46 protein-coding genes are annotated in these 57671 nt (G+C 45.4%); 23 read left to right on the forward strand and 23 right to left on the reverse strand.

What is annotated here, in order from left to right:
* From EZE20_RS18705 to EZE20_RS18715, 3 genes are all read right to left on the reverse strand, one after another.
* The coding region (locus EZE20_RS18705; RefSeq protein ID WP_132120736.1) for an MFS transporter at positions 1-766 on the reverse strand (766 nt) is incomplete at its 3' end.
* A 63-nt stretch (positions 767-829) separates the two neighbouring features.
* Positions 830-1678, reverse strand: a complete 849-nt coding sequence (locus EZE20_RS18710) for an ROK family protein (RefSeq protein WP_132120535.1) — start codon at positions 1676-1678, stop codon at positions 830-832.
* A gap of 71 nt (positions 1679-1749) precedes the next feature.
* On the reverse strand, positions 1750-4335 hold the full coding sequence (locus tag EZE20_RS18715) for a family 20 glycosylhydrolase (RefSeq protein ID WP_132120537.1): 2586 nt from the start codon (positions 4333-4335) through the stop codon (positions 1750-1752).
* A gap of 99 nt (positions 4336-4434) precedes the next feature.
* On the opposite strand from EZE20_RS18715, the gene EZE20_RS18720 reads away from it, so the two are divergent.
* From EZE20_RS18720 to drt3b, 5 genes are all read left to right on the forward strand, one after another.
* Entirely contained in the window at positions 4435-5535 is a 1101-nt protein-coding gene (locus EZE20_RS18720; RefSeq protein WP_132120539.1) for an acyltransferase family protein, read from the forward strand.
* A 155-nt stretch (positions 5536-5690) separates the two neighbouring features.
* Complete coding sequence (locus EZE20_RS18725; protein ID WP_132120541.1) at positions 5691-6626, forward strand: dihydrodipicolinate synthase family protein; 936 nt, start codon at positions 5691-5693, stop codon at positions 6624-6626.
* 33 nt (positions 6627-6659) lie between these two features.
* Positions 6660-8138 carry a sodium:solute symporter gene (locus tag EZE20_RS18730; RefSeq protein ID WP_132120543.1) on the forward strand — a complete coding sequence of 493 codons (1479 nt, stop codon included), beginning with the start codon at positions 6660-6662 and terminating at the stop codon, positions 8136-8138.
* A 705-nt stretch (positions 8139-8843) separates the two neighbouring features.
* Complete coding sequence (gene drt3a, locus EZE20_RS18735) at positions 8844-10304, forward strand: antiviral reverse transcriptase Drt3a (RefSeq protein ID WP_132120545.1); 1461 nt, start codon at positions 8844-8846, stop codon at positions 10302-10304.
* 4 nt (positions 10305-10308) lie between these two features.
* On the forward strand, positions 10309-12318 hold the full coding sequence (gene drt3b, locus EZE20_RS18740) for an antiviral reverse transcriptase Drt3b (RefSeq protein WP_132120547.1): 2010 nt from the start codon (positions 10309-10311) through the stop codon (positions 12316-12318).
* A gap of 398 nt (positions 12319-12716) precedes the next feature.
* On the opposite strand, the gene EZE20_RS18745 is transcribed toward drt3b, so the two are convergent.
* On the reverse strand, positions 12717-13073 hold the full coding sequence (locus EZE20_RS18745) for a nucleotidyltransferase family protein (protein WP_199879923.1): 357 nt from the start codon (positions 13071-13073) through the stop codon (positions 12717-12719).
* Positions 13074-13213: 140 nt separating this feature from the next.
* Positions 13214-14185, reverse strand: coding sequence for a glycoside hydrolase family 43 protein (locus EZE20_RS18750; protein WP_132120551.1), 972 nt, complete (start codon positions 14183-14185; stop codon positions 13214-13216).
* 235 nt (positions 14186-14420) lie between these two features.
* Here EZE20_RS18750 and EZE20_RS18755 point away from each other — a divergent pair, with 235 nt between their 5' ends.
* Complete coding sequence (locus EZE20_RS18755) at positions 14421-16301, forward strand: asparagine synthetase B family protein (RefSeq protein ID WP_132120553.1); 1881 nt, start codon at positions 14421-14423, stop codon at positions 16299-16301.
* 216 nt (positions 16302-16517) lie between these two features.
* Positions 16518-17864, forward strand: coding sequence for a glycosyltransferase (locus EZE20_RS18760; protein WP_132120555.1), 1347 nt, complete (start codon positions 16518-16520; stop codon positions 17862-17864).
* A gap of 4 nt (positions 17865-17868) precedes the next feature.
* Here EZE20_RS18760 and EZE20_RS18765 read toward each other — a convergent pair whose 3' ends face one another.
* The 5 genes from EZE20_RS18765 to EZE20_RS18785 are packed head-to-tail and all read right to left on the reverse strand — an operon-like array spanning position 17869 to position 22463.
* Positions 17869-18729: a hypothetical protein gene (locus EZE20_RS18765; RefSeq protein ID WP_132120557.1), complete on the reverse strand. Its 861-nt coding sequence runs from the start codon at positions 18727-18729 to the stop codon at positions 17869-17871.
* Positions 18729-20150 carry an MBOAT family O-acyltransferase gene (locus EZE20_RS18770; RefSeq protein WP_132120559.1) on the reverse strand — a complete coding sequence of 474 codons (1422 nt, stop codon included), beginning with the start codon at positions 20148-20150 and terminating at the stop codon, positions 18729-18731. Before EZE20_RS18770 ends, EZE20_RS18765 begins: the two co-directional genes overlap by 1 nt.
* A 22-nt stretch (positions 20151-20172) precedes the next feature.
* Entirely contained in the window at positions 20173-20904 is a 732-nt protein-coding gene (locus EZE20_RS18775; protein WP_132120561.1) for an FkbM family methyltransferase, read from the reverse strand.
* A gap of 22 nt (positions 20905-20926) precedes the next feature.
* On the reverse strand, positions 20927-21751 hold the full coding sequence (locus tag EZE20_RS18780; RefSeq protein WP_132120563.1) for a TylF/MycF/NovP-related O-methyltransferase: 825 nt from the start codon (positions 21749-21751) through the stop codon (positions 20927-20929).
* Positions 21744-22463 carry an FkbM family methyltransferase gene (locus EZE20_RS18785; protein ID WP_132120565.1) on the reverse strand — a complete coding sequence of 240 codons (720 nt, stop codon included), beginning with the start codon at positions 22461-22463 and terminating at the stop codon, positions 21744-21746. Before EZE20_RS18785 ends, EZE20_RS18780 begins: the two co-directional genes overlap by 8 nt.
* A 192-nt stretch (positions 22464-22655) precedes the next feature.
* Between EZE20_RS18785 and EZE20_RS18790 the strand changes: the two genes are divergently transcribed.
* From EZE20_RS18790 to EZE20_RS18805, 4 genes are read left to right on the forward strand one after another with little or no spacing between them, the layout of a single operon-like run.
* Entirely contained in the window at positions 22656-23615 is a 960-nt protein-coding gene (locus EZE20_RS18790; RefSeq protein WP_132120567.1) for a hypothetical protein, read from the forward strand.
* A 27-nt stretch (positions 23616-23642) separates the two neighbouring features.
* Positions 23643-23921, forward strand: a complete 279-nt coding sequence (locus EZE20_RS18795) for a PqqD family protein (RefSeq protein ID WP_132120569.1) — start codon at positions 23643-23645, stop codon at positions 23919-23921.
* 42 nt (positions 23922-23963) lie between these two features.
* On the forward strand, positions 23964-24404 hold the full coding sequence (locus tag EZE20_RS18800) for a lasso peptide biosynthesis B2 protein (RefSeq protein ID WP_132120571.1): 441 nt from the start codon (positions 23964-23966) through the stop codon (positions 24402-24404).
* Entirely contained in the window at positions 24379-25155 is a 777-nt protein-coding gene (locus EZE20_RS18805) for a class I SAM-dependent methyltransferase (protein WP_132120573.1), read from the forward strand. Before EZE20_RS18800 ends, EZE20_RS18805 begins: the two co-directional genes overlap by 26 nt.
* Before the next feature lie 68 nt (positions 25156-25223).
* On the opposite strand, the gene EZE20_RS18810 is transcribed toward EZE20_RS18805, so the two are convergent.
* Together EZE20_RS18810 and EZE20_RS18815 are read right to left on the reverse strand one after the other, a co-directional pair.
* On the reverse strand, positions 25224-26714 hold the full coding sequence (locus EZE20_RS18810) for a RagB/SusD family nutrient uptake outer membrane protein (RefSeq protein WP_132120575.1): 1491 nt from the start codon (positions 26712-26714) through the stop codon (positions 25224-25226).
* 27 nt (positions 26715-26741) lie between these two features.
* Positions 26742-29909, reverse strand: a complete 3168-nt coding sequence (locus tag EZE20_RS18815) for a SusC/RagA family TonB-linked outer membrane protein (RefSeq protein WP_132120577.1) — start codon at positions 29907-29909, stop codon at positions 26742-26744.
* A 501-nt stretch (positions 29910-30410) separates the two neighbouring features.
* On the opposite strand from EZE20_RS18815, the gene EZE20_RS18820 reads away from it, so the two are divergent.
* Positions 30411-32885 (forward strand): alpha/beta hydrolase family protein, encoded by a 2475-nt coding sequence (locus EZE20_RS18820; RefSeq protein ID WP_132120579.1) that lies wholly within the window; start codon positions 30411-30413, stop codon positions 32883-32885.
* Between the two features lie 148 nt (positions 32886-33033).
* Here the strand turns inward: EZE20_RS18820 and EZE20_RS18825 are convergent, their stop codons facing one another.
* Entirely contained in the window at positions 33034-34671 is a 1638-nt protein-coding gene (locus EZE20_RS18825) for a carboxylesterase/lipase family protein (protein ID WP_132120581.1), read from the reverse strand.
* Between the two features lie 119 nt (positions 34672-34790).
* A complete protein-coding gene (locus EZE20_RS18830) occupies positions 34791-35312 on the reverse strand; it encodes a DinB family protein (protein WP_132120583.1) in 522 nt (173 codons plus the stop codon).
* Between the two features lie 223 nt (positions 35313-35535).
* On the opposite strand from EZE20_RS18830, the gene EZE20_RS18835 reads away from it, so the two are divergent.
* The gene (locus EZE20_RS18835) at positions 35536-35892 is read left to right on the forward strand and encodes a zinc ribbon domain-containing protein YjdM (RefSeq protein WP_132120585.1); all 357 of its coding nucleotides are present in this window, start codon (positions 35536-35538) and stop codon (positions 35890-35892) included.
* 74 nt (positions 35893-35966) lie between these two features.
* On the opposite strand, the gene EZE20_RS18840 is transcribed toward EZE20_RS18835, so the two are convergent.
* The 4 genes from EZE20_RS18840 to EZE20_RS18855 form a co-directional block, all read right to left on the reverse strand.
* Positions 35967-37520, reverse strand: a complete 1554-nt coding sequence (locus EZE20_RS18840; protein WP_132120587.1) for a glycoside hydrolase family 32 protein — start codon at positions 37518-37520, stop codon at positions 35967-35969.
* 154 nt (positions 37521-37674) lie between these two features.
* Positions 37675-39879, reverse strand: coding sequence for a xanthine dehydrogenase family protein molybdopterin-binding subunit (locus EZE20_RS18845; protein ID WP_132120589.1), 2205 nt, complete (start codon positions 39877-39879; stop codon positions 37675-37677).
* On the reverse strand, positions 39857-40345 hold the full coding sequence (locus tag EZE20_RS18850) for a (2Fe-2S)-binding protein (protein WP_132120591.1): 489 nt from the start codon (positions 40343-40345) through the stop codon (positions 39857-39859). The genes EZE20_RS18845 and EZE20_RS18850 overlap by 23 nt, the downstream gene beginning before the upstream one ends.
* A gap of 300 nt (positions 40346-40645) precedes the next feature.
* A complete protein-coding gene (locus tag EZE20_RS18855; RefSeq protein WP_132120593.1) occupies positions 40646-40891 on the reverse strand; it encodes a hypothetical protein in 246 nt (81 codons plus the stop codon).
* A gap of 414 nt (positions 40892-41305) precedes the next feature.
* Here EZE20_RS18855 and EZE20_RS18860 point away from each other — a divergent pair, with 414 nt between their 5' ends.
* The 3 genes from EZE20_RS18860 (at position 41306) to EZE20_RS18870 (ending at position 43832) form a co-directional block, all read left to right on the forward strand.
* Complete coding sequence (locus EZE20_RS18860; protein ID WP_132120595.1) at positions 41306-41800, forward strand: hypothetical protein; 495 nt, start codon at positions 41306-41308, stop codon at positions 41798-41800.
* Between the two features lie 75 nt (positions 41801-41875).
* Positions 41876-42742 carry a hypothetical protein gene (locus EZE20_RS18865; RefSeq protein ID WP_132120597.1) on the forward strand — a complete coding sequence of 289 codons (867 nt, stop codon included), beginning with the start codon at positions 41876-41878 and terminating at the stop codon, positions 42740-42742.
* Between the two features lie 70 nt (positions 42743-42812).
* Positions 42813-43832, forward strand: a complete 1020-nt coding sequence (locus EZE20_RS18870) for a threonine aldolase family protein (protein ID WP_132120599.1) — start codon at positions 42813-42815, stop codon at positions 43830-43832.
* 54 nt (positions 43833-43886) lie between these two features.
* On the opposite strand, the gene EZE20_RS18875 is transcribed toward EZE20_RS18870, so the two are convergent.
* Both EZE20_RS18875 and EZE20_RS18880 read right to left on the reverse strand, forming a co-directional pair.
* Positions 43887-44780, reverse strand: a complete 894-nt coding sequence (locus EZE20_RS18875) for an HAEPLYID family protein (protein ID WP_132120601.1) — start codon at positions 44778-44780, stop codon at positions 43887-43889.
* 163 nt (positions 44781-44943) lie between these two features.
* The gene (locus EZE20_RS18880; protein WP_132120603.1) at positions 44944-45342 is read right to left on the reverse strand and encodes a hypothetical protein; all 399 of its coding nucleotides are present in this window, start codon (positions 45340-45342) and stop codon (positions 44944-44946) included.
* A 171-nt stretch (positions 45343-45513) separates the two neighbouring features.
* Between EZE20_RS18880 and EZE20_RS18885 the strand changes: the two genes are divergently transcribed.
* From EZE20_RS18885 to EZE20_RS18895, 3 genes are all read left to right on the forward strand, one after another.
* Positions 45514-47424, forward strand: coding sequence for a DUF294 nucleotidyltransferase-like domain-containing protein (locus tag EZE20_RS18885; RefSeq protein WP_132120605.1), 1911 nt, complete (start codon positions 45514-45516; stop codon positions 47422-47424).
* Positions 47421-48116 (forward strand): 3'-5' exonuclease, encoded by a 696-nt coding sequence (locus EZE20_RS18890; RefSeq protein ID WP_132120607.1) that lies wholly within the window; start codon positions 47421-47423, stop codon positions 48114-48116. The genes EZE20_RS18885 and EZE20_RS18890 overlap by 4 nt, the downstream gene beginning before the upstream one ends.
* A gap of 308 nt (positions 48117-48424) precedes the next feature.
* Entirely contained in the window at positions 48425-48721 is a 297-nt protein-coding gene (locus EZE20_RS18895) for a hypothetical protein (protein WP_228713881.1), read from the forward strand.
* Between the two features lie 131 nt (positions 48722-48852).
* Here EZE20_RS18895 and EZE20_RS18900 read toward each other — a convergent pair whose 3' ends face one another.
* Positions 48853-49743, reverse strand: a complete 891-nt coding sequence (locus EZE20_RS18900) for a hydroxypyruvate isomerase family protein (protein ID WP_132120609.1) — start codon at positions 49741-49743, stop codon at positions 48853-48855.
* Between the two features lie 498 nt (positions 49744-50241).
* Here EZE20_RS18900 and EZE20_RS18905 point away from each other — a divergent pair, with 498 nt between their 5' ends.
* Both EZE20_RS18905 and EZE20_RS18910 read left to right on the forward strand, forming a co-directional pair.
* Positions 50242-51804, forward strand: coding sequence for a bifunctional GNAT family N-acetyltransferase/carbon-nitrogen hydrolase family protein (locus EZE20_RS18905; RefSeq protein WP_132120611.1), 1563 nt, complete (start codon positions 50242-50244; stop codon positions 51802-51804).
* Between the two features lie 97 nt (positions 51805-51901).
* Positions 51902-52567 carry a hypothetical protein gene (locus tag EZE20_RS18910; RefSeq protein ID WP_132120613.1) on the forward strand — a complete coding sequence of 222 codons (666 nt, stop codon included), beginning with the start codon at positions 51902-51904 and terminating at the stop codon, positions 52565-52567.
* A gap of 10 nt (positions 52568-52577) precedes the next feature.
* Here the strand turns inward: EZE20_RS18910 and EZE20_RS18915 are convergent, their stop codons facing one another.
* Positions 52578-53453, reverse strand: a complete 876-nt coding sequence (locus EZE20_RS18915; RefSeq protein WP_132120615.1) for a glycerophosphodiester phosphodiesterase family protein — start codon at positions 53451-53453, stop codon at positions 52578-52580.
* Positions 53454-53642: 189 nt separating this feature from the next.
* On the opposite strand from EZE20_RS18915, the gene EZE20_RS18920 reads away from it, so the two are divergent.
* Both EZE20_RS18920 and EZE20_RS18925 read left to right on the forward strand, forming a co-directional pair.
* Positions 53643-54023, forward strand: a complete 381-nt coding sequence (locus EZE20_RS18920) for a DUF3244 domain-containing protein (RefSeq protein ID WP_132120617.1) — start codon at positions 53643-53645, stop codon at positions 54021-54023.
* A gap of 177 nt (positions 54024-54200) precedes the next feature.
* Positions 54201-54425: a hypothetical protein gene (locus tag EZE20_RS18925; protein ID WP_132120619.1), complete on the forward strand. Its 225-nt coding sequence runs from the start codon at positions 54201-54203 to the stop codon at positions 54423-54425.
* Between the two features lie 325 nt (positions 54426-54750).
* Here EZE20_RS18925 and leuS read toward each other — a convergent pair whose 3' ends face one another.
* Positions 54751-57546, reverse strand: a complete 2796-nt coding sequence (gene leuS, locus EZE20_RS18930; RefSeq protein ID WP_132120621.1) for a leucine--tRNA ligase — start codon at positions 57544-57546, stop codon at positions 54751-54753.
* Positions 57547-57671: the final 125 nt, after the last annotated feature.

The raw sequence follows: 57671 nt of genomic DNA on the forward strand, positions 1-57671 counted from the left end.
ATTCCTGCAAAAATTTGGAAGTCCAGTTGGCAATTCCCTGCTCTGTGCCTACGTAGGCAAATATGCCAAAGAAAAAGAGGATGACGGTCCGGTTGGTGAGAAGTTCTTTCAGGGCTACTCCTGCCTCAATGCGTTCGTCGGCTTTGAGTTCTACCTGTGGAAAACGAACGAGCTGCACCACAACCACCATCGCCAGGGCTATGACCGCAAAAACCCAGTAGAGCGATACCCATTCCAGGTTTTGAGGAACCAGTCGATTCAACGTCTGAATCAGGAATCCGTCCGTCGTGGTGTGTACATTTTTAACCAGATAGCTGTACAATAGCGGACTTAAAAATGAGGCCCCGCCAAAAAATAGCTGAGCCAAAACGGAGTTGAACGCAAACTGAGACTCACCGCCCGCCACGCGCAACAACGGGTTGATCACCACCTGAAGCATTGCCATGCCGATCCCAATCAGGAACAACGACAGCAGCGCTACGCCAAAACCCGGCATCAATGCAAAAAGCAACGCCCCCGCAAAAGCCAGCAGAAAGGCCCAAATCAGTACTTTTTTCTCCCGGTATTTTTCCACCAACAAGCCCGAAGGAATGGACATGACACCGTAGGAAACAAAAAAAGCAAAGGGCATGAATCCCGCAAGACCCAGGCTCAAATCGAAGCTATCGACAATATCAGGAATGAGCGGCCCCAAAATATTGCTCAGAAAAGAAATGACAAAAAAGATAATCAGAATCAAAAAGACAATCAGCGAGTTTTTTTTCATGAAGCCCAGGCGTTACGGCAGTGATGAGAGGAACGTTTTTTTTAAAATCATACATAAAAATAGCTACACCCGACAGGCCTGCGGCTGTACGAGAGCGGCAGCCCCCAATAAGGCAATATTTTCATCGAGTGAAGGTAGAAATTTTAATTTTTTGATGGATTCGGGAAAAGCAAAGTCGTCCAGGCTTTCAAAAAGCGCTTTGTGGAAATAGGCGTATCCTTTGGAAATAGATCCTCCCAAAATAATGATTTCCGGGTCATAAGCGTACAAAACTGCTTTGATTACAAACCCTAAATGCACGCCAAATTCGGCCCAGATTCGCATGCCCCGTCGGTCGCCTTGGGCAGCCAACTGCCCTGCTTCGTACGCACTTATCCCGTGAATTGATTCGAAAAAACTACTGCACGCATAAAATTCCAGCGTACGGTCCAGATACGGCAACATGCCGATTTCCCCGGCTCCGCAGTTGCTTCCGGTGTACAGCTGATTGTTGATGATAATGCCCGAGCCAAGACCCGTTCCGATGGTCATGCCTACCACCGAGCTGTACGAGCGCGCCAAACCGTACCGATGCTCGCCGAGCGTAAAACAGTTGACATCATTATTGACAAAAACCGGAACATTAAACTCTTTTTCGAGAATTGCTTTCAGCTCCACCCGCTCCCAGGAAGGAATATTGATGGCGTTGTACACAATGCCCTGCCTGACATCCACCACCGATGGTACACCGACGCCGATTCCTTCGATGGGATAGCCCTCGGCAAGTGGCCGGATGAGGTGGATCAATTGGGCCAGGGTAGCATCCAGAGAATCTTTGTCACGCAACAGCACTTCGGCTTTTTGCACAATCGCCCCGTTCATTTCAATTCCAGCCCGCAGGTTCGTTCCTCCGATGTCAACTCCGATAATCATACGTACTTCTGATGTAGTTAGATATAGTTTTTAAAAGAATATTCAGACCCTGCAATTTGCCCGCTCTGTCCTTAGTTTACTGATACGGTCCGGCTTGAACGCCCGGCTTTGTCAAAGGCTTTGAGCTGTACTTTTCCCGAAACCTGAATTGGTTTTGTATAAATCGCCGAGCCGGGGCCGGGCTCGGTACCATCGGTGGTGTAGCGCAGCGTAAGCGCCCGCGAAGCACTATTGGCTTTCAGGATACCATTTTCAATCACCGCTCCCGGTGGCGCAATTCGGTATACGTAGCCGCCGTTGTAGCGCGATAGCCGCGGCAAATCTTTGCTGTAAAGGGTATTGGAAAAAACCGACCACTCTTTTGTCACTGCACCTGTTCGGGCAGCGGAGGACGGCATTTCTTCCCAGCGACGGGCTTTGGCCCAGGCACTTTCGGCAAACCCCATCAGTTTGGGCAGCATGTAGTATTCCAGCATGTCACGGCCTTTGACGGTTTCACTCCACAGCTGCGCCTCTACACCTACAATATTTTTCCGTGCTTCGGGGCGCAGGCGCTGCATACCTGCAAAGTCTTTGGTAGCATCCAAAGGCTGTCCCATGCTCGTTTCCAGCGTTGTACTGAACATATTGTACGGCGCAAATGTCCAGGCATCACGCTCGTCCACGAAGCCTGCCCAGTACAGGCCGGGTTCTTTGGGGTCATTGGAATAAGCCAGGTCGAAATAAAAATTGGAAACGTTGCACAAAATCACCGGGTAGCCCGCATTAGCCAAACGGTAGCCCAGGTCGCGGTAATCATCGAACAGGTTGTTCCAGATGTAAGGCACCACGCCGCCGCCCGCAAAAGCCGGATTACTAACATAGCGTCCTTCTGCATTTTTCAATAGCGCAACTTCTTCCCAACCGTGCACCGTCAGGTTTTTCTTTTTGAGTCGCTCGACTAATTTCCCGAAAAAATACGCCTGTAAATTTTTAGGATCTTTAATCGCCGGATTTTCTTTCAAAAGCTTCGCCGCCAAGGGCGATTTTGTCCATGCGCCTTCGGGCACTTCATCGCCCCCGGCATGAATGACGTCCATCGTCAGGCCAGCCTGCTTATACATCTTGGCGAGTTCGTCCACCACTTTTTCGTAGAAACGGTAGGTCGATTCACGCGCTACACTCACAACGTTATCTTTGTACCCTTGTGCCGAAACGTAAACCGATCGATCGTCAGGATCCACCAGCCGGTATTCGTTGGCTTCTTTCTCTTTTCCTTCGCTCATCAGACGCACATAGCGTGCTTCCATGGCCTTAATCGCCGCCCGGGCGTGGGCAGGAAGGTTTACTTCGGGAATCACTTTTATATGGCGTTCGGTAGCATATTTCAGAATTTCTACAAAATCAGCTTTGGTGTAAAATCCGCTGCCGTGGGTGCCTTTTTGGTACGCCTTCGGGCCGGAACCATAGGCCGGATGCAGCGCCGGAGCATCCATTCCGGACGTATGCTGCCGCTGCGCGCCTACTTCTGTCAACTCAGGTAAACCGTCAATTTCTACCCGCCAGCCTTCGTCCTCAGTGGTGTAAAACAGGAAATGATTGAGTTTATAAAAGGCCATCAAATCCAGCGAACGCAATATTGTTTCTTTGGTCTGGAAATTACGGCTAACATCTACGTGCAAACCGCGCGTGGCAAAGCGGGGGGCGTCCTCTACCGTCAGGCACGACAAAACCGTTTCTTTTTGCCCAAACGCCTCAAACGGAATCAGCGCCAGCAAACTTTGAATACCATAAAAAACTCCGGCAGCATCGGTGCCAACAATAGTTAGATTTTGCGGGGCAATCGACAAACGGTACGCTTCCTGTGAGACGTCATTGACCGTTACCGGCGCCACCCGCAGCGAAATGCCGTCCCCGGTTCCTTCGCTTATCCGAAAATTTAATTTGGTTACTTCTTTTAGTTTTTTACTCAAATAGCGCGCTTCGTTTTCCAGAGATTTTTCGTAGTGAATGACCTGCGCATCCCGCAACCTAAATTCCCCGGGAGCGGCAAGGATGCGTACCGGGGAAGGGATAATTTTCAATTCATCGGTTTCATTTTCAAGCAATAACTCCTGATTGGCCCGGTAATAGGCAGCGGCTCCCGGAACGCTCAGCTGATCCTGCGGCCCGCGAAGAATTTGATTCTTTTGGGTAAAAGGCTCAATGCTATATTCCTCAATTTGTTCGGTTCGGCTTTCGTTGCCTTCCTCATCATAGTATACGATGTACAGCCCAAGCGGGGCATCGGTTTCTTTGATGACGCCTTCGGTGCCAGCGTACAGTATCTGCACCGAATCGCCGGGATTCAGCGCAAAGCCTTTTTCCGGCATCAGTTTGTACCAATCGCCATTGATGTGCTCGACGCGGGCAGATTGCGGTTCTTTCAGAGGAATAATGGGCCGGGGCGCCATATTGAAAAACAGCGTCCAATTGGCGTCGGTCAGCGGAGTAGTTCCGAAATTATAAATCGTAAACCGGGCCTGAAAGCCATTTTCTACCTCGGTAAAATTGCTCAGCAATTTCCAGGAAATCCGAAGCTTACTGGCTGCCGCAAGGGTAGCTTCTTTTTTTGGTGTACAGCTCAGAATCACTTGCAAGCCAAGCAGTAAAAGTAATGTGTAGGTGTATTTCTTCATAAATCCCCCGGTAAAGTAGCCTTAATAGTACTGATGTGAGTATTAAAAATACTATTGTACGGACTTCCCTTTGTTTAAAAAAGATTTATTTATTTTCTCATGGAAAAACCCTCGGAACGGCTGATTTCGCTGGATGCTATGCGCGGCTTTACCATTGCCGCAATGATTACCGTCAACTTTCCCGGTCATGGCTCCTACGTATTTCACCCCCTGCAACACACCCACTGGAACGGCCTATCGTTTACGGATCTGATCGCGCCGTTTTTCCTGTTTATTGTGGGCGTTTCCATTGTTTTTGCCTATTCCCGACAATTGGCGCTGCACGTGCCGCCACGCTCGCTGCACCGGAAGATCATTTTGCGGGCAGTCAAGATTTTTGCCGTTGGCATGTTCCTGAACCTCCTCCCCGATTTTGATTTCTCCGACCTACGCTACACCGGCACGCTCCACCGCATTGCCGTGGTGTTTCTGGTATGTGCCCTGCTGTATCTGCATACGTCCTGGAAACAACAGGCGCTACTGGCAGGAATAATCCTGATTGGCTATTGGCTGGCGCTGACGCTCATTCCCACTCCTGGCTTTGGCGGACGCGTGCTGCTTGAACCCGGACAAAATCTGGCCGCGTGGGTCGATCAGCAGTGGCTGCCGGGCCGCATGTGGCAGGGTACCTGGGACCCGGAGGGAATTTTGAGCACTTTTCCGGCAATAGCCACCGGGCTTACGGGCATGCTCGCCGGGCGGTTATTTTTGGAAAAAATAACTCCTTCCGAAAAAGCCAACTACCTGATGTCCGCCGGTTTATTTATTTCTGCTTTGGGCTATGTGTGGAGTCTGGATTTTCCGGTCAATGAAAATCTCTGGACGAGCTCTTTTGTACTAATTACCTCCGGTTTTGCCTGTATGGTATTGGGAGCTACCTATTTTTGGGTGGATATCAAAGGCCATCAAAAAGGAACACATCCGGGGGTTGTTCTGGGTGCAAACGCCATTACTATTTATGTCCTGGCGGATCTTTTAGCCTTGATTTTTTACAACCTCCCGATTCAGGGTTTGCCCATGAATGAGTGGAGCGTCAATGCCCTGATTTCAGCAGGAATAGCCCCCAAACTGGCTAGTATGCTGTATGCGCTGCTGTTTACAGCGCTTCACTTTATTCCTGCCTACTGGATGTACCGTCGGAAGATTTTTATAAAACTGTAAGAAGCTAAATAGCTTTTGGGTAATTAGCAGTTAGTGTCCTATATCACTGATAATTAAGAGATTATTCAAGAATTAAGCTTTCATATAGTTCATTTTTACAATAAAAATTTATTCAAATAATTTGAAAATCAATTAGATAAAAAACCATAAAATCCATGCGTTCAAAATTACCCGGCGGCCTGTGGCCCGTCATGATTACGCCTTTTACCGAAAAAAACGAACTGGATCAACATGGCCTGGAAGCCCTGACAAATTTTTATATCAAGGCCGGTTCCAACGGGCTTTTTGCCAACTGCCTGTCAAGCGAAATGTACCAACTCACCGAACGCGAGCGCCTGCAACTTGTCCAAAGCGTGCTGCGCTATGCCGATGGGAAAGTACCGGTAGCCGCCACCGGAACGCTCACCCGCGACCTGAATGAGAATATCGATTTTATAAAAAAAATGTATGATACCGGTGTGCAGGCCGTCGTCATGATTTCGAGCCTGCTGGTGTTGCCGGATGAAAACGAAGATATTTTTAAAACCCGTCTGGAACAGATCCTCCGCCAAACCGAAGGGATTCCGTTGGGCCTGTATGAATGCCCCGTGCCCTACAAACGTCTCCTGAGCGCAGAACTGATGCAGTGGCTGGTCGCTACGGATCGCTTTGTGTACCATAAAGATACGGCCTGTCATTCGGGACAAATCGAGCGAAAACGAGCGGCGACGGCGGGTTCTTCCCTACTGTTTATGAACGCTGATACGGCCACGGCGCTGGACTCCCTTACTGCCGGAGGCGATGGGTTATCGCCCATTTCTGCCAATTTTTACCCCGAACTATATACGTACCTGTTACAGGAATTTCAGGCAAACGGCCGCACCGAAGCGCTGGAACGCTTTCATGAATGGCTGACGCTCATGGACCGCACTACGCATACATTTTATCCGTACTCAGCCAAGTGGTTTTTGCAACAACGCGGACTGCCGATTTCGACCCACACGCGCATTCCGACCGATACGCCGCCGCAAGTAGATTGGATCAGGTTCAGGGCTTTGCTGAACGCCTTCCGGGACCTCGCTGAGCGGCATTCTATTTCTTTGGTTTTATAAAAATTATGTAAAAAACCTTAAACCCTTTACTTTGTGCAAACCCTTGATCTGATTGTATTTGTGCTCTACATGGGCGGAATCACGCTTTTTGGTGTCTCTTTTTACTCACAGGACAAATCGGCTTCGGCCTTTACGCTGGGCAATAGCAACTTTCCGGCCTGGGTCGTTACGATGTCCATTTTTGCCACGTTCGTAAGCAGCATCAGTTTTTTGGGTTTGCCTGGAAATGCCTACCAATCCAACTGGAATTCCTTTGTTTTCAGCCTATCTATTCCGGTAGCTTCGGTGATGGCCGTGCAGTTTTTTGTGCCCATCTACCGCAAATTAAACAGCCCGTCGGCGTATAGCTACCTCGAAACCAAGTTTGGGTTGTGGGCGCGCGTATACGTTTCGGCCTGCTATTTACTCACGCAACTCATGCGCATCGGCACCATTTTGTACCTGCTGGCGCTGCCCGTCAATGCGCTTTTTGGCTGGGATATTCTCATCATTATTGCCATTACCGGATTGGTGGTCATGATCTACTCCCTGTTGGGCGGCATTCAGGCCGTCATGTGGACGGACGCCATTCAGGGGGTTGTACTGATTGGCGGAGCACTCATTTGCCTGATCTATATTGCCTTCCGAATGCCCGAAGGACCCGGCCAAATAATCGACATTGCGCAGCAACACAACAAATTCAGTCTCGGAAGTTTTGGGACAAGTCCCAGTGAATCAACCTTTTGGGTGGTGTTGATTTACGGAATATTTATAAACCTGCAAAACTACGGCATTGATCAAAACTACGTGCAGCGCTACATGGCCTCCCGCTCCGATGCCGAAGCCAAACGCTCGGCTTTGTGGGGCGGCATGCTCTACGTGCCCGTTTCCTTGCTATTTTTTATGATTGGCACATCGCTTTTTGCCTACTATCAAGTGTTTCCCGACACGCTTCCCGTGGACCTACAAGACCCCGCCAAAGGCGACCGCGTATTTCCATTTTTTATTGTCGATGTGCTTCCCGCCGGGCTGACAGGCCTGCTCATTGCGTCGATTTTTGCTGCCGGCATGAGTACCATTTCTACCAGCATCAACAGTTCGTCTACGGTTTTGCTCGTTGACTATTTCCAGCGGTTTTCAACCAAATATTCTTCTGAAAAACAATCCATGCGGGTGTTATACCTGACTTCCTTTGTCATAAGCGTGCTGGGCATTGGCATTGCCTTCGCCATGATCAACGTCAAAAGTGCGCTTGATGCCTGGTGGAAACTCGCCTCCGTATTTAGTGGCGGCATGCTCGGGCTGTTTTTGTTGGGGGCCTTTGTCGAAAAAGTAAACCGCCGCGGAACCATTTTGGGCGTAGCGCTCGGCGTCATCCTGATTTTGTGGATGAGCCTTTCGCCCCTCCTTTGGACCTCCGGCCCGATGCAGGCCTACGCCAGTCCTTTCCACGCCTACCAGTCCATCGTCTTCGGAACCATGATTCTGTTCATCACCGGATTTCTAGTGACACTAGTGGCGCGGAGACGGTAGATGCGGGGGGTGACTCTTTCACTCAGGCCCGTATATCAAACCAAGGCCCGTGAGACACGGGCCTTTCAGGGACTTGTTTTTTAATAAAAGCAGGTTTTAATAGGTGCTTATTTAAGGACTAGCTAATAAAGGTTTTGCTTCACAAGCTGCCAGTGAATCGCAAGAAACAAAACACTAAAAGGGTTACATAAAACACCTAAGTTCAATATTGACCGACTATCAGAATTTCATATAAACATCGTCCATACACTCTACCCGCTTAGAACCGAATGCATTTTCTTACCTGTTGCACGCAATGGCATAGGCCAACAAATTTTGAGAAGTAAACCGTACCCCAAGGATCAATTAACTCAACAAATGCTTTTGTAACGGCCTTTAACCTATACAATGGAAAACCTGCCAGACTTAGGCTACAAAACCCTACTGTGCCATCACCGAAGAAATATGTGAAAAAAGTCACCGAATGCTTGAATTAGTGAGAAGAATGTGCTTTTTTGGGAGGAGGAAGATAGAAAGTGGGCTAATTTTTGGTTGCATTTGGTTACATTTAATTGGGTTGGAATAGGCTGGGCAATGAATATAACCGAAACCAAATGGTATAACCGCAATGAATATTCATGGAATTGCAGTTATACGATCGTTGGCAGCAATGGTATTGAGACACAACCGAGAGATAAAACAAACACAGAAATGAAGATAAAATAAATGCTAGACCAATCTTTTTCGTTTGATAATTTCAGAATCCTTCTTGATGTAGAAAATCGACTAGGAAACTACCTTGAAGATAAATCATTCTTCAAGGACAATGATGTATTTTCAGAATCTAGAAAGTTAAGTAATGAAATCATTGAACTAAATAAAAAAATACGAGACGAGAAATTAAAATTACCTGCAATACACCTGAGAAAACCAGAAGACCATAAAGAGGTTGATAAACTTGAAAAACTAAAAGATGATATAAAAACTCAACGAGAAAATGCTTTGGAAGAAATTCTGAAAGGAATAAGTGCAAAAATTAATGACGAAAATTTCAAACTAATAATCCAAAAAGGGATTGTAAAGTTTGGAGACCAACTTTATATAGCTAAAAATACACCTGAAAACTATTTTATTCTTAAACAACTTCAAAGAAACATATACAAAACATTTAATGTAAAACAATCAGACCGAAAAGAACTAATAGCACAGTTAAGCCTTTTACTAAAAGACGGCTTTCCAAAAGTAATTTTGAGAACTGACATCTCTAAATTTTATGAATCAATTCCGCATAGTCAACTCATAAACAAAATAGATGAAAATAGCTTACTTAGTTTTCCATCAAAAAAAGTCATAAAACAAATTTTAAATCAATATTGGAATATATTAGTAGCTGATGGAATAAAAAATATAAATGATGAAAGAATTGGAATTCCAAGAGGAATCGGAATTAGTGCTTTTCTTTCAGAATTATACCTTAAAGATTTGGATAGTTTATTGAAATCTATGCCAAACGTAACATACTTTGCTCGATATGTGGACGACATTATTATAATTTTCACACCAGGCAATAGAAAGGAAACAACTCCTATAGTGACATACAAGTCAGAAGTCAAACGCATAATTGAAAAGTTCAACTTAAAAATAAACAATAGGAAAACTCAAGTTATTAATTTAAAAAATGGAATAACACAAAATCACAGCATAACTTATTTAGGTTATAAATTTTCTCTGTCAAACCAAAAGCCATTAACAATTAAAATGTCAGATAAAAAATATAACCGCTATAAATCAAAAATAAAAATTTCATTTGACGAGTTTCTTTCTGATATTTCAAAATATACTCCCAATACAAGCAAAACGAACAATAAACTTGTTCAAAGAATAAAAATTCTTACAAGCAATTTTAGACTTTTTAGAAGAAAGGATAATGTACTAATCGGGATTTACTTTTCAAATGAATTTCTAACAAAGGAATTGCAAGATTTGGAAAATCTCGATAGGTTTTTGAGGTCAGAAATTAAAAGAGTATCAGCAAGTTTATCTATAATATCTAAGAATAAATTGGATATGCTTTCTTTTACTAATGGATTCAATAAGAAACACACATTAAATTTCAATTTCAATGAGAAGCACAAAAGAGGTGCAGTTAAAATTGATAAAATTATAAATATTTGGAAGGATTTATAGTCTTATGAGAAAGAAATTAAAAATACCATACACCAAAGAGAGAGTCGTTCTCTCTGATGTTCTTCCATACGAAGTGCCATTGATATTTTCAAATCGCTATTTTTACAAATTATTAAACAAAAGAAACAAGGCTCAAAAAAATCCGAAATTTAAAAGAGACAAGTTCAAAGCGTATGCTGAAATTGAAAATTTATTGTTTAGCACAGCAAAATCAAGTCAGCCTTTCAGATTTAAGATTAAGCATAATGAAACAGATTTTCGCGAATTAAATATTATTCACCCTAATAATCAAAAAGCAGTTTCTGATTTTTATGAAAAGTACAATTCGCTAATCTTATACTATTCATCAATAAGTCAATTTTCTATTCGTAAGCCGACTGAAATTGCAAAATTTACGTTTTTTAACGATAGATTACATAGTAAAAATGGAGACAATACCTTTGAGTTCGCTCAGATAGAAGAAAACGAAAATGAATATGAGAATTTAAAGTCATATTTCACATACCAAAAATACAGTAATATTCACAAATTTTATGAATCTTATCAGTTTCATAGAAGTGAAAAAAAGTTTAATAAGCTTATAAAAATAGATATTTCAAAATGTTTTGATTCTATTTATACACACACGATTTCTTGGGCATTATTCAACAAAACAATTATCAAAGATAACATTGATGATTCAAGAAAGACTTTTGCAGGAGAGTTTGACGAATTATTGCAAAAATTAAATGCTAATGAAACCAACTGCATTGTAATCGGACCTGAGTTTTCCAGAATTTTTGCAGAACTTATTCTTCAACAAATTGACAATGATATTTTAAATAAACTTCTTTCTTCTGATACGAATCAGTCCCGATTAATTCATAAACGAGATTATGAAATTTTCAGGTATGTAGATGACTATTTTATTTTTTATAACAAGGAAGAAGATAAAGAACGAATTTTAAAAGAGTTAAAACTATGCTTAAAAGAATACAAGCTTTATCTAAATGACAATAAATCCATTTCTTACGGAAAGCCAATAATTACCGAAATCTCACAAGCAAAACAAAAGATTACCGACCTTTTTAATATACATCTGATGCTAATTGAGAAAGAAGAAGAATCCTTTTATTTTTCATCTAATAATGTCATTACTCGTTTTAAATCGATAATAAAGGAAACCAATATTGAATACAAAGACATAATGAATTACAGTCTTGCAGTATTAGACAACAAGACAAAGAAACTTGTAAATAAATGGAAATCAATAAAAGAAGAAGAAAGAGATGAAAAAGCACAAAAGCAATTTGAAAAAGGTTTTTTTGAAGTTCTTGACGTGGCATTCTTTCTATACTCAGTAGAACCAAGAGTTAATTCAACAATTAAAGTATGTCTTATTATTGACAAAATAATTAGTTTCCTGAAAAAGAATAAATCAAATGAATACAAAGAACCTTTTTTGACAAATCATAAGCATAATATTTTCAAAAAAATATCTGATGAAATTTATCAAGTCTTACAGAAAAACAAATCCGACAAAACAACGCAAGTAGAAAGTTTATATTTACTAATCGCACTTAATCAATTAGGAAGGGAATATAGACTTAGTCCAAAGGTCTTGTGTTCTTATTTTAACATCCAGTTTGAAGAAAATAAAATCACAATAGTAAATGAGCTAAATTATTTTTGCATTATGGTTCTATTGTTTTATATACGTAACATCAAAATTTATGAACCAATAAAAGTCGAATTAAAAAAGAGTATATTCATAAAATTTGACAATAAAAAAGATTTTAATTGGAAAAATGAAACTGAACTTGTATTAACTTTGCTTGACGTTCTTAGCTGTCCTTATCTTAATGATATAGGCAGGAGTAATAAATACATTTTTAAAAAGTCAATTTTAAATTTGGTTGGTATAACTAAAAACCACAAGCATCTAATTGAATCTGAGAAATTTTGGTTTATCAAATGGACAGACTTTGATTTTGGTATGGAATTACAAGCAAAACGAAGCCAAGAAGTTTATTAAAATATTACCGCAACCGACAGTCAGAAATGACACCACACACAAGCGGTTCAAGCAGGTTCTAAAATTGAACTCTTGAAGGAAAGTAGCCTAAGTCGGGGGCTACTTTTTTAAACTTTGAATGAAAACAAAAATACAAAGAACCACTGCTCCCAACATCACCTATACGCAAGCAGGGGTTTCATGCTTCGTAAGACAGGAAAGAGGTAAATTTAAAGTTCAGTTTTTCGTAGGAAGTTCAATGGTTAAAATTCCTGCCTGCGTATAGCTGTGGAACGTTCCGCCACACACAAACTAGTGTCGCCCCTGCAAACAGCCTACCTCCCACAAAAATCCAGCACACAAATTCCCAAAAAACCACAGGCCCCTCCGTAGCTTGTGAGACACAAGCCTTGGTGCCTTCACTTTTCTTCACCAGAATCATATTCTGCCTTTGGTTCATTCACTAGTGCAGGTATGCTACTAAATAGTACTTCATTTTTTTGTTCAATGGTTTTCTGAAAGCGTTCGGGCAAGCGTGCCCAATCAAACAATTCCACAACTATTGGCACATTGCTTTCCCGTATTTTTTCTCTAAGGTCCGAAAAAATAGACATAGGTACTTTTTGTAAATCAGGCGTTCGCACCACGAGGTCCAGGTCGCTCCCCTCGTGCGCATCCCCATTCACACGACTGCCATAAGCCCAAACCTCAATCGGTATGGGGGCGGTCTTAAAAATTGCAATCAATCGTTCTTTATCCTTAGTCCTCAGAATCATCGTCATGGAGTTTTATAGCCTCTACCCAGGCTCGTGTTTCATAGGGCCTTTAAAGACTTCCTTTTCACAAGCCACGGAGCCGACTTCGACTTCGCTCAGCCTGACCTTTACGAAATAATTTACTCGTCAATAAGCCCCCCCTACTTCAATGCCCGCGCCTTCACGCCTTCGTGGGTAATTTTTACGGGTTTAATGAGTCCGTCGGCATCAAAGAACAGCTCGTCAATGCACGTAACCCGGTGGTTTCCATCGGTTTCGCCGAGGGGGCGGCGGTGGTATACAATGTACCATTCGTCCTGATTGGGTATCTGAATCACGGAATGATGTCCGGCTCCGGTAGCGATAGCGGGGTCTTGTTGCAGGATTTTACCAATGCGCTTGAATGGTCCAAAGGGTGAGTCGGCTACGGCGTAGGCTACCGAATAGTTGGGGCCCGTCCAGCCGCCTTCGGACCACATAAAATAGTATTTTCCGTTGCGGATAAACATAAACGGCCCTTCCACATAGCCCTCAGGGGTGATTTCCTTAAAGGTTTGACCGTCCTCAAACGGCACAAATCCGGTAAAATCATCGTTCAGGCGGGCTACGTTGCAGTGCCGCCATCCGCCATAAAACAGGTAGTACTGCCCGTCCTTATCCCGAAAAACAAATTGGTCGATCGGCTGCGCACCGTTGTGAAACTTATCAATCAGCGGTTTGCCCAGGTAGTCACGAAAAGGTCCGGCGGGGTTGTCGGCTACGGCTACGCCGATTCCCCCCAACTCAGCATCGCTCTGAATATCATTGGCGCCAAAAAATAAAAAGTACTGCTCGCCTTTTTGAATAATCGCCGGTGCCCACATCGCCCGCTTGGCCCACTTCACCGACGCGGTATCCAAAATCCGCTCGTGCTTGGTCCAATTTACCAGATCCGGCGAAGAAAAGGCATCCAGAAAAACCTGTTGATTGTAAGGTGCTGAAAATGTGGGGTAGATCCAGTATTGATCCTTAAAAATGATTCCTTCGGGATCGGCGTACCAGCCGGGAAACACCGGATTTCCGGACATTTTTGAAGCATTTTGAGCAAAAGAAACGGAAGAGAACAAGATCAGCAAAAGAGTGATTTTTTTCATATCAGGTTGTAAAAGTAAGGTATTGGGTTTGTCGGCCTAAAAATACGGGAATGTCAGGCGCTTTTCAAAATCACCTGTTTTTACTTAAATCTTTGTAACTAATCCTAAATCTTAAAAAATCATGTCCTCTTCTTTTGGTTCTTTCAATAGTTTCTGTGAGATTGCAGGTCAAATAGTACATTTTCCTATATAAATAGGAAATATCACTATCCAATTTCCGAAGATTTGCGTTTGCATGAGTATAGCGTTTGGTAGTATTTTTCCTGATCAACAGCTGGTTGAAGACTCTTCTTTGCATGCGATGTATGCAGGGATTTGTCAGTTACCCCATGAACGCTTTTCAATTCAAACGGAACAAAACGCAGGCTTTGGGCTCGCGCACACATACGCTACACCTGAGTCTGTGTTTGAACAAATGCCTCAGATTTTGTCGGAGCCTCAGTTGCTTTTTATGGCGCAGGGACGCCTTGACAATCGATCTGAGCTGTCACGTGCGCTTGACCTTCGGCTGCACGATCAATTAACCGATGGCGAACTAATAAAGCAGGCGTACCTGAGGTGGGGAAAGTCCGCACCCGGTCGGTTGCTTGGCGATTGGTCATTTATGGTGTATTGCTTCAAAACCAAATCCCTTTTTTTGGCACGCGATCAGCACGGCTATACCTCCCTGTTTTACACGCATGACAGCAACCGTTTTGCATTTTCTTCATCTGTCAAATGTCTGCTGACTTTGCCCGGTTTTGAGAAGAAACTAAACGAAGAGCGTTTCGTGAGAATGCTGACGCTTTGGCCGGGTGGCACCTTGGAGCATGTTTATCAGGGAATTTTCAGCGTCCCTCCGGCCCATACGCTTCATTTTCAGGATGGAAAAGCAATAATTGAGCGGTATTGGTTTCCGGAAAATACACCGTTGCTGCGTTACAAAAACACATGCGACTACACGGAGGAATTGCGCGAAATTTTGACGCAGGCAATTCAGGATCGGTTGCGGAGCCACAAGCCCGTGGCCTGTATGCTTAGCGGCGGTTTTGACTCGGGTACGGTGGCGTACCTAACGGCCCAACTGATGGGTCAGCGCCACCAACGACTCACGACGTTTAGTCATGTACCGCAATTTGCGGGAAAGTCTGCTACCGATACCACCTGTATGTTTGCCGACGAAAGGCCCTACATGGAAAGTACCGTGAGGGCTTCGGGCTCAATCGACCCGCAGTTTTTAACCTCCATGCATATCAGTCCGCTGGAAGGAATTGACCTTGCCCTTGACTGCTATGAAGACGTCCTGCACGCGGCAAGTAATGCGTTTTGGCTCATGGATATTAATCAAACGGCTGCTCAGAAGGGCTTTGGCACGTTGCTTACGGGCGAGAATGGAAATGGTGGAATTTCGTTTACCGGTATTGACTACCTGCTTCCCGTTTGGAATACAACGCTACTCAAAAAACCGCTGCAAACGCTTAAAACTTCTTTGCTAAAACCCCTATTTCTAAAATACTATCCGTCCTATTTTCATCAACAGCCCAATAGTATACTTTCCTATGCCCGGGCAGGTTTTCTCAACAAAGCGCGGACTGCGGAATACCGGATTGTTGAGGATATAGAAAAAAAGAACAGGAGTTTCACGCCCTACTACACCACGGCAAGTGCCAAGCAGCGGGATATTCTGATGATTGGCTACAATCCACGATGTCAATACGGGGCAAGTGAATCTCAGTATTTTGGCATTGAAAAGCGCGATCCAACAGGCGATGTTCGGGTTTTAAACTATTGTCTATCAATTCCGAATAGTGCTTTTTTTGATGAAAACAGATCTAATAAACAGATTGTCCGGCAAATGATGAAGGATCGACTGCCGGCGAAAATATTGAACGAAACCCGCACCGGACAACAGAGTGCGGACATTCAGCAACGAGTGCGAAAAGATCGGGGTCGGATGACTGATTTGCTGGAAGCCTTCGACAAAAATGAATATGTAAAACATTTGATTGACACCAAGGCGCTTAAAAACAGCTGGAAACAGCACCTGGAAACCGACTTTCGGGATTCGCAGCTGCCTACACAAACCCTTTTGAAGACGGTCTATTTTGCCTCTTTCCTTACAAGAATTCACTGTTAAACCATTTATAATTAAACTTAATTTCTACGACCAATGAAAAACTCTCAAAACGCAAAAAAACAATGGGTTAGCCCAAAATTGACCGCCATTCAGATTGAAGCTGCCGGAGCTATTGAAATAGATGGTGTTTACGGAGGTATTTCTTAATTTCCCCTTGATTTATTCCCTATGAAGCTGCTGAGTATATGCTTCATAGGGATCTATTTTTAAAATTCCATGGCTGGCGTCGCCTTTCTTTTTCCACCCTATCCGGGGCATTACAACAAAACCTTTCAGATAGCGCTGCATTATGCCACCCGGGGGCATCAGGTATACTACGCACTTTTTGGTAAAAACCCTGCCATTTCTTTGGTTCATGACAACATATCGGTAGTGCCGATAAAAGCTCCGCCCTGGGGCACGGGCTACGAACTTTACAAGCAGGACTCAACTACAAAAGAGACCGTACTCGCAAGTCATGAGGAAATATCGGAGCAAAAATTGGTGGAAAGCGCTTTTAAGGCCAGGCAAAAAGTACTTCTTCTCTTCCTGGAAACGTATCAGCCGGATCTTTTTTTTCTGGATGAATTGTGCGTCAATGATTTCATTATTTTGTATCCGCACCTGCAAAATCGCCGATGCATCGTGCTGACTCCCTTCTTCCCGTCCTTTCCAAATCCACAAATTCCGCCGCTGAGTACCTATCAGTTTCCAGGCGAAGAGGCAACTGAACTCTGGCAAATGCATACGCATGCGTTGTACCAAAAACAGAAAAAAAATGCCGAATTAATGCATGGCGAAGATTTGTTTAGTGTTATATGTCGAATATTTGATCAACAAAAAATCCCTGACACCTTTACTCCTTCGCTGGTTTGGAAAAAACTACCCTACTACAAAAACCTCGAAAAATGGCACCTGCAACCCGTAGAATTTGACTTCGGGGTACATCCGCTTCCGGCTCACGAAAAATACATGGGGCCGATGGTGCATCTCAATCGCCCGGAGAATTTTCCGGTTCCGTATCAGCTGTTTTTGAAAATGGCTCAACAGAAACCTGAAAACCAGTTAATCTTCTGCTCCTTTGGTACAGCCATCGAAACCATTGTGACCGACGAAGCCCAGCTTCTCAACTTTTATACCCTTCTCACTGATCTGGCGTGCCTGCATCCGTCCTGGTTTGTTTTACTAAAAGTTCCGGGACCGTATCTTGGAAAAATAACCCCTAAGTCCATGAATTGCATGGTACTACCCTTTGTACCTCAGCTGGATTTGTTGCGGCAGGCGGATGTATTCATTTCGCATTGTGGAGGTAATTCCTGCCTGGAATCCATTTTTATGAAAACGCCGATTCTGGCCGTGCCACCGTCTGACATGTGGGACTACAACGGCATTGCCGCCCGTGTGGTGCATCATGGCCTGGGGCTAAAAGCCGATTTAACCGACTCAATAGAGGTAATTGAGGAACAAGTAGAAACCTTACTTACAAATGAAAATATTCGGGAAAATATTAAAAAAATAAGTCTTTTGTTTTCTGAAAAATACCACGACAGCTACGTAGAATCACTGGAAATGCCGGTTATTTAACAAATCATTGTAGGGATTTGTCAGCCTCTTGCACCTGCTTTTTGAAGTAAGCAGTATACTCTAAGGCGGCCTCATAGGTCAGGTGGATGCCATCGAGTGTTGTGTATATTTTATCTTTTTCAGGAAAAATATAGGTGTATTTTGTTGGTGAAAAATGTTTTAAAAAAAATGCCCGAATAGCCCGTGGCTGTGCCAGATTGGTCAGATCCGGGCTGATGGGCATTTCAAAAAACACTATTTGGCAACCCTTTTTTTCGAGGATAGAAACCAATTCCTCCATTCGTTGCATCTGCCGATCCAGGATATATTCTTTGGGAGAAATGTCAGACTCTTTCCTGAAATATTGGTGCAACTGCGTTGAATGTTTATCGAAGGTGGTATTTGTGATCAAATGTGGCTCCACAATGCCATGAATCAACTGTCCGATTTTGGCGATGGGCTGCTTGTCGTGCCGCATAACACGCAGATATTTTTTGAGAAAGTACGGCACCGGCGACTGCAAATAGTCCACAAACTCTTTGTCTTCCGAGCGCAGAACGGCATTCATTTCAATGTATACACAGGTCGGTGAGCTGTCGTTTTCGGTCAATAGACGAAGCCCCTCAAACACAGTTTGGCCCGGAAAAGTAAGGCTGCATGTGCCAGGAATCCGAAACGTCTGAATCATACTGCTCAGCGAACTACCCACCACCACCCGCGGGCAAAGTTGATGCGTATAGTACAAATATTGCTCAGCTTTGGCCAGACTTTCCTGATACGTATGCTGAGTAGCAAGCCATTTGGTGGGTCCCAACCCTTTGACCAGGGCTACGTAACTTCCCAAAAAAAGGACCGTAACTACGAGAATTTTTTTTAGAAATACCATCAGAACTGAAAGTAAATGAAGTTTTTGGCCATACCGCTATTGACAATAATCAGGAAGAAGAGGAAGGCATAGATTAAAAATTCGGCAGGTAAAAAAGCACGATACCAACTGGTTTTTTTTAGAAAATGCATGAAGTAATAAAAGCCTACAGGAGCGATATACAACAGCGTATAAATGACGATTTTGGTGTCATTGGATGAATAAAAAAACCAGAAAGTATTCGATTGAATGGTTTTGTAAAGTTCTAATGAATCGTGCAGAACGGAAAATTTGAAAAGAATCAGGCTAAAAACGGAGAATAAAAATATGAAAATACCTTTTAGAAATTTGAGAAAAGGAGATTTCATCATCAGGATTTTCTTTTTAGTCAGGATATTTTCGAGGACAAGCGCTGCGCCGTGCAACGCTCCCCACAGCGCAAAATTCCAGGTGGCACCGTGCCACAGGCCAGCTACAATCATTACGAAAAGCATTCCGAAGTAGCGCCGCCATTTGCCCGAACCTGCCCGCACAATCGGCAAAAAAAGGTATTCGCGCAGGAAGTTGGTGAGCGAAATATGCCAGCGAGTCCATAATTCGCGGAAGGAAGTAGCCAAAAGAGGAAAATTAAAATTGGGTTTAAAGGAATATCCAAACATACGGGCAAGTCCAATGGCAATGAGCGAGTAGCCCGCAAAATCGGCAAAGAGCTGGAAATAGTAGCCAAAAACCAGCAACACCAGCGTAGATCCGCTAAACTGCTGAAAATAGGGATAAGCCAGCCAAACCGTAAAATCTTTAAGATTGTCGGCAACCACCATTTTCAGAAAGTAGCCTGTTATGAGTGCTTTCGTCGTTGTTTCCCAGTGTATAGTTGATAGTTTTTTTGGTGAAATCTGGGGTAAAAAATCGTGCGCTTTAACGATGGGTCCCGCAATGGCATGGGCAAAGAAGGCTTCAAACAAAAAAATTCGCTCAAAATGATGCCAGAACGAGCGGGGAATTAACTGTTCGTTCCTGAAATAATTTTCTTTTTTTACATCCACCAAAAGACTAATCCCCTGAAAGGTAAAGAATGAAATACCCAGCGGAAGCGGAATACCCAACAGGAAGGTAGTCAGTGGGTTTGGACCCAGCCCCAGCGGTAATATAAGGAGAGAACTATACTTAAACACAACTAAAAGCCCGGTATTGAAAATAATTCCAAGCGTAGCCATATGTACTCTATTCACACCCGGATCATGTGCAATCAGATAACTTGCCAGCGCATTTACCAAAACAGACATTAGCAGCAATCCCACCATAGCAGGCTGATGATAACTGTAAAACACTGTACTTGACAGAATGAGTATGCTGCGCTGCCACCGACTGAGCAGGGGCAGGTAGTACAAGCCAAAAGTAAGAACGAGTAACCCAATAAAAACAAAACTATTGAATAGCATGCAGTTGGTACAATGCAGAAGTTTAGTGAATTCTTTCCTGAACTGAGGGATGAATGAAGAGAAAATCAGCCCAGTCAATTCCTGCTTGTTGTCGGTGGCAGTTGTACATACCAACCATTTTATAGCCTCGTTCCAATAGAAAATCAAGATGCGCCCCAACAGTGGGCATTTGATGGTAGTAAGGTTCCAGCATTGCTTCAAACTGAATCACCTTGATTTGCCCATTTTTCAGCAGGTTTTCGGCTCCCTTAAGCACTTCAAGGTCGAAGCCCTGCGTATCAATTTTAAGAAAATCAATCAGTTGAATAGTACGCTCTTTGGTATAACTGTCGAGTGAATGAACGGGCACCTCTACAAAAGGCTGCGAATCCTGTCCCGAAACTTTTAGAAAAGAATTGCCCATAGAATCTTCCTTATTGATGTAAAATGGCAATCGTTCTTCGGCGGCACCAACACCCGCATTTTCAAGAATTGCAGCCGGAAGATTGGCCGTATTTGCACGTAAAACTTTAAAGGTTTCCGGGTCAGGCTCAAAAGAATATATCGTGGACTGTGGAAACACTTTTCTATAAATCAAATGCGATTCTCCTTTATGCGCTCCTACGTCAAAAATAAGTTTTGGGGCAGAAATTGGTTCTAAAAGTTGAATCAGGTCTTGCCCAATACTAAGTCCCGGTTTGCGACTTATCTTAGGTACAAGTTTGTATCCAATTGCGAATAAAATTTTTTGAATTGCTTTTTTAAGTAGTTGCATATGAAGGCTAACCAGAAATACATCACAATATATCCTTTACTTTTTTCCAATACACGCCGGTCCAGTCTACCGTAAGAATTTCTTCCTTGATAGAATGCAGCGTACGGTAGTCTTCCACTGCTTTTCTGCAAAACTCAATGGAATGGTAATCGTCGATCAAAATAAAGCCTCCCACCGAAAGTTTAGGGTACAGATGCACGAGTGCATCCATCGTAGACTCGTACATATCACCATCGAGCCGCAATAGCGCCAGTTTTTCGATTGGTGCGTGCGGAAGCGTATCTTTAAACCAGCCTTTCAGAAACTGCACGCGGTTGTCGAGCAGGCCATAGCGGGCAAATTGCAGCATCACTTTTTCCATCGGCACGGCGAGGTAGGTTTCGAGATGGTAGTGGCTTTCTTTATCCGCTTCGTAGCGCGGGTCGGGCTTAGGCAAGCCTTCAAACGAATCGGCCACCCACACGGTACGCGTTGTATCCTGCACGGATTTGAGCAAGCCTTTCATGAAGATAGTAGCCCCTCCGCGCCAAACGCCCGTTTCGATCAGATCGCCGGGAATGTTGTTTCGGATGATTTCATCAAAGCAGAACTCAATGTTATCCAGGCGCTTAAAACCCAGCATCGTCAGGCCGTTGGGAGGTACATCCCGGCCTTGCGAGCGATTTTCAACGGTATAGGTTTCGTAGCGACAAAGCACACTATCCCTGAACCCAAGCCACCTGGCAACTTTCAGCAGTCTCTTCACTTTTTTCCCCCGAAGCGGAAAATATGCTACCTGATCCACACCGTACCAGTCCATCAGCGAGCGTTTCAGCAAGTCGCGATATAATTTTCGGGACTCATCCATTATTTTTTCTGAAAAAATTGAATTGGATACACTGCATCTCACCGTAGGTTCTTAAAAATCCCATGGAATAGGCATAACCCGCCTCTTCAAAAGTGTGTAGAAAAGCGCCTAACTCAGCGGTAAGATCTGTACGATGATGATATTCAATGCAATAGCGTTCAACTTTGTGTAGCAGTCCTGCTTCCTTCAAGTCCTTCACGATTTGCACTTCCGAGCCTTCCACATCCATTTTGACGAGATCAATTCGGGGAATATCCTGTAAGTAGCTGGATAAACGAGTGGTTTTGAGAGGTAAATTCACCTGATTTCTGAGTCGGTTTACCAGCGATCCTCCCATGGAGCCCATCACCTTGCCGACCGAAAAAGGAAGAGTTGTTTCGCGGTCAAACAACGCGGTCTGAACTGTTTTAACCTTTGTCAGCTGATTCTCTTCCACATTTTGGCACAGCAGTTTGAAAGCAAATGGATTGGCCTCAAAGGCAAAAATCTCCGCATCGGGATAGTGCATTTTGTAGTAAAGCGTGGCAAGTCCAATGTTGGCGCCACAGTCGATAATGCAGGGATCAGGACGGGACAATTCCAGGGCGTATTCTTCATCTTCAAAAATTTCCCTGACCAGAATGTCAAATTCCAAACGGTCAAAATAAAAAATTTTGTAACCTTTAAGTACCTGATTTTTCTGGATATTTCCCTTTAACACGCTATCTTCCATAGTAGATTTTATGTACAATTCTTTTAAGCGAAAAAACAACTTTTTTGGAAGAAATATTTGACTTTCATGAAGTCTACTTATAGTTAATTCTAATCGAGAGACAATATTCGGAATTTATTATTGCGAAAAAAATACCTTTCAAAGTTATTTTTTTACTACAAAAGATGCTTTTCTTTGTCAAAATCTTTTTTGATGCCCTTTTTATACCAAGCATACGGCCTGTCTATTGTCTCCTCAGTTGAACTACCCGCATTGGTAAGCTCTTCAACCATTGTGGGACAACCGCTACATGTTGAGCTTGGTAAAGTTCCGGAGACATTTGAAAATCCCCCCACGCATGACTGGCCCTTCAGTACTTTCAATGCCCAGGAATTTAGGTACGAACAACCCAAAATTGGTAAATATTTTGTATCTCACGGTTTTAAAATCCTAATTGAGCCCATATCAACCAATACTGAAAAGGTGTTGCTTTATTTTTATGCCAACTGTCTGGCAATAGCCCTGCTTCAACGAAACCTTATTCCGTTTCATGTATCGGGTGTCGGCATAGGCACAGACAAGGTTTTGCTTTTTGCCGCCCCTTCGCAAACGGGAAAATCTACCACGGCGCTCAAATTACAGGAGTTGGGCTACGCGCCATTTACCGACGACACCGCACTTTTACAAATGCAGGAAGAGACGTGTGTGGCCGTACCGTCGTATCCGATGGCAAGGCTTTGGCAAAAAACTATTGGCCAACAACGCATTTTCGATGAAGCCGACAAACAGATTATTTTTTCTGATATTGATAAATACGGATTTTCCTTTCATGAACAGTTCAGCACCCAAAAACCAACGGTTGCAGGGCTTGTATTTCTGGAAGAGTCTGGTGACGAAATTGAGGTTCAAAACCTGAGCCCGATGCAGGCCCTGCCTGCGTTGTACCGAAACATTTACCGCCGCGAATGGCTTGTCGCTATGGGCAGGGAAGCACTCATGTTCCGACACCTTACGAGTGTTGTTCAGCGCGTACCGTGCTGGAAAGCCGTTCGTCCAGCCAACAAAAATACCTTCGAGAGTTTTGCAAAAGCCATTGAAAGTCAAATTATTCGACCAACCTTTTTATCTAAGAGTTCACTCGCAAAAGATCATAAACCACTTGTCAATTTGTAAGAAATTTACTTTTACCCCCTAAAAACAATGATGTACCAAATCAATCCTGAGAAAATATTATATACCCAACTAGGTGATGAAGGCGTAGTATATAACCTTGAAAAAAACGAGTATCTGACGCTGAACGAAACGTATTTTAAAATTTTACAAGGAGTTGAGCAAGGCCTCACCCTGGATGAGCTGGTGGTGGCGCTGCTTGCTGAATATGACGTGAGCGAAGAGCAATGCCATTCGGAAGTCGAGGCAGCTTTGCAGGAAATGGAAGGCATGGGTTACATTTATGCATCGCCCGGTCAGGTTTCATAAGTAACAGTAGAAAAACTGTACGTTCAAATCTATGTACGGATTATGATATACGTTGGTCGAATCAGGCAGGTGAGTTTGACAGGCCTAAAAATGAGCCGAAGGCAGAAGTTTCTGGTACTGCTCACGTTTGGGTTGAGCGCATGGAGTTACGTCCTGTTCCGTTTTTTTAATCAATACGCTCATTTTGGTAGCCGAACAAAAAATCAGGAGAATGTTCCGGTCGATGTGTTCCTGCTGGCCGATATTCGAATGGCTTTACGCCTGACAGCCCGCTACGTTCCGTGGCTCAATGTTTGTCGGCATCAGGCCTATCAGGCGCGACTCCTCTGCCGGTGGCATGGTCTACCCTATCGAATTTCGGTCGGATTTAAAAAAGAGGCCGACGGCAGTGTATATGGACATGCGTGGACGGAAGTCGGAAATCAGCAGATAACTGGATTTTGCAACCCCGAAGAGTATGTGGTACAAACGGTCTATTCCTGAAAGTGACCTAAAAGTCAGGTTACGCAAAAAACGCTGGCAATCAGGACCATTTCAGGTTTATTTTTGGTTTCTGTGGAGTTTTTTTAATGGCTATCGTTTTTTCATTCAAAGGCCCTATCGTGCACGCGTGATCCAATCGTGGCGTTTTGGCCGGCACTATCATCAGTTTTCGACCTATACCCTACCCAACCGCTACCCCGATCTATTTGCTTTGGCGCAGGCGCATTTTGCTCAGTACGCCACGCCAAAACTATTGTCATTTGGATGTTCCACAGGTGAAGAAATCTCAACTCTTGCGAGGTACATTCCGCACGCCACGCTTGTTGGGGTAGATATAAATCAGTGGTGTCTGCGTCAGGCAAAGCGCAAATTTGGCTCCAACTCTACGGTATTTTATCATAGCTTATCAGACGACTTCCGGCATTCGGGTGAGTTTGATGCTATTTTTTGTATGGCCGTTTTTCAGCATCCCGAAAACCGCCACAATCCAAACCGAACCGAATCAGCCGCGCCTTTTTTGCGATTTGAAGAACAACTCCTGGCTTTGGACCAAAAGTTAAAACCCGGCGGTCTGTTATTTATTGATCACTGCGACTTCGATTTCAGGGAATCATGCCTCATGACACGCTATCGCCTCGCGCCTTTTGACCGGATTCCGGTGGTTCGGCAGCGCCCGCTTTTTAATAAATACAATCAAAAAATAGCAGATCGGCAGTTGGTTTTTCGGGTTTATGAGAAAATTGAAAATTAGGATAAGCTACAAACGGGGTGCTCCCAGAAAGAGCACCCCGTGTCAACGTAAATCAAACGTCTTTTCAATTACTGCGGATTCTGTACCACAACGCCGTTTGAGTTATTGATTTCGGCCTGTGGAATCAGGAATTGCCAGCGGATGTCGTTGACGGGCACTTCCAGCACTCCGTTGGTAAAGGTAGCGCTGTGGTTGCCACCAGTACGGTCCAGCGGGCTGTTGGTGCGTTTGAGGTCATAGAATCGAAATCCTTCCCCCCAAAGTTCGATGCGGCGCTGCGTCATAATTTCTTCGATCAGGGCTTCCCCGGTATTGGTCGAAAGCGTGTATTCAGGATCACGCGCCACGGCCAGTTGATACAGTACGTCAGCTGCTTCCAAATCTTTTCCCTGCCGCGCAAGAGCTTCTGCCTCAATCAGGTACATTTCAGCAGCCCGCATGTAGGGCACATCTCCGATACTCAGTGAAACATCAGCTACTCTGAATTTTTTTGAATGATACTTAAAGCGCTGAAAATTGGAAGCCGGAAGCGGAAAGTCTGCCGTGTTGGTTCCGGTCGGATCCCACAACTGCTTGCGTACGTCTGTATCCGAAATTTTATCATACAAAACCGAAAACATCACCTTAGGCGTGGAACGAATCGCCGTTGAACTGTAATTGATCGACATGTAAGCAAAGAACGAATAAAAATAGTTGGTCTGATCGGCCACCATGTGCGATGCCCACATCCATTCGCGGTTGTTGTAATTATTAAAACCACCCAAAACATCAGCCTCACTCATGAGCGGAAACTTCGCACGGGCTTGTTTTGACAGCGCTGCTGCCGTTGCGTAGTCCTGCTGCGTAAGCGCTACACGCGCTTTGATGCCGCGGGTAATGTCAGCGTCAAAGTGTGATTTATTCAGCCGACCGTAGGTTCCGAAAAGTGAAAGCGCTGCGTCCAAATCGGCATTTACCTGTGCGTATATTTCGGCTACCGTGTTGCGGGGCGTTGCTTCGGTTGTAGGTTCGAGCACCAGCGGAATACCCAGTCCGGCGTTTGCGGCACCAGCCACAAATCGCTCACCAAAAAGCTGCACGGCCTGAAAATAGGCCCACGCCCGGTAGGTAAGTGCCTGTGCTTTAATTGCGTTTTTATCGGCCTCAGGACCCGCTGCGTTGTCAATATTGGCCAGAATCATGTTGGCATTTCCAATAATGACGTAGTAAAAGGTATAGTTATAAAAAACAATGCTGCTTGATGGATTCCGGTGGTTGATCCACTGATACTCGGAACGAAACCAGGAGTTGGACACATTCGGAAACACCAGATCATCGCCCATAATATCCATGTACATCATATTGCCCGACTGCCCGCCCTGCGCCTGTACACTGAAAATCTGCGAGTACATAATGCGGTGAATTCCGTTGAGCGCTGCCCAGGCATTCTTTGTGGTTTTGAAAGCATCTACCGTAGACACCTGATCGGTGGGGGCAGTTTCCAGATAATCTTCCTTACAAGCGGAGACCGACACCAACATCAGCAGGCCCAGCGCTACCTTTTTTAGTATAGTATTCATGAGAAATTCGTTTAAAACAATTCGTAATTAAAACTTAACCTTTGCTCCAATCGACAGCACTTTATTAAAGTTATACGTGTTTGCGACCGTTCCGTTGAAAGAACCCACCGCGTCCATGCCTTTACGAGCCGAGAACAACGCAAGGTTTTCTCCGGCAAAGAAAATATTTGCTTCGCGGGCACCAATGTTGCTCAGCAGAGCGGCGGGCACTTTGTAGTTCAGCGTGATATTGTTCAATTGCAGGTACGAGGCATCGGTCAGATAGCGCGTGCTGCCGCCCGTGAGGTTGGCTACGTTTCCGTTGTCGAAGCGAGGGACGGTTGTTACATCGCCGGGTTTTTGCCAGCGGTTGAGCGCGTCTACGTGCATTGCTGTACCATAATTCCCGCCGTGCATAAGCGTGCCGTAGGCGCTGTCGTATACTTTACCACCCACCTGATAGGTAAACTGAATACCAAGGGAGAAACTTTTGTAGGTAAAGTTATTCATCCAGGAGCCATAAAACTTCGGAATAGACGAGTGACCGGTATAGCGGTAATCTGCCTCAGAAATAACCGTCGTGACGGTATCTGCGCCAATCACGCGGGCGTTGCTAGTCAGGTTGTTGGTTCTGTATAAAGAAACACCCGTTTCTGAATCAAGACCATAGAACTCACGCAGGTAAAAATCATAGATGGAATGACCAACGCTATACGCTTTCGTGCCCGAAATTATCAACTCCTGCGTATCAGGCATTTTGGTGATTTCGTTTTTGAAGGTAGTCCAGTTGAAGGTCGTAGAGTAGGAAAAATCCGGCGTACGTACAATATCTCCCACGAGTTGAACCTCAAATCCACGGTTGAACAAACTACCGATATTTTTATTGATGGTAAATCCGCCACCGGTTGTTCCTCCGTTGGAAAGAGCAAGCGGCACTTCAAAAATCAACCCGTCGGTAATCCGGTTAAAGTACTCAGCACTACCGCTTAGCCGTCCACCAAACACGCTAAAATCAACGCCAAGGTCGAAGTTTTTGCCCGTTTCCCAGGTAAGTGCGTTGTTGGCAATAGACGCCTGAGTAAAGCCCGGCTCGGCGTCGTTGTTTCGGCCCAGGGTATACAGGGCCTGATAGGGATAATAGCCCAGGTCGCCATCATTTCCGACGACTCCATAAGAACCCCGAATTTTGAGCAGATCAACCCAATCGGTCTGGAAAAAATCTTCCCGCTCAATATTATACGCACCTCCTACTGACCAGAAATTAGCCCAACGTACATCTTTAAAGAAGCGGGAGTTTCCATCCCGGCGAAGCGACGCATTGATGATATATTTCTTGTCAAAATCGTAACTCGCTCTGCCAAAATAACTTTCGATGGTATGATTATCTTCGTAAGATCTGACATTCAGTACAGTGGCAAAGTTGGGGAGTTCGGTAACACCCTCCACAATAATTCCCGAACGGGCACCCTGCAGGTAGTTGTATTTGTAGGCGTAGTTTTCGTGCCCGGCCAACAGATTCACATGATGTTTTCCAAACGTTTTATCATATTCCAACAGCTGATTGAACGTGCGGCTCGTGGTGCGATACAGGTCATGATAGGCACGTCCTCCGGGCGCTCCATCGCCGATTGTTGGATTATCAAACCGCCGGAAATGTGTATCCTGTAAATCGAACGTAAAGTTGGCTGTTGCTTTCAAAGAAGGCAATATATGAATGGTAGCGAAGGTACGCGCACCGATAGTGCCACGGGTCTGATTGCGAACATTCAGCTCATTTTCCCAAACAGGGTGCCGCCCGCTTGCATAGGGACGGTTGTCGCCCATGTCGTAAATTTTGTTTCCGTTTTCATCCAAAACAAACTCGCCCGTAGCGGGATCGTGCTCGTAAACGGGATAAATTGGAGCAATGTAGCGTGAAACAAAAAATGGATTCACAAAACTCGTTCCGCCCGTACCGGAGGCGTCAGTATTTGATAAACTATACGTTCCGTTTAGGTTCAGGCCGGTAGTTAGCCACTTAGTTGCCTGAGTACTTACATTTGCACGTCCTGTAAAACGCTTCAAATCAGAATTCAGCAGGTAGCCTTGTTCATCCGTGTAGCCCAATGAAACGAAATAAGTTGTTTTGTCGGCACCTCCATCAAACGAAAGTGTATAGTTCTGACGACTTTGTCCACCTCTCTGAATGGCATCTGCCCAGTTGAGGTCGCCAGGATACAGCAGCTGAGCGTTAGGATTCAGAACGCCGTTCACATCCACAACCTGATTGCCCGGCACATTGAACGGGTTGTAACCCAGCAAATTCGCAATACTTGAATAATTTCTGCCATTATATGCCGTCGTGATTCCGGAGGCAATGCTATTTGATACATCCAAAGGCAAATTTGCTGAGCCGTAGTGAAGCGTGTTGCGGTAAGCTTCCCACATAAGCGGGTAGTATTGCTGTGCAGACACGGTTTCGTATTCGGGCAAGCCGCGCGAAATAATTCCACCTGAGGCACTTACGTTAAAGTTGCTTTTGCCGCTTTTACCACGTTTGGTCGTAATCATCACCACGCCATTTGCGCCGCGTGAGCCATAAATAGCCGTCGTCGACGCATCTTTCAAAACCGAAATTGACTCAATATCTTCGGGATTAATATTAGAAGTAGCGCCATCGTACGGAACGCCATCTACCACGTAAAGTGCTGAATTTGAAGCCGAAATAGATCCAAATCCACGTACCCGGATCGCCGGAGCCGAGCCGGGAGCCCCGTTGGCCATCGTGGTTTGTACACCCGGTGCCGCACCCACAAGGGCATTGAGGGCGTTGGAAACCGGCCGCCGCTCAATGTCTGCCGCCTGAATCTGTATTGATGAGCCCACGTGCGTTTTTTTGTCCACTGAACCATACCCCACCACCATCACTTCGTTCAGGATTTTTATATCCTGTGTCAGCGAAATGTCAATCACACTCCGGTTATCAACGTTGATTTCTTCGGTGGTGTAGCCGATAAAACTAACCACAAACACTGTACTGCGGGCAGGCACGTTTACCGAATATTTCCCTTCGATGTCCGTGACGGTTCCGTTTGTAGTGCCTTTGATCACGATACTCACACCCGGAAGTGGCGAGCCATCGTCTTTGGAGGTTACAACCCCTTTCACTGTTGTTTGGGCGTATAGAATACTACCGGTCAAAAACAGCATCATGAAACTCAGTAGAGCTTTACTCATTTTTGCAAAAAATTGAAGTTAGTAATTATAGAAATTTTTACATTTATGTAAATGTAAATAACGTTAATTATTGTTTAGACAAATTATTGGTTAATTTACATTCTTTCTTGCAAAATTCGATTTTATCAACATATTCAATCTAATTCCCTTATTGAAATATCGTCAAAAAACCTAATTTAATTTGGCAATTAGACCTTTGTGCCCGTCAATACTAATATTATTTCGTAACAAATGAAATTTAATGATATTATCACTGCAACCGAAAAATAGGGATGGGTCAGGATCAGGAGATTTAAAGTTTCAATAGTTTTGATTTACAAGGTAAGTTGTTGGGTATAAAACACATAGACATGTTCTGGTACAAATGCACTAAAACATTTTTTATATAACCTTAATTAACTAAAAATTCTTCACCGTATTGGAATAATCTTTACATTGTCCAAAAAATCAATAAACTACCCAACAACCCATTTTTTTACTGTTTTTTATAAAATTCATCGCATGAAAAAGTATCTGTTTTTGCTTCTTTGGAGTTTTACAGCCCTGGCTCAGGAAAATAATTCCTACCAACTTCCCCCAAAACCGCTGGCCGATCTGGTGACAGCCACACCAACCCCCACCGTGAGTGTCAATGGCAAAGGCGACTGGATGTTGCTTATGCAGCGCAACACGGCCACGACTACGATTGCTGAGCTTTCTGAACCGGAGTATCGGCTGGCAGGACTTCGGCTTAATCCGGCCACGAACGGGCCAAGCCGGGCTCAGTATATCAACCAATTGAGCCTGCGGAAAGTAGAAGGAGGAGCGAAGGACATTCCGGTGACGGGCCTGCCCGTTGCGCCCAAACTTTCCTACATCCGCTGGTCGCCGGATGACAGCAAAATAGCTTTTACCCACACCACCGACTCCCGCCTGGAACTATACGTACTGGACGTAGCCACCGCTACCGCCCGAAAAGTGAGCACTTTGGCGCTGAATAGTGTTTTGGGCACACCGTTTGAATGGGTATCTGACAATCAATCGCTGCTCGTGCGGGCCATTCCGGACGCACGTGGCGCGGCACCGGTCATCAACCGGGTGCCTCAGGGTCCAACGATTCAGGAAAATCTGGGAGAAAAAGCACAGGCAGCTACGTATCAGGATCTTTTGAAAAACCCTAACGATGAGCAACTTTTTGAATACTACGCCACGGCTCAGGTTATGAAAGTTGGCCTTGATGGCAGCGCGCAGGCCATTGGTCCTGTGGGCCTGATTGCTACGGCTTCTCCTTCGCCGGATGGAAAATATGTACTAATAGAAACCCTGCATCGGCCGTTTTCTTACCTGGTAACGTCCAGCCGTTTTCCCCGCCGGACTGATATTTTCAGCAGTCAGGGTACACTTACCAAAGCACTGAATGACAGCCCATTGCTGGAAAACATTCCCTGGGGCCGCGACGCAGCTCCCAAAGGTCAGCGCCGCCACAGCTGGCGCGCCGACGCCCCGGCTACCGTTTGCTGGGTAGAAGCGCAGGACGAAGGAGACCCAAAAAAGAAAGCCGACGTAAGAGACATCATGTACAGCCTCGACGCACCCTTTACCGCTTCCCCAAAGGAATTGTACAAAGCGGCTTATCGCCTTGCGGGTGTGGACTGGGGCAATGCCCAAACGGCGCTTTTCTCGGAGCGTTGGTATACAACCCGTAAATCAATTACCAAACTGGTTGATCCTTCCAAACCAGAAAATCCCGTTACGCTGTTTGACCTGTCGTCCGAAGATCGCTACGGAAATCCGGGCTCACCCGAAATGACCAAAAATAGCTACGGTGAATACGTGCTGCACCTCACGCCCGATCGGTCCATGTACATGACGGGGCAGGGTGCTTCGCCCGAAGGCGACCGCCCGTTTGTGGATTTGTACAATCTTCAAACCAAACAAACCAAGCGCCTGTGGCAGTCAGAGGCACCGTATTTTGAGCGGCCAATTTCGATTTTGGATGCAGCCAAAGGTTTAATTCTTACAAGCCGGGAGTCGAACGAAGAACCGCCAAATTATTTTATCCGTACGCTGAACCCTGCCCCCAAAAAAGGCAAAAAGCCAGCTGCACAGGCGTTGGTTCAGGTGACCAATTTTCCGCATCCTTATCCGCAATTTAAAGGGATTCAAAAACAGCAGTTGCGCTACAAGCGGGATGATGGTGTAGACCTGACAGCTACGCTGCTGCTCCCGCCCGGCTACAAAAAAGAAGACGGCCCGCTACCTACATTTTTGTGGGCCTATCCGGCCGAATTTAAAAGTGCAGCCGCCGCCGGACAGGTAAGTGGCTCTCCTTATACATTCAATAGAATCAGCTATTGGACGGGCGCTGCTTTTGTTACGATGGGCTACGCAGTACTTGAAAATGCCTCCATTCCGATTGTTGGTGAAGGCAAAGACGAACCTAATGATACGTACGTAAAACAACTCGTGGCAAGTGCCAAAGCGGCCATTGATGAAGGCGTTCGTCTGGGCGTGGTGGATTCGAGCCGGGTGGGCGTTGGTGGACATTCCTACGGCGCATTTATGACGGCCAATTTGCTCACGCACAGCAATTTGTTCAAAGCAGGAATTGCCCGCTCGGGAGCTTATAACCGTACCTTGACTCCATTTGGTTTTCAAAATGAGCAACGTACCTACTGGCAGGCCCCGGAGGTGTACAATCAGATGTCGCCGTTTATGAATGCGTCAAAAATGAAAACTCCGCTGTTGCTAACCCACGGCGAAGCCGACAACAACACGGGTACGTTTCCGATTCAGTCGGAGCGCTACTACAATGCTCTCAAAGGGATGGGAGCCACGGCCAAACTGGTGTTTTTTCCGTATGAAAGCCACGGCTATGCAGCGCAGGAATCGTTGCTGCACATGCTGAACGAAATGAATGGATGGCTGGAAAAATACGTAAAAAATAGTCCGACGAACAGTTCCAAAGCACCGGCAAGTTTGGGTGGCGGAAAGTAAGAAAACAAAAGAGTCCTTCGCTGACGGTTTAGTAGAATTAAACAATCAGAGAAGGACTCTTTTTTAGGGAGTGGCGGGGCAACTTCGGCACATAACTTACTGGCTTATTGAGTTTTAAGCACCTGGAATGCGCTGCTTGTTTTCTCCCTTACTGCTGCGCTTTATAAAACTCATTCATCAGCAAATAGCGACCCTGATGCTTGTCTGTTTCGGCACGGGTATGCGTGTCGATGTGCATGACGGTGGCGGGTTGCTTTGGTTGAATGGCAGGCCACTGCGGCACACCCAACCCATTGGGATCATGATTTTTGATAAAATTGGCAAAAAATAGCTGCATAATTTCTGATACTTTGTAGTCTTCGGGTTGCCAGTCGTACACGCGGTTTGTGGGCAAATTGCCCAGTGCGTATTCAATCTCAGCCGAGTGAACGGCACCTTTCGGAATCGGGGCTTTTTTGGCGTTGGCATCCGTACTTTTTACTACACCACCGGCAAGGCCTGCCTCTACGTTACCCATTTCGGCCCGCATCTGCGGCCGTGGACGCTCATACATGTACCGATACACGGGTTTTCCGCCCGTTTGGCTGTGCAGATCTGACCATTTCCAGGTACTGAAACCGATGAAACGATCTCCGGCCAAATCGCGGGCTACGATTTCTACATCAGCATCGTTTGCAGGTTTATATACAGACAACACCCTCTCAGCATCCGCTCCATACATGGATCTTACGGCCTTTTCATAGTTGGCAACGGTGGGCTCATCTTTACCCAAAATACCTCTAAATCCTCCTTCTTCGGAGTTCCAGCCTACCAGTAATGGCACTTGCGACTGCTCACCGCTGGCAAATACATCAGCAGGAGATTTTGAGAAAAAATACCCATCTTTTACGGCAGAAAAACGAGGCACACCCGGCTTGATAGTTGCATCAAGCAGCTCCTGAGCAGGCATAGCCCGCAGATTGGCCAGCGTGGTAGCGCCTACTTTGGTGGCATATTCTACGCCCATTTTTTCAGCATCCGACAGCGCGGGCATAGGTCTGAAACCCAGCAAAGAACCGCTTTCGCCAATTGCGGCAGAGAAAAGATTCTTGCTCAAAGGAGACGCCATTTGTGCACTCACCGAAAACGACCCGGCCGACTCGCCCGCAATCGTTACCCGCGAAGGATCACCGCCAAATGCTGCGATGTTTTTCTGCACCCACTGCAAGGCTGCATACTGATCCAGAAATCCGTAATTTCCCGAAGCCTTAAAGGGTGATTCTTTGGTTAATTCAGGATGCGAGAAAAAACCAAATATGCTCAGACGATAGTTGACCGTTACGCTTACGATCCCCTGCCGGGCCATGCTTTCGCCATCGTAGCGCGGCTCGGAGCCATCGCCCGCCATGAGTCCGCCGCCGTAGAAATACACCAGAACGGGAAGTTTCTCAGAACCGGTTTTGGAAGGAGTCCACACGTTCAGGTAGAGGCAATCTTCACTTACGCCGTCCGAACGAAAGCCCATGTCGCCAAACAAAGGCAACTGCATAGCGCGAGGACCAAAAGTGTGTGCTTTGCGCACGCCCGTCCAGTTTTGAACCGGCTGAGGCTCACGCCACCGGAATTTGCCTACGGGAGGCGCCGCAAAAGGAATGCCTTTAAACGCCCGAATACCCGATTCATCGACACCTTCCAGCGTTCCGTTGGCGGTTTTGACCTGTAATGGAGGTGCGCCTGCTCCGGACTGTGCGTAGAGCGTAGTCATAGAAATAAAGGTTGCAACTAGTAAAAATGTTGATTTAAACATAGGTTAATTGATTTTTTGGTAAAGAGAGTACTTAAAATTTGGGGCCGATCTGAGCGTGCAATTCACACAAATCCATAACCGCTGACCTACTAAGAACTAGTTGTGGGGGAGTCTACCTATTAAAATTCAAAAAAAGGTGGTTCAATGTCATTTAGGCGTAAATAGACCAACGCCTGTGCCCGATGATGCGCCGTGTGGGTATAGGCACGTAACAGTATATCCCGACCGGTGTGTTTCTGCCAGTAGGCTTCTTTTCCATAACCCGTTTGGTCAAGTTGGACGTCGGTGAGAGTTTCAAAAACTGCTGTACACTGCGCATGACAGGTTTTGTAATAATCAATTACGATTTCTTTTGATAATTCCTTTGGCTCCGGCAAAGGGGGCTGCCTTGCCAGCAGGCCCACGTAAAATGAATTCCAGTAGGCAGCATGGGTAAATTGCTGACCAAACGTACGTTGCGTAGGCGATGGTGTGTAAGAGAATTTCCCGGCAGGCATTTTTTCCAATACTTTCAGGCTGTATCCCAGCGTAGTTTGCCAGCGAGGCAAAAAATCGGTTAGGTACGGAGAGACAATTTTTTGCGGCCCGGCCAGGATCCCCAGCGCACCGGCTAGTTGTTGCAAAGCTTCCTGTCTGTTCATAGGTATTTTTTGTAAAATATCTTTCTATCAAAAAACACGCGATGTGCATTTTCTACCAGTTCATTATCGATTAGCCGTTGTTGGTGTTTTCACCAACAATATTCTTTAAGGGACCAGTTTCAAAGTGGCCAAACGTCAGCCCGAGAAAAATTTGGCTACTTTTGCTTAGAAATTTACGTGATTCTACATTTTTTATTTATCTCAAATTCTGAATACAAAACTCATGAACGAATATCCCCCTTGCCCAAAATGCGCGAGCGAATATACCTATCCAAGTGATAATCTGTTTGTTTGCCCGGAATGCTTTCACGAATGGAGCGCAGAAACTGCCGCAGTTGAAACCGTAGAATCAACCGATGCGAAAGTATTGGACGCTAATGGAAAAGAACTTGCAGATGGCGATACGGTGGTGATTACCAAAGATCTACCCGTAAAAGGGGCACCCAAATCTATTAAAGCCGGCACCAAAGTAAAGAATATCCGGCTTGCATCTGACGGACACGATGGCCACAACATCAACTGCAAAATCGATGGGTTTGGCTCGATGGGTATAAAATCAGAGTTTGTTCGTAAAGGCTAACAAAAAAACCTGCAATGGCTTGAACCGTACACTCTACGGCACAAACTATTGCAGGAGTTTTTATTGGTTACGAATTATTTCGTTCCCGGAACCGCAATCCGTACCTCACGAAAAGTAGCCGCGCCGTCGGTAGAGAAAAGCGTAATTTTACCTTCGTGCTTTTTTGGAAAAACCAGATTGGTCATGACCCGTTGTCCGTCATTCACAAAAACCTCCACCACCGACGCATCGACCAGAATATGTACTTTCAAGCGGCCGTTTATTAGCGGGGCAGGCATGGATTCTACGCTGGAAAAACGTTCGTGAAAAGTAGTGTTGCCCGATTTGGTCCGGTCAAATAAAAGTACTGCCGAAGGTACATCGTAGGTAAGTACCGTAGCCTCATCTTCACTTTGCAACAATTTTATTCCTAAATTTTTAGCTTTTCCCGGCTCAATTGTCGCCACCAATTCGTACGATTCACCCGTAAAGTCAAGAAGTTTTTCTCCTTCCACTACCAGACTTTTTTCGGATAAAGCTGCTTCTACATTTTTTGTAAGAGCCACAGGTTGCTGAATCAGGCGAAAGCCGTCGCCCGTTTTGGCAAGACTCAACTCGCGCGGTGCCGACATTGCGCCTTTGAAAGTAGCCGAAGGCAGCGCGTTGGCGTACACCCAATCGTTTAGCCAACCAACTATGAGTGGCTTTTTGTGCGAAGCCGGAAGATTATTAAACGGAATTGCGGCATAGAAATCTTTGCCTTCATCTACGTACAAAATCTCTTTTTGTGGCTGAGGTACAAAGGTTTTTCCATCAAAATCGCCCACAAAGTACTGCATTCCCAAAAAATCCTTCTGCCGGTGGCCGCTTGAAATCAGCAGCAACCATTTTTGTTGGTCGGTTCCTTCGACAGGAATCGGAAAAAGAGCGGGGCATTCCCAGATTTTAGTCGTGTCGCCCTGCCGGCCAAACTCGCTCATGAAAGTCCAGTCTTTCAGATTGGGCGACTGATAAAACTGCACGGTAAATTCCAGCGGCTTCACCACGGACATAATCCATTTTTTATCCTGCGCATACCAAAAAACATTTGGGTCGCGGAAGTCTTTCATTTGCAGATCAAGTACCGGATTTTTATCATAGAGTTTCCAGGTTCTGCCTTTGTCGGCGCTATACCCAAGGCTTTGGTGCTGCAACAGCCCGTCTTTCCCATTGTGCACGTGCGAGGTAAAAATGGCCACGAGACCATCCGTCTGCCCGGCCGCAAAAAATCCCGATGTATTGGCGCTATCCACCACGGCACTTCCCGAAAACACCATCGTTTGGGTAGACGTATCGCCCGGCGTCGGATATTCGGGCAGCGCCAAAGGCAGATGTTCCCAGGTGATCAAATCTTTACTTACGGCATGTCCCCAGCTCATGTGCCCCCATTCGTTCCCAAAAGGATTATGCTGATAGAACAAATGGTATTCGCCGTCCAGATACACCAACCCATTAGGATCGTTGATCCAGTTTTGGGGAGCCGTAAAATGGTAGGACGGGCGGTATTCTTCGCGGACAGTTTGCTCGTCAGAAGGAGAAGATGTGTTGGTAGTTTGGCAAGAAAATAAGGTAAGTTGGGCCAGCGCTGCAAGCCCCGCAAGTTTCCACATAGGTCGTTTGGGATTTTGGTCAGGAGATGTAAAAAATCATTATGAACTAATGATGAGTCAATTATAAGGAGTTATTGAATTTCATAAAAAAGCATGAGCCACCTCAACACCTGCGATGACTCATGCTTTCATTTCATTTTATATTTAAATCTAATTACACCAATTTTTTCAAATCCACGGGCAACGTGCGTATACGCGTACCGGTAGCCGAAAAAATGGCGTTGCACAAAGCCGGTGCTACGGGCGGCAGTCCGGGCTCACCTACTCCACCGGGCGCTTCCTCGTTTTCTACCAGGTGAATCTCCATCTTCGGCATTTCGTCCATTCGCAGAAGCTGATATTGGTGAAAATTGGACTGCTGTGCTTTGCCTTTGGCAAAGGTTATGGCGGGTTTGGTAGCAGCCGTAAGGCCCATGGCAATGTTACCTTCGGTTTGCGCCCGAACGTTATCCGGATTTACGTACATGCCGCAGTCCAGCACCGTCACGACCCGATCAACCACAAGTCCGGTAGCCGTTTTTTTGACGAAAAAGGCGTGTGCGCATACACTTCCAAAGGACTTGGCCACGGCTACGCCCTTGCCCATTCCGGCCGGAAGGGTTTTATTCCAACCCGATTTTTCCTCCAATAAAGTAAGTACGTTGAGGAAGCGTTTGTCGTCTTTCATCAACTCTTTCCGAACTGCCAACGGGTCTTTTCCAGCGGCGTGGGCCAATTCGTCAATAAAAGATTCGTGACCGAAACTACTGTTGGAAGGATAAACCGAGCGCCACCATACAATCGGGATTTCGGTTTTGACACGCGTAAATCCTACTTTCAAATTCGGAATGGCGTACGGACTTTCTTCGTGGCTGATGGCCTCCCCTGCCCACGGATCGGGCTTACCTTCGGGAAAAAACCCAAAAACCTGCCCCGAAATAGACTCCCCGATGAGCGTATGTTCAAACGCAGTGATCGCTCCTTTTTCGTCTACACCGCCTCGCATGCTGCTAAGCATCGCCGGACGAAAGGGTCCCTGCTGAATATCGTCTTCCCGTGTCCAGATTACCTTCACGGGCGTTTTTGTTTGTTTGGATAAATACACAGCTTCCAGCACAAAATCGAGATACGCTTTGCGGCCAAAGGCTCCGCCCAAAAATGGCACGTGAACCGTAACCTGCTCAGGTTTAATGCCCAAATAAGCCGATACCTGTTCGATTGTTCCGTCGGGTCCTTGTACGGGTGCCCAAATTTCGCAACTGCCGTCTTCTTTTACGTGGGCAATCGCAACTTCCGGCTCCATCGGCGCATGGGCCAAAAAGGGAGTTTCGTACACGGCATCCAATTTTTTGGCAGCCGAGGCGAGCGCAGTTGACACATCGCCCAAATTAGTGTACGAAGGTGCTTCCTGGGCTACCGCTGCACGAAGTTTTGCTGCATATACGGACGAGTCCAACTCTTCGGCAAGTGTGCCATTGTCCCACACAATTTTCAGGGCTTTTCTACCCTGTAAAGCCGCCCAATAGGAATTTGCCAATACGGCCACACTTTCGCAGGCTTTGTAGGGAAGCTTGCGTTCCGCTTTCAGTACCTGCGTCACACCGGCTACTTTTTTGGCATTGGTGTCATCAAACGAAACCACTTTGCCATGAATCATCGGGCTGCGCTCAATGCTTGCGTAGAGCATGCCGGGCACCTCCACGTCCATCCCAAACTCAGCAACACCCGTAACTTTGGCGGGGATCTCAGGACGGGGCAGGGCTTTGCCTAAAATTTTAAAATCTTTCTTAGCTTTCAGCGGCAAATCAGCGGGTACTTCCAATGCCGAAGCCTGCTCTACCAACTCCCCATACGAAAGCGATTTGCCAGTCGGGCGGTGGTGAATTTTCCCATTTTCTGCATAGCAGTCAGACTTCTGTGCCTTCCACTCAGTGGCTGCGGCCTGCAAAAACATTTCCCGCGCGGCCGCCCCGGCCTGTCGAAGGCGAGTCCATCCCGTACGTACAGTACTGCTGCCGCCCGATAGTTGCTCTCCGTATTTCCTCAAACCATCCGACTGCCGGATCTTGATTTGATCCAGGGTTACTTCCAGTTCTTCGGCGATCATCATCGGCACCGACTGCCAGGTGGCCTGCCCCATGTCGGGTCGGTGGTTGATGAGCGTAATTCCTCCGGCGTTATCGATCACAATAAACGGGTGCAGTTCAAACGAAAGTACCGCCGCTGAATCGGCTGACAAATTCACAACTGACGTCTTTTGTCCCGATGCCTTTGCTGAAAAACCCAGCACCAAACCAACGCCCGTCAGGCCCGCAAGGCGCAGAAAATCACGGCGGCCTGATGCCAGCGCCTGCGTATTATTTTCCTCCTGTAATTCCATGTTCTTTTCCTTTTTGGGATGCTTTGTGAATAGCTGTTTTGATACGTGCATAGGTTCCGCAGCGGCAAAGGTTGCCCCGCATGGCCGAGTCGATTTGCTCATCGGTTGGGTTAGGCGTGTTTTCCAGCAAGGCCACTGCTGACATAATCTGACCCGAATGACAATAGCCGCATTGCGGCACCTGGGCATCAATCCAGGCCTGTTGAACAGCGTGAAGCGTAGCCTCACTACCAATACCTTCAATAGTCGTAATGCTTTTGTTGGCTGCTGCCGACGCCGGGTACGAGCAGGAGCGGGTCGGTTTGCCGTCGATATGAACGGTACAAGCGCCGCACTGGGAAATGCCACAGCCAAATTTGGTGCCTTTCAGCCCGGCCATGTCGCGGATTACCCAAAGCAGGGGCATGCGTGGATCAACGTCCAGCTCGTGTTTTTTCCCGTTGATTGTTAGTGAAATTTCTGCCATATATTGGGAGTTTGTGCGATAGATGAAAGTTCCAGGAATGGATTGTCCTGAATTTTAATCTAAAATTACATTCTTTCTCTCTATAATTCAACGCCCATCCCGGAAGCAGCTTTTGATTCAAAAGACCAAAAGTACAAGTATCCGTTTTTTACATAAAATTAAATTATTCAAGATTGTAGCATTCCTTTTCCCTTACCCAAATACAACAAAAAAAGGGCTGAAATACTTTCGTACCTCAACCCTTTACTCATTGCCTGATTTTTACATCAAACAAAGTTTATCTTACAAAAAATCAGCTGATTATACCCGATCTTCTTTTCTCTGACGTTGGATTTCATCTTCTTCGCTTTGATTTTGATCACCGCGATTTTGGTTTTGCTGCGAACCTTGATTCCGCTGCTCCTGCTGACCTTGTCCTGACTGACGCTGCTCCTGCTGTCCGTGACCGGACTGACGTTGCTGTTCAGTCTGAGTTCCAGCCTGTTCTCCTTTTTGGCCTCCGGGATTATATCCTTTCTGATCCTGGTTTTTTTGATCGTTTTCCATCACTTTAATTAGTTAAGTTGAATTGAACGTTTACATAAACCGGCATATAATTATGCTAGTTTTTCAATAAATAGTTAAAAAACCAGTCCAGCGTTTTTTTTCAGCGATCCTTTGATGAGGAGTTAATTATTTTTCTAAAAGTATTTTTTCTAAAAACTTCTTTTTCAATACTTTACAACTAATAAATTACAGTGTACGAGTTCTTTCGGCGGGTGGTATTCAACAAAAACTGATGAGGTTTCTTTTTCTCAAACATCCTGAATTCGGTGACTATTACTCCCATCTTACGCTAGTTCACTGCGTGGCACAGCATTTGTTAAGTGCCTTACGACAAATACATTAGGGCGCCTGAACTTCTTCCGGTGTCAAACCTTTTGTGTAATAATCATCCACGTACTATCGTCCTTACTCAACATGGAAAATGAAACATTCCTTTCGATACCCGTTTCTGACTGGATCGCGATTATAATTTCCGGCATTGGCGGCACGCTCGTGATGAGCGGCTTTATGTACCTCGTCAGTTTCCTGACGCCTTTTACCCTTAAAGTGGTAAAAATTTTAGGCACAATGCTCACATTTCGGACTACGGCTTCCGGTAAACTTTCCGACAAACCTGCCGTCATTTGGGTAGGGATTGTCGGGCATTATGCAGTCGGAATCGTCTTCGTACTTGTGTACTATCTGCTTTGGCAGCAAGGCATCGGCGGTCCCAACTATTTGTCGGGTATTGCGTACGGGGTTGGTAGCGGTCTTGTAGCAATCATCGTCTGGTATAGCTTCTTTCTGATTCACCCAAGTCCTCCGGCGATTTCCCTTCCGTCCTATTTAGTTTCCCTGTTTTTGGCCCATTTTGTATTTACCTACGGAGCAATTTTGACGTATCAGTTGGTTCAGGCCTATCAGGCATAAACACAGGGCTGGTAAATCAGGTTTTAGGAGTAAATTTCTTCTGAAAAATTGTTTTATCTGAAAAAAAGCCAGGCCATGAAAAAGTATCTGTATCCGGGAATAGTTGGGTTACTTATTCTGATTAATTCGTGTGCGACTCTCGACCCTGCCGAAATCAGTTCGCTGCAACGGATTCCGTTTGAGCCCTTTTCGTTGACGCCGCGCGTGGAGCCAACCGGCCTTAGAATTGACATTATTCGGCAAGAATCAAGTACGGGGGATTCGCTTATTCAAACCTCAGAAATTCCGTATCACTCAGCGGGCTATGATCTGGGAAATTCCCTGTTTTATGATCTTGATAATAATCTGGGGTTTCGGGTCAATGATTTGCTGGGTTCGGAAGCTTCTCCGGAGTTCAAGATCATTCTTACCGGAAATCCCAAAGGAGGCAGCCGATTTATAACATATTCTTTATCAAATGATTCTCTTAAACTAAGAGTTAATAATCGAGCCAAAGAGCGTTACTTATGGCATCGGGAAATCACGGCAGATTGCACGGCTTATCAGTACAAAAGTCGGCTTCGCTATGCTATTTCGAGTACTGATTCGTCGCTGCTGTACTACCCGAACAAGCGGCTCAAAGAAGAAATTTATCAAAAAAATGACAGCACGTTTAGCTGGAAAAGAAGAAACCGTGAACAGCCAGTGTTGGTTACGCCACGGGAGGTAAAGATTCATGATCGATACTTGCTCAGCCTTTCCCCCAATTACCTAAAAATGCAGGTTTTTCAAATTAGAAAACGTAGAAATCACTTACTTTTTACGGTAGAAAGAAGTGCAGAAAAAATTCTGGTGTACGATGAGAATGCACGGGGGAAAAAAATTCAACTGGAACCGGACGTGCTGGCGATTTATAGAAATAAAGGTCTCCTTCAAAAATATGAGCTAAGTAAAGCTCCCTGAGAATGGTTAAAAAAATGGCGTTACCTTCGTGCCAACGTTCATTTTTACCCGCTAAACTATTCTTAAAACTATGGTAATTGACCTCCGCTCCGACACCGTGACCCGCCCCACGCCTGCTATGCAGGAAGCGATGTGGTCGGCTCCGGTCGGCGACGATGTGTTTGGAGACGATCCGTCGGTGCTTGCTCTCGAAGAAAAAGCCGCTCAACTTTTTGGCACCGAAGCCGCCCTTTTCTGCGCCTCGGGAACAATGACTAATCAGCTGGCAATCAGAGTACATACCCAACCTGGTAGTGATGTAATCTGTGATAAATTATCGCACATCTACCTGTACGAAGGTGGCGGAATTATGCTCAACTCCCTTTCCTCGGTGAAACTGCTCGATGGCGACCGTGGCCGCCTGACGGCAGAGCAGATTGCCGAAGCGATCAGCCCCGAAAACGACATTCATTCGACGTTGACCCGGCTTGTTTCTCTGGAAAATACGATGAACAAAGGCGGCGGCTGTTACTACGATTTCGACGAATTGCTCGACATTCGGGCCCTTTGTACCGAACGGAATATACCGCTGCACCTGGACGGCGCCCGGCTGTTTAATGCCCTGGCAGAAACCGGAGAAACTCCGGCCCAACACGGCCAACTATTTGATTCTCTGAGCATTTGTCTTTCCAAAGGCCTTGGCTGTCCGGTAGGTTCACTACTCCTTGGCACAACAGATTTTATCGCCAAAGCCCGGCGGTTTCGCAAGTCAATGGGTGGCGGCTGGCGTCAGGCGGGTTTTCTGGCTGCTGCCGGAAGCTACGCGCTCGATCATCACGTTTTTCGCCTGAAAGAAGATCATCAGCGGGCAAAAACGATTGGGTCAATCCTGCGGGAAATACCGGAAATTGAATATATATACCCGATTGACACCAACATCGTAATCTTTCAACTTCCTGTGGATCAATTGGCTACATCTTATGTTCGCAAGCTGGATATGCTACGCATCAAGGCCGTTCCTTTCGGAAAACATTTGGTTCGGATGGTTACGCATCTGGATTTTACAGACGATCATTTGACTGAACTGCAAGCTCGATTACGGAAAGTATAAGATATATTACCTCAGGCTTTCAGAAAAATTTCCGGAAGCCTGAGGTACATTCAGTTACCGAAAAGCATGCATTTTTTTCACATGATGCCGGGGTTCGTAAATGAGCCGTAGAAAACTACTAAGCCGTTCATTTTCACGGGCAATAGGTATGCCTGTCACGATACCAATCAGCAAATTTTCAGAAATACTTACCCGCATTTGCGGACGAATCGTCATATCAAAGGTTCCGGTATGCCCTGCTACTTTATTAAACTCTATCCCGATAAAATTGCGGGTGCCGGGAATCATATAGTGGACATTGCTATTGATTTGCCAATCCATATGCGTGGTTTTGGTTTCAAAATGGCGGAAAATGGTTGGACCCGTGTACAACAGCGTGTGGAAATTGTTGCCCCAGCGTTTTGCGGCTATAAAAAATGGATTATACACAAGGCCGGGAAACAGTTTCTCTTTGGAGTAATTCCGAAACTCTGTCAACTCAAATTCCTGAATGTAGCCAATCGCCATAGAGGTTTTTAACTTTTCGGACACAAAAAACGAATATTGAGCAGCTACTTTCAGGCTGTTCAATTTACTGCCCGGCGAGTGTTTATTTTCTGTATTTGGGTAATAAATTGTGAATGGAAGCTCTACTTCCAGGCCCAATCGGTTGATTGGTGCCCATTCGTACTCAACAAGGGCCGTGTACGAATCGAACTCATTTTCGTCGGTCAAGCCCAGACCTACGTTCCACTCCCGCTCTCCTTTTCGTGCGCCCAAATCGCGAATAAGGTCAATATACAAAGGCTCGGCATGCAGCACTTTGTCGGGCTCGTGCCGATCTTCAACTTCCAGCACATATAAGCTGTCTTTTATTTCTTTTGCCCGATCAGAACTTATTTGGGCGTGCGTTTCAGTCAACAGAAAAATACCACACAGGCAGGCGCCTGCTTTTAAGAAAACTTTCATAAGTACCCGGATTTTTTTAGCGCAAACGGTAAGCCACGCATAAACAACCCCTTGCTAAACAGAGGGATAGCGTGACAAAACTAAATTTGCTTCAAGTGATTTTTGTTAAACATACATAGATAAATCGACTGGTTTTTCATGTAAAGCAGTCGAAAAAACTGTATTAAACCAGGCAAAAATCCGGGGGAGGAGAATGAATCTCGAAAAAGGGATTTCGGGGTTGATTAATCAAAAACCAGCTAAATTCTGATTTTTTGAGAATCTGCTCACTCTTGAAGAGCAAGGAAAGAATTGGAATAAAAAAAACAGGAATTGAAAAACTCTTCTTTTGAGGAGTTTCCTTTTCAGAATCATCGCTGTCGTAGTCGGGAACAGCGGTATCAAAACCCAAAATATGTTCAAGGATTACTTCCATCACACTTTCCTGTTCGTTGAAACCCAGGTGATTGGATGGATAATCCGTAGGAGAAATGGGGGTATCAATGGAGCAATTGAGCATGTACAAACACAGAAAGCCCCACAATCCCCGCACAAACCGACTATTCTGAATCGCTCTAATCATGATGCAATGTTACCTATTTTTCTTTAATCCCGTAAAATTAATACATGAAAAATTGTATTTCCAGAAGATTCCACGTACAATAATGATACCAGTCATACTCTTCAATATTGAGTTAATTTATCTTTGAAAAACTTGCCTGGCTAATAAACCCACCTCTTTCATACTTAAACTATGAAAAATGAAATTGTCCATCGCGTTTATGATTTTTTGAAGGATTATCCGCCCTTCACCCTTCTCACTCCTGCTGACCTGATGTCACTTTCAGCGCAGGTAGTGGTTCGGTTTATTCCAAAAAATCAGCTTTTGTTTTCGATAGGCGAAAATCCCGGCTCTTACTTTTATGTAGTACATACAGGTGCCATTCATCTTTCTCAGGAAGACGGCAGTCTGGTAGATCAGTGCGACGAGGGTGATGTGTTTGGGCTTCGTCCGCTGCTGGCAAAATCGCCCTATTTACTCAGAGCCGAAGCTGCTGAAAATACCCTGCTGTATGCCATTCCAACTGCGACTTTTTCTCCCTTGTTGGCTCAGAATCCAGCTATAAGCACTTACCTGATTAGCAACTTTGCGGCCGGTATCGGTGCCATGTACCATGCTTCCGGGGCGGAAGTTTCCGATGCTGCCTTACCGGCATCAGACTACCTGACGGAGTTGCTTCCTTTACCCACAGACCGTCGAAAACCCGTGACCGGAACGCCCGAATTGAGCATTCGGCAGGCAGCTCAACGCATGGCTCAGGAAGGCGTTGGCTCGTTGCTGATCTGCAACGAAAACAATTTCCCTGTGGGCATTTTAACGGATAAAGACCTGAGAAACAAAGTAGTGGGCGGCAACATTCGTATGGAACAGCCGGTCACCGATTTGATGTCGTCGCCGGTTTTGTGTGTCAGGGAAGGTTTGGCTTTGGCACAACTGCAACTCATGATGATGAAAAATAAAATCAGACATTTAGCTATTACTCAGGATGGCACTCCGGACTCGGCGGTTTTGGGAGTAATTTCAGAGCATGATCTGGTGATTCAGCAGACCCAAAATCCGGCAGTTTTCAGCAAAGAAATCAATCGAAAAAGCAGTACAGTTGCTGACCTGCGCCGAATCCGTGAACAGATTGACGGCCTCATGGAGCGGTATCTGCAACAGGAGGTTTCGATTCCGCTTGTGCTCGAAATCGTGTCGGAACTCAATGATCAGATTATTCAAAAATGCGTGACGCAGGCGGCAGAGGAGGCGGGCTATTCGGAAGCAGCACACGGTACGTTTTGCTGGCTGGCACTTGGCAGCGAAGGACGACAGGAACAGATTTTACGGACGGATCAGGATAGTGCACTGGTGTATGAACCCGTTGAGGACGATGCCAAAACGAAAGAAGTATACCTGAACCTTGCCAAAAAAACTGTGGATTATTTGCACGAAGTTGGCTTTGACTATTGTCCGGCAAATATGATGGCGTCTAACTCCGATTGGTGCCAAACGCTGACCAACTGGAAACATACGTTCCGAAAGTGGATTCATCAACCGGGCGAAACGGAGGTACTTATGACCACGATTTTCTTTGATTTCCGGGCTATTTATGGCGACAAATCACTGGCCGAAGCACTTTCAGCACATATCATTGCCTGTCTCGCACGAGATGAGGTTTATCTTCATATGCTGGCGCGCAATGCGGTACAAAACCCACCGCCGCTGAGTTTTTTCAGGAATTTTATTGTGGAAAAAAACGGCGACCATCAACATGAATTTGATATAAAAGCGCGCGCCATGATGCCTTTGGCTGATGCGGCCCGGCTCTTGCTGCTGGCACATAAGCACATGCCCCCACCCAGTACGCTTCGTCGATTTGAAAAACTCAAAGAACTGGAACCTCAGCATGCAGAACTTTACCAACTGGCAGCAGATGCCTACGAAATTCTGGTCAGGCTGCGAGCTTTGAATGGACAAAGAAACAAAGATTCGGGACGATATTTCAATCCTGATGAACTGGACAAAATGATGCGTCTGTCGCTACGAAACAGCTTTCAGCCAATTGCCGAAATTCAGAAACTGATCAAAATACGTTTTCAACTGACCGGAATCCTGGCATGATGCAGAAACTTTTTCAGGAAGTACGCGCCTATTTTGGTTCTTCTGAGCCTTACCCGGATTTTTACCAACAGTATGCCGAACAGGACTTTTCCAAAAATTTACGGCTGCCGTTTGAAGAAATAACGTGTACCGTATTTGATACCGAAACTACGGGACTGGACGCCGGGAAGGATAAGATTTTATCTATTGGAGCCATTCAACTAAAAGGCAACGAGCTGTTTGTAGGAAAAAGTCTGTCTATCCTGGTGCGGCAAAAGCAGGATTTCAAAATCGCTGCTATTCACGGAATTATTCGCAATGAGGAAGATGGGATGGAGCAAAGCGAGGCGATTCGACAGTTTCTGGAATTTATCGGTACGTCTGTCCTGATTGGTCACCACGTTGACTTTGACATCGCAATGATCAACGCTGCCCTAAAAGGTATGCAGGCAGGTCCGCTAAAAAACCAAAAAATTGATACGGCACATTTGGCAGCCCGGCTCAATTCGTCGCCTGATGCGCTACCTCAGGCCGGACAGTTTTCACTCGATGTACTCTGTAAGCAGTATGGCCTTGTGACCAAAGCCCGCCACACCGCCGATGGCGATGCCTATCTTACGGCAATTCTTTTTCTACATCTTCGCCACCGGCTACGCGAGCGTGGCGTTCATAGCCTGCAGGCATTGACCCAAAAGAAACGTAGACTTTTATAAAGGATAGGACAGCTAATCATTTGCCGGTTTGCACGTATTTTTTTTCGCACACTGACCAATTATTTACCAGCTTCTCCCAAAGAAATAGGGCTCCTTCTATTCCTGAAAAAAAATTATACGGGCGAATGAAGCATTTCACAGGAAAGACCAGGTGTTTTTACAGGTTTTTGGTAAAGAACCCATGCATATTTAGTCAAGTTTTGCAGGGATGGTATGATTATTTAACCTAAAACAACAAACAAGCCTTTCGCAAGAAGTTTTGAGAAGGCTTTAAACAACCATTTTTTTACTAATAAACATCTAGCAAAATGACCACAGGAAACGACATTAAATCAACGGCTGAGGAGTTAAAGTCAAAAGCAGATCAGTTTAATCCAGAACATAAAGAAGGCCCGGTTGCGGCTGCCATAGAAGACTACACCGCCCGTCTGCCATCTGATACTTTTCTTTGGGCCGCTTTGGGCTCAATGGCGATTTCGGCCACATTCAAAATTTTGGGCCGTGACAGAGACGCTGTCTTTGTTGGGCAATGGGCCCCTTCATTTTTGATGCTCGGCCTCTACAACAAATTTGTAAAAATGGAAGGGTTTGAAAAAGACAAGTAACTAACACCACAAAAAAATTCTTTGATTAATCATACATCATTGTTAATCAAAGCTTTATAAGAAAAGCGAGCATCCTTCCAACTACTGGATAAGATACTCGCTTTTTGTTGTTTCAACAGGCTGAAGATATCTCAGGCAATATCACAAATTTGCACACCCTGCCGCAGAGAAGCGAGTACGTCGGGACGTTTGGGGACAAATTCCTGCGCTACAAAGCCTTTGAAACCCGTGTCCGCAATCGCTTTCATGATTGCCGGATAGTACAATTCCTGCGAGTCATCGATTTCACCCCGACCCGGAACGCCGCCCGTGTGGTAATGTCCGTAGTAAGAATGATTCTTCTTAATTGTAGCAATTACGTCGCCTTCCATAATCTGCATGTGGTAAATATCGTAGAGTAGTTTAAAGCGCTCAGAACCAACCTGCTTACACAATTCCACACCCCAATTGGAGGTGTCGCACATGTAGTCAGGATGGTTTACTTTACTGTTGAGCAATTCCATAATCATGGTTACTTTGTGTTTTTCTGCCGAAGCCATCAGGCGTTTCAGTCCTTTGGCCGCATTCTGCAGCCCTACTTCATCGTCCATGCCGTTGCGATTGCCGGAAAAACAGATGACAGTATTGTATCCGGCTGCCACAAGTTTAGGGAAAAGGTTTTCATAGCTTTCGACGAGCGCATCGTGTAGCGTGGGGTCATTAAATCCTTTGGCGATACCCATACCGGCGCCGTTTGGCAGCGCGCAGGTAAGCCCGTATTTGGCAAGAGTAGGCCACTCGTCCGGTCCCAGCAATTCAATCGATTGCAGGCCCATCGCTTTCCCTTCGCGGCAGAGGTCTTCCAGCGACACTTTGCTGTAGCACCACCGGCAAACGGAGTGGTTGATTTTTCCTTTCAATGTAGTTCCAAGCGCCGCATCAGAAGCAGCAAAGGCTTCGGTCAGCGAAAGGGTAGCCGACAAAGCAGCGGTGCCACCCAGCATGGTTTTGAGCGTAGAACGGCGGGAAAAGGTTGGTTTCATCAGGAATGTGTTTTAGGTAAAATATCAACGCGTAATCTCTTTGTTTTTCGTATTCGCAGATTCACAGGTTCCGTGTTCAATGGTTCACAGGGCTGCACCCTGTGGTAGTGAATTTACGCCCTTTCGGCGATAATTTATTACTATCTTATAAAGAAAGGCGAGTTGGATTTTACTTGGTTTGACAAGATCGGCAAGAGGTTTTATCATAATTTTAAGTCAAACTTCGGTTTCTAAATATCCTCATTCACTAAACGTCAAACCAAAAATGACTTTTGTTTCCTGAGCCTCTTTTTTGTATTTTTGCAACAATCAATGGCTCTCAAAGCTCACTTACCCTTCTTTTAATTGCATTTTTCAGATTTAATTCACTTTTCAATTCCTTTTTTTTCTTTCTGGAAAGTATAATGTATCCCTTCATTCAGGCAGTTATTCGTGCCTGATTCTAATCTTTTTATTCAATAAAACGTTTACCATCCAACTGAACTACCCGCTGTATTTATGAAAATTATTAATCGCGAACTCACCGAAGAAGACTACACCGACCTGAAAGCTGCCATGATTGAAGCCTATCAGGGAATTGGTGGTCAGTTTTGGCGAAAAGATAAAATTGATATTCTGCTTGAAAAATTTCCCGAAGGACAAATCTGCGTCGAAGTAGACGGAAAGGTGGTGGCCGTGGCATTATCGATCATCATTTCTTATGAAAAGTTTGGCGACGAACATACGTACGCCGAAATCACAGGAAATTATACCTTCAAAACGCATAATCCGAAAGGCGACGTGCTCTACGGAATTGAGGTTTTTGTACATCCCGAAAACCGGGATATGCGTCTGGGCCGACGGCTGTATGACGCCCGAAAAGAACTTTGCGAGCGGCTTAATCTGCGGAGTATTGTGGCGGGAGGACGTATTCCTAACTATTCACACTATTCGCACGAACTTACCCCAAAAGAATATATTGACAAAGTGAAGCGTCGGGAACTGTATGATTCGACGCTGACATTTCAGTTGGCCAATGACTTTCACGTACGAAAAGTTCTGAACAATTATCTGCCCGGCGATACCGAGTCGAAGGAATACGCAACGCTGCTGGAATGGAACAATATTTATTTTCAGCCGGGCAAAAAACGAACCAATCCGTCCGATTCTATCATCCGTATTGGGGTGGTGCAGTGGCAGATGCGGCTTTTTAAGGATGTAAATGCTTTTTTTGATCAGGTTGAATTTTTTGTAGATGCCGTAAGCTCTTACAAAGCTGATTTTATTCTTTTTCCTGAATTTTTCAATATGCCGCTTCTAGCGCAGTTTAACGACATGCCCGAGCCTCAGGCTATTCGTAAACTCGCTGATTATACGGCAGTTGTGCGCAAGAAAATGCAGGAATTTGCCATTTCTTATAATGTAAATATTGTGGGCGGAAGCATGCCGCTTGTCGAGGATGAAAGCCTGTACAATGCGGCTTATTTGTACCGACGCGATGGTAGCAGCGAGGAATTTCGGAAAATACACATCACGCCCAACGAGGTGAAACACTACGGAATGGTGGGTGGCAACGACGTACGAGTTTTTGATACGGACTGCGGCAAAATTGGCATTGTCATTTGCTATGATGTAGAGTTTCCTGAATTGAGCCGTTTGTTAGGCAAGCAGGGCATGGAAATTCTGTTTGTGCCATTCCTGACGGATACTCAAAACGGCTACATGCGTGTACGCAATTGTGCTATGGCGCGGGCCATCGAAAACGAATGTTACGTCGCAATTTCGGGCTGTGTGGGCAACTTGCCGCGCGTCGAAAATATGGATATTCACTACGCGCAGTCTGCTGTTTTTACTCCCTCTGACTTTCAGTTCCCGACCAACGCCATCAAGTCAGAAGCCACGCCAAACACCGAAATGATGCTGATTGCCGATGTAGATTTGTTACAATTGAAAGAGTTGCACGAGCACGGATCGGTGCAGATCATGAAAGATCGCCGGACGGATTTGTACGACGTTTCGCTCAAAAAACGGTCCCGAGCGACGCCCAAAGTGGAAATTAAAACAGAATTAACCAACAAATAGTTGTCTGATATACAGGCACTAACAAAATGGTCGGAGAAAAAATCTTCCCGACCATTTTTTGTATATTTGATTTTGTGAAAATAATTATTGGCTCGCTATGAAAAAGTTACTTTTTTTCGTCATCGTTTTTACCGCAAGTCAGCTGCTTTATGCGCAAACCGAAATTGCCTACGACTCTACCACCGACGTTCACCGCTATGCAATTCAGGCGCAACTGTACGATTATCGGAGCAATAACGAACAGAACAGTTACCGAACCGTATCCATTAAAGGTTCGCCTTTTTTGTATAAATCATGGCAAACCGGCACGATCCCGCTAGCCAATAATCGCAGTTTGACGTTGCCTTTGAACTATAACATTCTGGAAGATTACCTTTTCATAAGCATGATTGACGGTGAAAAACAGGTTTTTCCGGAAACCTTCACCATTCTTGACAAGACCTTTGTTCGTATAAATAATCAATATTACGAAGCAGTGTATTTGGGACAAACCAAACTCCTGCGAAAATATCGGGCGCGCCTGGATGCGGTAGAAAAAAATGGCTACAATGAAGCATTGAAGTATGATTACGAATACATCAAAAGTGAAGATCTGTATATTCAAACCGCTCGCAGGGCCTTGCAACCCGTCAAACTTACGGAGAAAAGTTTGCTGTCGCGGTTGTCGCATCATCCTTCGGCGCGGGTTATTGTGCGGGAACAAAACCTGAATCTGCGCTCCGAAAAAGACGTAGTTACCCTTCTATCCACGCTGGAACAGTAAGCGGCTCTTTTTAACGAATAAGACCCAAGGCCCGCCCGGCTTCCAGCGGACGATCGGTGGAGAGAATATCGGCTCCATTGTCCACAAACTTACGATAGGTGTCTTCGCCACGAGCCTCGGCCATTTTGTCCAGGTTTCCGAGAGTACCCAAAATAGTTCGTATTTTTTTCTGGTGCAGGAATTCATACAATTCAGCCGAAGGCTCGCGGGTACCGACAAAAGCAATCATGCGATTATCAGGAATCCCGGCTTTTTGCAGGCGCTCATATTCTTCCTGATTCCGAATCGTAACCGAAATCATCAAACTTCTGTCCAGCCGATGAACAAGTTCTGCCTGCGTTACTGAATAGGTAATAATGGCTGCATAATTTTGAGCCCCAGCTTTCTGCACAGCCTCCACTACCCACTGATACGGCACATTTCGCTTAACGTCCAGGGTATAAATCACTTTACCATTGCCCCATTTCAGGACCTCATCCAGCGTTGGAATTTTATAGTTGGTAAGCGTTCCCCGATGATCTTCCAGTCGTAGATTCTGAGCATAGATCCAAGGCTGATCCGTTACTTTTCCTGTACCATTGGTTGTTCGTTCAAAGGTATCGTCATGCATCATAATCAGGACACTATCCTTTGTGGTGGAAATATCGCATTCTATAATAAGGGGCATTTGACGAGCTAAATGGCCAAAAGATTCCAGGCAATTTTCGGGATAACCGGCATACGATCCGCCGCCCCGGTGCGCACTTATTAACGGAGTTTTATCTGGTGAATAGCGAAGATAATCCGATAAATTATTGATTAACAGGTAGTTTCTTGAAGTACAGCCAATAAAACCAGTAATAACAAGACTTACAATTAACCCATACTTTCCAAAGCACAACTTCATGACCGCAAACAGTTAGATCCTTCGCAAAGATAGAATAGCATTTTTTTCTATACCATTCATCCCCCCTACTTTTTCCATTTATCCGATGGAGCGTCCGCTCCTGTACTTTGTAATACATAGTACCTGCTTATACCCCACCTTTGTAGAGTCAATAACGACATCTATTAGCCAACTTAAAAAAACATAGCCATGAAAACTTCATTCAAAACATTGATTTTCGCATTCGCATTTGGAACCACCGCTGTATCTGCAGGACCTGGTGAAGGCTCAAAAAAAGCAACCTCATTTGCAACAGGCATTTACACGTCACAGGATGGCAGACTTAACGTGAATATTGAAAAGTCGCTGCCTCTGAACACCACAGTACTGATCATGAACTCACAGGGAGATATTTTGGCACGCGAAAATGTAAGTCGTAAGCAAACGAAAGCATGTATCAAATTTGACCTGAGCGCGTTGCAGGATGGTGAGTACAAACTTGCCGTTGTGAGTAAAGTGGACAAAGAAGTAAAAGAATTTGTGATTTCGAGCGCAACCGCCGTTACGCAGCGAACCTTAACTTTTGAATAATCCGCATCGAATCCCAACGGATGCAGTGAACTCCTGCCAATAGGATAAACCTGCATCCGTTCATGGATTTTAAAAACCGTTCATGAACTTCGTAAAATACAATTTAACTTCATCACTTATCTTTGCAAAGTCATTGAAATCAATGCACGATAAAACCAAATCAACAGATCTAAAAAAATGAAAAATATAGCGATAACATCCCTGATTGCCGTAGTTCTTAGTACTACTATTGTGTTAGCTAACGATACTACTAACCGCACGTTAAGTCTGGAATCGACCTTACCAAAGTCAATTCCAGCATTGGAAACTCCGGCACCGGCTCCTGCCAAAAAGGTAAAGCCTGTTGAGTACAGTCCGGAACAAAAAGCTGAGATTGTTAATCTGGAACTAACCTCAAAATAATACAATTTAATAACGGTTAATTTTTAGAGGGTTAATACCAAAACGGGAGAGGCGATTGCCTCTCCCGTTTTTTATTTTTGTTGTTTCACCAAATAAAATTTGGCAAAACAACAATCAGAAAAACAAAACCCAACCAAGCCCTGAAAGGGCGAAATCCATCAGCAATAGGTAAAGCCCAAACAAATTAATCAATGCAAAAAAACATAAAACCAAACCAACTAAGCCCTGAAAGGGCGTAATCCATCAGCAATGGGTGAAGCCCATTGAAACGGGCAAAACCCATCGAAACGGATGAAACACATTAGAACAGAGGAAAGAAAACACATTAAATCACCACATTCACAATCCTTTTCGGAACAACGATAATCTTCTTCGGCGTTTTACCATCAAGCCACTTCAAAACGGTTTCGTGGGCCAACACCTGCTTTTCTATCTCCGCAGGCAACAGATCGGCAGCAAACGGGATCGTCACCCGAACTTTGCCGTTGATCTGTATAGGATATTCAAAAACATCTTCTGCCACGAACTCAGGTTTCCATTCAGGAAACTGAGACGTAGAAAGCGTACCGGCAGGATATCCCAAAGCGGCGTAAAGTTCTTCGGTGATGTGCGGCGCGTACGAAGACAACAAAATCACCAAATCATTTAGAATCGCTTTTTTGTGGCATTTCAAACTGCCCAATTCATTGACACACACCATAAACGCACTTACGGCCGTATTGAAAGAAAAACTCTCGATGTCTTCTGCTACTTTTTTTATGGTTTTGTGTAAAATGCGCAGTTCGTCGCGGGTAGGTTCCGCATCCGTTACGAGCCAATTTCCATTTTCACTATAAAACAGCCGCCAGAATTTACGGATAAAGCGGTAGGTGCCGTCAATACCGTTGGTATTCCAGGGTTTTGCCTGTTCGAGTGGTCCCAAAAACATTTCGTACAACCGCAGCGTATCAGCTCCGTAGCGTTCCACAATGTCATCCGGATTGACGACATTAAACTTCGACTTCGACATTTTTTCTATTTCAACCCCGCAAATGTAGCGGCCATCTTCCAGGATAAACTCCACATCCTCTGCCGAAACATCTCGCAGGGAAGCTTTAAATTTATCCAGATTAAGCACGTCATTTTCGACATTATTAACATCTACATGCAGAGCAGACACCTCGTATTGATGCCGTAGCCCGGCACTCACAAATACAGGCTTTGTGGGTTGATCGCTCTTAATTCGATAGACAAAATTACTTCGTCCCTGAATCATCCCCTGATTTATCAGTTTCTTAAACGGCTCCTCTTCGGGCACAAACCCTCTGTCTTTCAGAAACTTATTCCAAAAACGACTGTATAACAAATGACCCGTGGCATGTTCGGTACCGCCCATATACAGGTCTACATCGCGCCAGTAGGAAATTGCTTCCTGAGAAGCAAAAGCTTCCTGATTTTGGGAATCCATATAGCGGTACCAATACCAGCTGCTACCGGCCCAACCGGGCATAGTGCTGAGCTCGTAGTCGTACTGTTGTTCGTGTTTCCAGTCTTCGGCCCGGCCTAGGGGCGGCTCGCCCGTGGCGGTTGGCAAATAGGCGTCAACTGCGGGCAGTTCCAGCGGCAGCGCTTCGGCGGGCAACAAGTACGGAAGACCATTTCTGTAAAATACAGGCACGGGCTCGCCCCAGTAGCGCTGACGGCTGAATACGGCATCGCGCAGGCGGTAGTTTATTTTTCCATACCCGCGTTTATTTGCTTCCAGCCACTCAATAAGTACGGGCAGTGCTTCGCTGTACGTCAGACCATCAATCATCCCCGAATTAATATAATGACCTTCTTTGGTCGCATCGGCTTCGGTTTCTACGTCTTTTTGCGCGTCCAGAATCGGCACAATAGGAAGGCCAAAGTGAGTGGCAAAATTCCAGTCACGCTGATCGCCCGAGGGCACGGCCATCACCGCTCCCGTGCCATAACCTGCCAATACATAGTCGGCTATATAAACGGGTACTTTTTCCTGATTAAATGGATTAACAGCGAAAGCTCCTGTGAACGCACCTGAAACGGTTTTGACATCGGCCATCCGATCTCTTTCCGAACGCTTTTTTGTATGCTCAATATAGGATTCAATCTCGTGCTTTTGGGCATCGGTGGTAATCTTGGCGACGAGTTCATGCTCCGGTGCAAGCACCATAAACGTAACACCATAAATAGTGTCAATACGAGTGGTAAAAACCTCCACAACCTCGCCGGGATGCTGATCCACATCAAACTTGACCATTGCTCCTACCGAACGTCCAATCCAGTTGCGCTGCTGTTCTTTCAGCGAATCCGTCCAGTCAATCGTCGATAGGCCATCGAGAAGTCGTTGGGCATAAGCCGTGATGCGCATCATCCATTGGCGCATGAGTTTTTGCTCCACCGGAAAACCGCCACGTTCCGAAACTCCGTCTTTTACTTCATCATTGGAAAGCACCGTTCCCAGACCCGGACACCAGTTTACGGTTGCTTCGGCTACGTAAGTAAGCCGGTATTTTAGCGTAAGAGTATACTGTTCTTCCTCAGACATTGTCTTCCAGTCCTCGGCAGTAAACGACGGGATTTCATCATCACAAGCTGCCTGAACAGTAGCATTTCCATGTGCTTCAAAAGCAGCAAGTAAAGTTTCGATCGGCTCGGCCTGATCCGTTGCTTTATTATACCAGCTATTAAATAATTCGCCAAAAATCCACTGCGTCCAGCGGTAATACCCGGGGTCTGAGGTACGCACTTCCCGGCTCCAATCGTAGCTGAACCCCAGATTTTTGAGTTGCTCTATATACCGCGCAATATTTTCTTCGGTGGTTATGGCAGGATGCTGACCCGTCTGAATGGCGTACTGCTCTGCCGGAAGGCCAAAGCTGTCAAATCCCATGGGATGCAGCACATTAAATCCTTTCAGCCGCTTGTAGCGCGAGTAAATATCCGAGGCAATGTACCCCATCGGGTGCCCCACGTGCAGGCCGGCTCCGGAAGGGTACGGAAACATATCCAACACATAATATTTGGGGCGGGACGGGTCCGTTTCAACGCGGTGGGTTTGATTTTCTTCCCAAAATTGTTGCCATTTTTTTTCTATTTCGCGGGGGTTATACTCACTCATGCGCAGGAAATTATTTGTTGAAGTAGGTGTTATTTATAAATAATGAACGTTCATATCCTAATTGGGTGCAAAATTAGGGTTTTTACCCGTATTTGAACAGAACATTCGGCAGATCATGGGGGTAT

The organism is Arundinibacter roseus, from assembly GCF_004348825.1.
In the GTDB taxonomy this organism is placed as follows: Bacteria; Bacteroidota; Bacteroidia; order Cytophagales; family Spirosomataceae; genus Arundinibacter; species Arundinibacter roseus.

What these genes read in the sequence shown, in the direction of transcription:
- EZE20_RS18710 (WP_132120535.1), bottom strand. Translation starts at nt 1,678, where the DNA reads ATGATTATCGGAGTTGACATCGGAGGAACGAACCTGCGGGCTGGAATT.
- EZE20_RS18715 (WP_132120537.1), bottom strand. Translation starts at nt 4,335, where the DNA reads ATGAAGAAATACACCTACACATTACTTTTACTGCTTGGCTTGCAAGTG.
- EZE20_RS18720 (WP_132120539.1), top strand. Translation starts at nt 4,435, where the DNA reads ATGGAAAAACCCTCGGAACGGCTGATTTCGCTGGATGCTATGCGCGGC.
- EZE20_RS18725 (WP_132120541.1), top strand. Translation starts at nt 5,691, where the DNA reads ATGCGTTCAAAATTACCCGGCGGCCTGTGGCCCGTCATGATTACGCCT.
- drt3a (WP_132120545.1), top strand. Translation starts at nt 8,844, where the DNA reads ATGCTAGACCAATCTTTTTCGTTTGATAATTTCAGAATCCTTCTTGAT.
- drt3b (WP_132120547.1), top strand. Translation starts at nt 10,309, where the DNA reads ATGAGAAAGAAATTAAAAATACCATACACCAAAGAGAGAGTCGTTCTC.
- EZE20_RS18745 (WP_199879923.1), bottom strand. Translation starts at nt 13,073, where the DNA reads ATGATTCTGAGGACTAAGGATAAAGAACGATTGATTGCAATTTTTAAG.
- EZE20_RS18750 (WP_132120551.1), bottom strand. Translation starts at nt 14,185, where the DNA reads ATGAAAAAAATCACTCTTTTGCTGATCTTGTTCTCTTCCGTTTCTTTT.
- EZE20_RS18755 (WP_132120553.1), top strand. Translation starts at nt 14,421, where the DNA reads ATGAGTATAGCGTTTGGTAGTATTTTTCCTGATCAACAGCTGGTTGAA.
- EZE20_RS18760 (WP_132120555.1), top strand. Translation starts at nt 16,518, where the DNA reads ATGGCTGGCGTCGCCTTTCTTTTTCCACCCTATCCGGGGCATTACAAC.
- EZE20_RS18765 (WP_132120557.1), bottom strand. Translation starts at nt 18,729, where the DNA reads ATGGTATTTCTAAAAAAAATTCTCGTAGTTACGGTCCTTTTTTTGGGA.
- EZE20_RS18770 (WP_132120559.1), bottom strand. Translation starts at nt 20,150, where the DNA reads ATGCTATTCAATAGTTTTGTTTTTATTGGGTTACTCGTTCTTACTTTT.
- EZE20_RS18775 (WP_132120561.1), bottom strand. Translation starts at nt 20,904, where the DNA reads ATGCAACTACTTAAAAAAGCAATTCAAAAAATTTTATTCGCAATTGGA.
- EZE20_RS18780 (WP_132120563.1), bottom strand. Translation starts at nt 21,751, where the DNA reads ATGGATGAGTCCCGAAAATTATATCGCGACTTGCTGAAACGCTCGCTG.
- EZE20_RS18785 (WP_132120565.1), bottom strand. Translation starts at nt 22,463, where the DNA reads ATGGAAGATAGCGTGTTAAAGGGAAATATCCAGAAAAATCAGGTACTT.
- EZE20_RS18790 (WP_132120567.1), top strand. Translation starts at nt 22,656, where the DNA reads ATGCCCTTTTTATACCAAGCATACGGCCTGTCTATTGTCTCCTCAGTT.
- EZE20_RS18795 (WP_132120569.1), top strand. Translation starts at nt 23,643, where the DNA reads ATGATGTACCAAATCAATCCTGAGAAAATATTATATACCCAACTAGGT.
- EZE20_RS18800 (WP_132120571.1), top strand. Translation starts at nt 23,964, where the DNA reads ATGATATACGTTGGTCGAATCAGGCAGGTGAGTTTGACAGGCCTAAAA.
- EZE20_RS18805 (WP_132120573.1), top strand. Translation starts at nt 24,379, where the DNA reads ATGTGGTACAAACGGTCTATTCCTGAAAGTGACCTAAAAGTCAGGTTA.
- EZE20_RS18810 (WP_132120575.1), bottom strand. Translation starts at nt 26,714, where the DNA reads ATGAATACTATACTAAAAAAGGTAGCGCTGGGCCTGCTGATGTTGGTG.
- EZE20_RS18815 (WP_132120577.1), bottom strand. Translation starts at nt 29,909, where the DNA reads ATGAGTAAAGCTCTACTGAGTTTCATGATGCTGTTTTTGACCGGTAGT.
- EZE20_RS18820 (WP_132120579.1), top strand. Translation starts at nt 30,411, where the DNA reads ATGAAAAAGTATCTGTTTTTGCTTCTTTGGAGTTTTACAGCCCTGGCT.
- EZE20_RS18825 (WP_132120581.1), bottom strand. Translation starts at nt 34,671, where the DNA reads ATGTTTAAATCAACATTTTTACTAGTTGCAACCTTTATTTCTATGACT.
- EZE20_RS18830 (WP_132120583.1), bottom strand. Translation starts at nt 35,312, where the DNA reads ATGAACAGACAGGAAGCTTTGCAACAACTAGCCGGTGCGCTGGGGATC.
- EZE20_RS18835 (WP_132120585.1), top strand. Translation starts at nt 35,536, where the DNA reads ATGAACGAATATCCCCCTTGCCCAAAATGCGCGAGCGAATATACCTAT.
- EZE20_RS18840 (WP_132120587.1), bottom strand. Translation starts at nt 37,520, where the DNA reads ATGTGGAAACTTGCGGGGCTTGCAGCGCTGGCCCAACTTACCTTATTT.
- EZE20_RS18845 (WP_132120589.1), bottom strand. Translation starts at nt 39,879, where the DNA reads ATGGAATTACAGGAGGAAAATAATACGCAGGCGCTGGCATCAGGCCGC.
- EZE20_RS18850 (WP_132120591.1), bottom strand. Translation starts at nt 40,345, where the DNA reads ATGGCAGAAATTTCACTAACAATCAACGGGAAAAAACACGAGCTGGAC.
- EZE20_RS18855 (WP_132120593.1), bottom strand. Translation starts at nt 40,891, where the DNA reads ATGGAAAACGATCAAAAAAACCAGGATCAGAAAGGATATAATCCCGGA.
- EZE20_RS18860 (WP_132120595.1), top strand. Translation starts at nt 41,306, where the DNA reads ATGGAAAATGAAACATTCCTTTCGATACCCGTTTCTGACTGGATCGCG.
- EZE20_RS18865 (WP_132120597.1), top strand. Translation starts at nt 41,876, where the DNA reads ATGAAAAAGTATCTGTATCCGGGAATAGTTGGGTTACTTATTCTGATT.
- EZE20_RS18870 (WP_132120599.1), top strand. Translation starts at nt 42,813, where the DNA reads ATGGTAATTGACCTCCGCTCCGACACCGTGACCCGCCCCACGCCTGCT.
- EZE20_RS18875 (WP_132120601.1), bottom strand. Translation starts at nt 44,780, where the DNA reads ATGAAAGTTTTCTTAAAAGCAGGCGCCTGCCTGTGTGGTATTTTTCTG.
- EZE20_RS18880 (WP_132120603.1), bottom strand. Translation starts at nt 45,342, where the DNA reads ATGATTAGAGCGATTCAGAATAGTCGGTTTGTGCGGGGATTGTGGGGC.
- EZE20_RS18885 (WP_132120605.1), top strand. Translation starts at nt 45,514, where the DNA reads ATGAAAAATGAAATTGTCCATCGCGTTTATGATTTTTTGAAGGATTAT.
- EZE20_RS18890 (WP_132120607.1), top strand. Translation starts at nt 47,421, where the DNA reads ATGATGCAGAAACTTTTTCAGGAAGTACGCGCCTATTTTGGTTCTTCT.
- EZE20_RS18895 (WP_228713881.1), top strand. Translation starts at nt 48,425, where the DNA reads ATGACCACAGGAAACGACATTAAATCAACGGCTGAGGAGTTAAAGTCA.
- EZE20_RS18900 (WP_132120609.1), bottom strand. Translation starts at nt 49,743, where the DNA reads ATGAAACCAACCTTTTCCCGCCGTTCTACGCTCAAAACCATGCTGGGT.
- EZE20_RS18905 (WP_132120611.1), top strand. Translation starts at nt 50,242, where the DNA reads ATGAAAATTATTAATCGCGAACTCACCGAAGAAGACTACACCGACCTG.
- EZE20_RS18910 (WP_132120613.1), top strand. Translation starts at nt 51,902, where the DNA reads ATGAAAAAGTTACTTTTTTTCGTCATCGTTTTTACCGCAAGTCAGCTG.
- EZE20_RS18915 (WP_132120615.1), bottom strand. Translation starts at nt 53,453, where the DNA reads ATGAAGTTGTGCTTTGGAAAGTATGGGTTAATTGTAAGTCTTGTTATT.
- EZE20_RS18920 (WP_132120617.1), top strand. Translation starts at nt 53,643, where the DNA reads ATGAAAACTTCATTCAAAACATTGATTTTCGCATTCGCATTTGGAACC.
- EZE20_RS18925 (WP_132120619.1), top strand. Translation starts at nt 54,201, where the DNA reads ATGAAAAATATAGCGATAACATCCCTGATTGCCGTAGTTCTTAGTACT.
- leuS (WP_132120621.1), bottom strand. Translation starts at nt 57,546, where the DNA reads ATGAGTGAGTATAACCCCCGCGAAATAGAAAAAAAATGGCAACAATTT.